This window comes from Halalkalibacter alkaliphilus (assembly GCF_023555415.1).
Taxonomy (GTDB): domain Bacteria; phylum Bacillota; class Bacilli; order Bacillales; family Bacillaceae_D; genus Halalkalibacter; species Halalkalibacter alkaliphilus.
In genome coordinates, this window is sequence record NZ_JAKRYL010000003.1 from 230,686 (window position 1) to 288,356 (window position 57,671).

59 protein-coding genes (1 of these 59 running past the window's edge) are annotated in these 57,671 nt (G+C 37.9%); 49 read left to right on the forward strand and 10 right to left on the reverse strand.

Features of this window, described 5'->3' with window-relative positions; genetic code table 11:
• The 3 genes from glsA to pyc form a co-directional block, all read left to right on the forward strand.
• Positions 1–196: the final stretch of a glutaminase A gene (gene glsA, locus MF646_RS04245; protein WP_420842476.1), read on the forward strand. Its footprint begins 734 nt before the window's first position; only the last 196 of its 930 coding nucleotides appear in the window; the start codon falls outside the window, past its left edge; the stop codon is at positions 194–196.
• 99 nt (positions 197–295) lie between these two features.
• Positions 296–577, forward strand: a complete 282-nt coding sequence (locus MF646_RS04250) for an Fpa/YlaN family protein (protein WP_250095249.1) — start codon at positions 296–298, stop codon at positions 575–577.
• 278 nt (positions 578–855) lie between these two features.
• On the forward strand, positions 856–4,302 hold the full coding sequence (pyc, locus tag MF646_RS04255) for a pyruvate carboxylase (protein ID WP_250095330.1): 3,447 nt from the start codon (positions 856–858) through the stop codon (positions 4,300–4,302).
• Positions 4,303–4,501: 199 nt separating this feature from the next.
• Here pyc and MF646_RS04260 read toward each other — a convergent pair whose 3' ends face one another.
• The gene (locus MF646_RS04260) at positions 4,502–5,401 is read right to left on the reverse strand and encodes a COX15/CtaA family protein (RefSeq protein ID WP_250095250.1); all 900 of its coding nucleotides are present in this window, start codon (positions 5,399–5,401) and stop codon (positions 4,502–4,504) included.
• 297 nt (positions 5,402–5,698) lie between these two features.
• Between MF646_RS04260 and cyoE the strand changes: the two genes are divergently transcribed.
• The 6 genes from cyoE to MF646_RS04290 all read left to right on the forward strand — a co-directional run bounded on the left by cyoE (position 5,699) and on the right by MF646_RS04290 (position 11,428).
• Positions 5,699–6,634 (forward strand): heme o synthase, encoded by a 936-nt coding sequence (gene cyoE, locus MF646_RS04265; protein ID WP_250095251.1) that lies wholly within the window; start codon positions 5,699–5,701, stop codon positions 6,632–6,634.
• A gap of 112 nt (positions 6,635–6,746) precedes the next feature.
• Positions 6,747–7,775 carry a cytochrome c oxidase subunit II gene (coxB, locus tag MF646_RS04270; protein ID WP_250095252.1) on the forward strand — a complete coding sequence of 343 codons (1,029 nt, stop codon included), beginning with the start codon at positions 6,747–6,749 and terminating at the stop codon, positions 7,773–7,775.
• Between the two features lie 27 nt (positions 7,776–7,802).
• Positions 7,803–9,671 carry a cytochrome c oxidase subunit I gene (ctaD, locus tag MF646_RS04275; protein ID WP_250095253.1) on the forward strand — a complete coding sequence of 623 codons (1,869 nt, stop codon included), beginning with the start codon at positions 7,803–7,805 and terminating at the stop codon, positions 9,669–9,671.
• A 3-nt stretch (positions 9,672–9,674) separates the two neighbouring features.
• Positions 9,675–10,289: a cytochrome (ubi)quinol oxidase subunit III gene (locus MF646_RS04280; protein ID WP_250095254.1), complete on the forward strand. Its 615-nt coding sequence runs from the start codon at positions 9,675–9,677 to the stop codon at positions 10,287–10,289.
• Between the two features lie 13 nt (positions 10,290–10,302).
• Positions 10,303–10,647 carry a cytochrome C oxidase subunit IV family protein gene (locus MF646_RS04285; protein ID WP_250095255.1) on the forward strand — a complete coding sequence of 115 codons (345 nt, stop codon included), beginning with the start codon at positions 10,303–10,305 and terminating at the stop codon, positions 10,645–10,647.
• Positions 10,648–10,867: 220 nt separating this feature from the next.
• The gene (locus tag MF646_RS04290) at positions 10,868–11,428 is read left to right on the forward strand and encodes a DUF420 domain-containing protein (protein ID WP_250095256.1); all 561 of its coding nucleotides are present in this window, start codon (positions 10,868–10,870) and stop codon (positions 11,426–11,428) included.
• Positions 11,429–11,478: 50 nt separating this feature from the next.
• On the opposite strand, the gene ytvI is transcribed toward MF646_RS04290, so the two are convergent.
• Positions 11,479–12,537: a sporulation integral membrane protein YtvI gene (ytvI, locus tag MF646_RS04295; RefSeq protein ID WP_250095257.1), complete on the reverse strand. Its 1,059-nt coding sequence runs from the start codon at positions 12,535–12,537 to the stop codon at positions 11,479–11,481.
• A 170-nt stretch (positions 12,538–12,707) separates the two neighbouring features.
• On the opposite strand from ytvI, the gene MF646_RS04300 reads away from it, so the two are divergent.
• Positions 12,708–13,157, forward strand: coding sequence for a TcaA NTF2-like domain-containing protein (locus tag MF646_RS04300; protein WP_250095258.1), 450 nt, complete (start codon positions 12,708–12,710; stop codon positions 13,155–13,157).
• 31 nt (positions 13,158–13,188) lie between these two features.
• On the opposite strand, the gene MF646_RS04305 is transcribed toward MF646_RS04300, so the two are convergent.
• Positions 13,189–13,539: a YugN family protein gene (locus MF646_RS04305; RefSeq protein WP_250095259.1), complete on the reverse strand. Its 351-nt coding sequence runs from the start codon at positions 13,537–13,539 to the stop codon at positions 13,189–13,191.
• A gap of 403 nt (positions 13,540–13,942) precedes the next feature.
• On the opposite strand from MF646_RS04305, the gene MF646_RS04310 reads away from it, so the two are divergent.
• From MF646_RS04310 to MF646_RS04325, 4 genes are all read left to right on the forward strand, one after another.
• The gene (locus tag MF646_RS04310) at positions 13,943–15,016 is read left to right on the forward strand and encodes a CAP domain-containing protein (RefSeq protein ID WP_250095260.1); all 1,074 of its coding nucleotides are present in this window, start codon (positions 13,943–13,945) and stop codon (positions 15,014–15,016) included.
• A gap of 237 nt (positions 15,017–15,253) precedes the next feature.
• Complete coding sequence (locus MF646_RS04315; protein ID WP_250095261.1) at positions 15,254–15,682, forward strand: YlbD family protein; 429 nt, start codon at positions 15,254–15,256, stop codon at positions 15,680–15,682.
• A gap of 24 nt (positions 15,683–15,706) precedes the next feature.
• The gene (locus tag MF646_RS04320) at positions 15,707–15,970 is read left to right on the forward strand and encodes a YlbE-like family protein (RefSeq protein WP_250095262.1); all 264 of its coding nucleotides are present in this window, start codon (positions 15,707–15,709) and stop codon (positions 15,968–15,970) included.
• A gap of 91 nt (positions 15,971–16,061) precedes the next feature.
• Entirely contained in the window at positions 16,062–16,508 is a 447-nt protein-coding gene (locus MF646_RS04325) for a hypothetical protein (RefSeq protein ID WP_250095263.1), read from the forward strand.
• Here the strand turns inward: MF646_RS04325 and MF646_RS04330 are convergent.
• Entirely contained in the window at positions 16,495–17,268 is a 774-nt protein-coding gene (locus tag MF646_RS04330) for an ATP-grasp domain-containing protein (RefSeq protein WP_250095264.1), read from the reverse strand. The genes MF646_RS04325 and MF646_RS04330 overlap by 14 nt on opposite strands.
• A 74-nt stretch (positions 17,269–17,342) precedes the next feature.
• On the opposite strand from MF646_RS04330, the gene uvsE reads away from it, so the two are divergent.
• Together uvsE and MF646_RS04340 are read left to right on the forward strand one after the other, a co-directional pair.
• Positions 17,343–18,332: a UV DNA damage repair endonuclease UvsE gene (gene uvsE / locus MF646_RS04335; protein ID WP_250095265.1), complete on the forward strand. Its 990-nt coding sequence runs from the start codon at positions 17,343–17,345 to the stop codon at positions 18,330–18,332.
• A 41-nt stretch (positions 18,333–18,373) separates the two neighbouring features.
• Entirely contained in the window at positions 18,374–18,814 is a 441-nt protein-coding gene (locus tag MF646_RS04340) for a YlbF/YmcA family competence regulator (RefSeq protein ID WP_250095266.1), read from the forward strand.
• 67 nt (positions 18,815–18,881) lie between these two features.
• Here the strand turns inward: MF646_RS04340 and MF646_RS04345 are convergent, their stop codons facing one another.
• Positions 18,882–19,199: a hypothetical protein gene (locus MF646_RS04345; RefSeq protein ID WP_250095267.1), complete on the reverse strand. Its 318-nt coding sequence runs from the start codon at positions 19,197–19,199 to the stop codon at positions 18,882–18,884.
• Between the two features lie 139 nt (positions 19,200–19,338).
• Between MF646_RS04345 and MF646_RS04350 the strand changes: the two genes are divergently transcribed.
• Positions 19,339–19,617 carry a YlbG family protein gene (locus tag MF646_RS04350; protein ID WP_250095268.1) on the forward strand — a complete coding sequence of 93 codons (279 nt, stop codon included), beginning with the start codon at positions 19,339–19,341 and terminating at the stop codon, positions 19,615–19,617.
• Positions 19,618–19,814: 197 nt separating this feature from the next.
• Complete coding sequence (locus MF646_RS04355) at positions 19,815–21,053, forward strand: MFS transporter (protein ID WP_250095269.1); 1,239 nt, start codon at positions 19,815–19,817, stop codon at positions 21,051–21,053.
• Between the two features lie 87 nt (positions 21,054–21,140).
• On the opposite strand, the gene MF646_RS04360 is transcribed toward MF646_RS04355, so the two are convergent.
• On the reverse strand, positions 21,141–21,530 hold the full coding sequence (locus tag MF646_RS04360) for a DUF7147 family protein (protein WP_250095270.1): 390 nt from the start codon (positions 21,528–21,530) through the stop codon (positions 21,141–21,143).
• A gap of 375 nt (positions 21,531–21,905) precedes the next feature.
• Between MF646_RS04360 and rsmD the strand changes: the two genes are divergently transcribed.
• Together rsmD and coaD are read left to right on the forward strand one after the other, a co-directional pair.
• Positions 21,906–22,475, forward strand: a complete 570-nt coding sequence (rsmD, locus tag MF646_RS04365) for a 16S rRNA (guanine(966)-N(2))-methyltransferase RsmD (protein WP_250095271.1) — start codon at positions 21,906–21,908, stop codon at positions 22,473–22,475.
• Positions 22,472–22,948 carry a pantetheine-phosphate adenylyltransferase gene (gene coaD / locus MF646_RS04370; RefSeq protein ID WP_250095272.1) on the forward strand — a complete coding sequence of 159 codons (477 nt, stop codon included), beginning with the start codon at positions 22,472–22,474 and terminating at the stop codon, positions 22,946–22,948. Before rsmD ends, coaD begins: the two co-directional genes overlap by 4 nt.
• Positions 22,949–23,037: 89 nt before the next feature.
• On the opposite strand, the gene ylbJ is transcribed toward coaD, so the two are convergent.
• Positions 23,038–24,264: a sporulation integral membrane protein YlbJ gene (gene ylbJ / locus MF646_RS04375; RefSeq protein ID WP_250095273.1), complete on the reverse strand. Its 1,227-nt coding sequence runs from the start codon at positions 24,262–24,264 to the stop codon at positions 23,038–23,040.
• A gap of 128 nt (positions 24,265–24,392) precedes the next feature.
• Between ylbJ and MF646_RS04380 the strand changes: the two genes are divergently transcribed.
• Together MF646_RS04380 and MF646_RS04385 are read left to right on the forward strand one after the other, a co-directional pair.
• Positions 24,393–25,202 carry a patatin-like phospholipase family protein gene (locus MF646_RS04380; RefSeq protein ID WP_250095274.1) on the forward strand — a complete coding sequence of 270 codons (810 nt, stop codon included), beginning with the start codon at positions 24,393–24,395 and terminating at the stop codon, positions 25,200–25,202.
• Entirely contained in the window at positions 25,183–26,223 is a 1,041-nt protein-coding gene (locus MF646_RS04385) for a SepM family pheromone-processing serine protease (RefSeq protein WP_250095275.1), read from the forward strand. The genes MF646_RS04380 and MF646_RS04385 overlap by 20 nt, the downstream gene beginning before the upstream one ends.
• A gap of 439 nt (positions 26,224–26,662) precedes the next feature.
• On the opposite strand, the gene MF646_RS04390 is transcribed toward MF646_RS04385, so the two are convergent.
• Entirely contained in the window at positions 26,663–27,874 is a 1,212-nt protein-coding gene (locus MF646_RS04390; protein ID WP_250095276.1) for a nucleotidyltransferase, read from the reverse strand.
• 233 nt (positions 27,875–28,107) lie between these two features.
• Between MF646_RS04390 and MF646_RS04395 the strand changes: the two genes are divergently transcribed.
• The 4 genes from MF646_RS04395 to MF646_RS04410 all read left to right on the forward strand — a co-directional run bounded on the left by MF646_RS04395 (position 28,108) and on the right by MF646_RS04410 (position 30,552).
• On the forward strand, positions 28,108–28,623 hold the full coding sequence (locus tag MF646_RS04395; protein ID WP_250095277.1) for a YceD family protein: 516 nt from the start codon (positions 28,108–28,110) through the stop codon (positions 28,621–28,623).
• 99 nt (positions 28,624–28,722) lie between these two features.
• Positions 28,723–28,896, forward strand: coding sequence for a 50S ribosomal protein L32 (gene rpmF, locus MF646_RS04400; RefSeq protein WP_034627262.1), 174 nt, complete (start codon positions 28,723–28,725; stop codon positions 28,894–28,896).
• Positions 28,897–29,035: 139 nt separating this feature from the next.
• Positions 29,036–29,806 (forward strand): enoyl-CoA hydratase/isomerase family protein, encoded by a 771-nt coding sequence (locus tag MF646_RS04405; protein WP_250095278.1) that lies wholly within the window; start codon positions 29,036–29,038, stop codon positions 29,804–29,806.
• A 161-nt stretch (positions 29,807–29,967) separates the two neighbouring features.
• Positions 29,968–30,552, forward strand: a complete 585-nt coding sequence (locus tag MF646_RS04410) for an RsfA family transcriptional regulator (RefSeq protein WP_250095279.1) — start codon at positions 29,968–29,970, stop codon at positions 30,550–30,552.
• A gap of 599 nt (positions 30,553–31,151) precedes the next feature.
• Here the strand turns inward: MF646_RS04410 and MF646_RS04415 are convergent.
• The gene (locus tag MF646_RS04415) at positions 31,152–31,670 is read right to left on the reverse strand and encodes an N-acetyltransferase (RefSeq protein WP_250095280.1); all 519 of its coding nucleotides are present in this window, start codon (positions 31,668–31,670) and stop codon (positions 31,152–31,154) included.
• 180 nt (positions 31,671–31,850) lie between these two features.
• Between MF646_RS04415 and MF646_RS04420 the strand changes: the two genes are divergently transcribed.
• From MF646_RS04420 to sigE, 22 genes are all read left to right on the forward strand, one after another.
• Complete coding sequence (locus tag MF646_RS04420; protein ID WP_250095281.1) at positions 31,851–32,777, forward strand: 2-dehydropantoate 2-reductase; 927 nt, start codon at positions 31,851–31,853, stop codon at positions 32,775–32,777.
• Positions 32,774–33,154, forward strand: coding sequence for a DUF3397 domain-containing protein (locus MF646_RS04425; RefSeq protein WP_250095282.1), 381 nt, complete (start codon positions 32,774–32,776; stop codon positions 33,152–33,154). The genes MF646_RS04420 and MF646_RS04425 overlap by 4 nt, the downstream gene beginning before the upstream one ends.
• Before the next feature lie 82 nt (positions 33,155–33,236).
• Positions 33,237–34,859: a bacillithiol biosynthesis cysteine-adding enzyme BshC gene (gene bshC, locus MF646_RS04430; RefSeq protein WP_250095283.1), complete on the forward strand. Its 1,623-nt coding sequence runs from the start codon at positions 33,237–33,239 to the stop codon at positions 34,857–34,859.
• 152 nt (positions 34,860–35,011) lie between these two features.
• Positions 35,012–35,443 (forward strand): division/cell wall cluster transcriptional repressor MraZ, encoded by a 432-nt coding sequence (gene mraZ, locus MF646_RS04435; RefSeq protein WP_034627479.1) that lies wholly within the window; start codon positions 35,012–35,014, stop codon positions 35,441–35,443.
• Between the two features lie 23 nt (positions 35,444–35,466).
• Complete coding sequence (gene rsmH, locus MF646_RS04440; RefSeq protein ID WP_250095284.1) at positions 35,467–36,399, forward strand: 16S rRNA (cytosine(1402)-N(4))-methyltransferase RsmH; 933 nt, start codon at positions 35,467–35,469, stop codon at positions 36,397–36,399.
• Between the two features lie 19 nt (positions 36,400–36,418).
• A complete protein-coding gene (gene ftsL, locus MF646_RS04445; RefSeq protein WP_250095331.1) occupies positions 36,419–36,766 on the forward strand; it encodes a cell division protein FtsL in 348 nt (115 codons plus the stop codon).
• A gap of 140 nt (positions 36,767–36,906) precedes the next feature.
• A complete protein-coding gene (locus tag MF646_RS04450; RefSeq protein ID WP_275980200.1) occupies positions 36,907–39,084 on the forward strand; it encodes a penicillin-binding transpeptidase domain-containing protein in 2,178 nt (725 codons plus the stop codon).
• A gap of 160 nt (positions 39,085–39,244) precedes the next feature.
• A complete protein-coding gene (locus tag MF646_RS04455) occupies positions 39,245–41,164 on the forward strand; it encodes a stage V sporulation protein D (protein ID WP_250095286.1) in 1,920 nt (639 codons plus the stop codon).
• Positions 41,165–41,262: 98 nt separating this feature from the next.
• A complete protein-coding gene (locus tag MF646_RS04460) occupies positions 41,263–42,723 on the forward strand; it encodes a UDP-N-acetylmuramoyl-L-alanyl-D-glutamate--2,6-diaminopimelate ligase (RefSeq protein ID WP_250095332.1) in 1,461 nt (486 codons plus the stop codon).
• A 166-nt stretch (positions 42,724–42,889) separates the two neighbouring features.
• Entirely contained in the window at positions 42,890–43,864 is a 975-nt protein-coding gene (gene mraY, locus MF646_RS04465) for a phospho-N-acetylmuramoyl-pentapeptide-transferase (protein WP_250095333.1), read from the forward strand.
• Positions 43,864–45,231, forward strand: coding sequence for a UDP-N-acetylmuramoyl-L-alanine--D-glutamate ligase (murD, locus tag MF646_RS04470; RefSeq protein WP_250095287.1), 1,368 nt, complete (start codon positions 43,864–43,866; stop codon positions 45,229–45,231). Before mraY ends, murD begins: the two co-directional genes overlap by 1 nt.
• 140 nt (positions 45,232–45,371) lie before the next feature.
• Positions 45,372–46,469 carry a stage V sporulation protein E gene (gene spoVE / locus MF646_RS04475; protein ID WP_250095288.1) on the forward strand — a complete coding sequence of 366 codons (1,098 nt, stop codon included), beginning with the start codon at positions 45,372–45,374 and terminating at the stop codon, positions 46,467–46,469.
• A 240-nt stretch (positions 46,470–46,709) separates the two neighbouring features.
• The gene (gene murG / locus MF646_RS04480; RefSeq protein ID WP_250095289.1) at positions 46,710–47,801 is read left to right on the forward strand and encodes an undecaprenyldiphospho-muramoylpentapeptide beta-N-acetylglucosaminyltransferase; all 1,092 of its coding nucleotides are present in this window, start codon (positions 46,710–46,712) and stop codon (positions 47,799–47,801) included.
• Between the two features lie 76 nt (positions 47,802–47,877).
• The gene (gene murB / locus MF646_RS04485) at positions 47,878–48,795 is read left to right on the forward strand and encodes a UDP-N-acetylmuramate dehydrogenase (protein WP_250095290.1); all 918 of its coding nucleotides are present in this window, start codon (positions 47,878–47,880) and stop codon (positions 48,793–48,795) included.
• Between the two features lie 191 nt (positions 48,796–48,986).
• Positions 48,987–49,766: a cell division protein FtsQ/DivIB gene (locus tag MF646_RS04490; protein ID WP_250095291.1), complete on the forward strand. Its 780-nt coding sequence runs from the start codon at positions 48,987–48,989 to the stop codon at positions 49,764–49,766.
• On the forward strand, positions 49,750–50,466 hold the full coding sequence (locus MF646_RS04495) for a DUF881 domain-containing protein (protein ID WP_250095292.1): 717 nt from the start codon (positions 49,750–49,752) through the stop codon (positions 50,464–50,466). Before MF646_RS04490 ends, MF646_RS04495 begins: the two co-directional genes overlap by 17 nt.
• Before the next feature lie 4 nt (positions 50,467–50,470).
• Entirely contained in the window at positions 50,471–51,181 is a 711-nt protein-coding gene (locus MF646_RS04500; protein WP_250095293.1) for a DUF881 domain-containing protein, read from the forward strand.
• 3 nt (positions 51,182–51,184) lie between these two features.
• Positions 51,185–51,535 (forward strand): small basic family protein, encoded by a 351-nt coding sequence (locus MF646_RS04505; RefSeq protein WP_250095294.1) that lies wholly within the window; start codon positions 51,185–51,187, stop codon positions 51,533–51,535.
• A gap of 201 nt (positions 51,536–51,736) precedes the next feature.
• Positions 51,737–53,017, forward strand: coding sequence for a cell division protein FtsA (gene ftsA, locus MF646_RS04510; RefSeq protein WP_250095295.1), 1,281 nt, complete (start codon positions 51,737–51,739; stop codon positions 53,015–53,017).
• 39 nt (positions 53,018–53,056) lie between these two features.
• Positions 53,057–54,193 carry a cell division protein FtsZ gene (gene ftsZ / locus MF646_RS04515; protein ID WP_250095296.1) on the forward strand — a complete coding sequence of 379 codons (1,137 nt, stop codon included), beginning with the start codon at positions 53,057–53,059 and terminating at the stop codon, positions 54,191–54,193.
• A gap of 211 nt (positions 54,194–54,404) precedes the next feature.
• Complete coding sequence (gene spoIIGA / locus MF646_RS04520) at positions 54,405–55,325, forward strand: sigma-E processing peptidase SpoIIGA (protein ID WP_250095297.1); 921 nt, start codon at positions 54,405–54,407, stop codon at positions 55,323–55,325.
• Between the two features lie 24 nt (positions 55,326–55,349).
• Positions 55,350–56,063, forward strand: coding sequence for an RNA polymerase sporulation sigma factor SigE (sigE, locus tag MF646_RS04525; protein ID WP_035662472.1), 714 nt, complete (start codon positions 55,350–55,352; stop codon positions 56,061–56,063).
• Positions 56,064–56,143: 80 nt separating this feature from the next.
• Here the strand turns inward: sigE and MF646_RS04530 are convergent, their stop codons facing one another.
• Complete coding sequence (locus MF646_RS04530; RefSeq protein WP_250095298.1) at positions 56,144–56,524, reverse strand: hypothetical protein; 381 nt, start codon at positions 56,522–56,524, stop codon at positions 56,144–56,146.
• 188 nt (positions 56,525–56,712) lie between these two features.
• Between MF646_RS04530 and sigG the strand changes: the two genes are divergently transcribed.
• Entirely contained in the window at positions 56,713–57,498 is a 786-nt protein-coding gene (gene sigG, locus MF646_RS04535) for an RNA polymerase sporulation sigma factor SigG (RefSeq protein WP_034633586.1), read from the forward strand.
• Positions 57,499–57,671: the final 173 nt, after the last annotated feature.

Here is a 57,671-nt window from a genome sequence, read left to right on the forward strand (position 1 = left end):
TAATGCTTCGGGTGAATTTGCTATACGTGTTGGCATACCAGCAAAAAGTGGAGTGTCTGGGGGGATTGTTGGTGCGGTTCCGGGGGGGATTGGCATCGGTCTGTATGGTCCGGCACTAGATGAAAAAGGAAATAGTATTGCAGGAATGAAATTGTTAGAATTGATATCAGCTAAGTATCATCTGAGTATATTTTAGAAAGTTATAAACCAGCCCTTTGTTGTGAAAATCGTTGCAATTTTCTTTTGAAAAAGATACTATTAAGACAAGGAAAATTCAACAAAGGAGGGGATCAACATGTCAGCAGAAATGGTGACTGGAGATAAAGAAAAAGCATTTGCCCTTCTGAAATCAGATGCGGATAAAATTCGCCAGCTTATTGAAGTGCAGTTGGAGAATTTAACGATGCCCCAATGTCCTCTCTATGAAGAGGTTCTTGATACACAAATGTTTGGACTGTCAAGGGAAATTGACTTTGCTGTACGTTTGGGTCTAGTCAATGAGGAACATGGCAAACAGATTTTAGGAGAATTACAACGTAAATTAGATGACTTACATGAGGCATCTGTGAGAAAATAAAGATCAAGCTATTATATAATAGCTTGATCTTTATTTTCTCCGGAAAAGAAAGCGCTTATTTTCCAAGGAGATAAAAAGGTCGCCTTTCACTTTTTCAGTGCCCTCGCTTGAGGAGGGTTTAAAAAATGATTGCCAAGGGAATCTCCTATTATCTATACTGGAATAAAGCTCGAGATCAGAGTAATGACAGAGGCTCACTCATTTTGTGGAAGATAGTGAAAAGAACAATCGTGCAATGGGGAAAGACAAATTTAGGAGAAGGAAGAGAGGTTGAAAGCATGAACGGGTTAACAAACATTAAAAAAGTACTTGTAGCTAATCGTGGGGAGATAGCGATTCGTATTTTTCGAGCTTGTACGGAGTTACATATCCGAACAGTTGCCGTTTACTCTAAAGAGGACTCGGGTGCCTACCATCGTTATAAAGCAGATGAGGCGTATTTAGTTGGTGAAGGTAAGAAGCCAATTGAGGCATACTTAGACATTGAAGGAATTATCGAAGTAGCTAAGTTACATGACGTTGATGCGATCCACCCTGGTTATGGATTTTTATCTGAAAATATTGATTTTGCAACACGGTGTCAGGAAGAGGGAATAATCTTTATTGGTCCAGAACTTGAGCACTTAGTGATGTTTGGAGATAAAGTTCAAGCGCGTGAACAAGCGGTAAAAGCCAACCTTCCTGTTATCCCTGGAAGTGATGGGCCTGTACATAGTGTAGAGGATGTACAAGCCTTCGCTAGTCAGCATGGTTTTCCATTTATTATAAAAGCATCGCTAGGCGGCGGTGGGCGTGGGATGCGGATTGTACGTAATGAGAAAGATTTAAAAGAGTCCTATGATCGCGCAAAATCAGAAGCTAAATCCGCTTTCGGAAATGATGAAGTTTATGTAGAGAAATTTATTGAAAACCCAAAACATATTGAGGTTCAAATACTAGCAGATAAACATGGAAACATTGTTCACTTATACGAAAGAGACTGCTCAGTCCAACGTCGACATCAAAAGGTTGTTGAAATTGCCCCTAGTGTGTCTTTACCTGAAGGTGTTCGTAAAGATATATGCAATGCAGCAGTTCAACTTATGGAAAATATTCATTATGTGAACGCTGGAACAGTGGAGTTTCTTGTTACGGATTCAGGAGAGTTCTATTTTATTGAGGTGAATCCTCGTGTTCAAGTAGAACACACAATCACGGAAATGGTAACAGGCATAGATATCGTCCAGTCACAATTATTAATTGCAGATGGCGAACAGCTTCACGGTTCAAAGCTTGGTATCCCAGAACAGGGGAAAATTGTTTGTAATGGATATGCGATTCAGTCACGTGTGACAACAGAAGACCCAAGCAATGGTTTTATGCCAGACACAGGACGTATTAATGCTTACCGTTCAGGTGGTGGATTTGGGGTAAGGTTAGATGCAGGAAATGGTTTCCAAGGCGCAATTATTACACCTTATTATGATTCTCTTTTAGTCAAAGTATCAACGTGGGCTCTTACATTTGAAAGTGCTGCAGCTAAAATGTTGCGAAATTTAAGAGAGTTTCGTATTCGTGGTATTAAAACGAATATAGCGTTTTTAGAAAATGTTGTACAACATCCGCAATTTCTAAATGGTGAGTACAACACATCGTTCATAGATACGACACCTGAGCTTTTTGTCTTTCCGAAAAGGAAAGACCGAGGTACGAAAATGCTATCGTTCATTGGTGAGACGATCGTCAATGGATATCCTGGTCTAGAAAGCACGAAAAAACCAGTTTTTGATAAAGCGCCAGTTCCTAAGCTGAAATATTCCGATTCTATTGTAGATGGGACGAAGCAAATTTTAGATAAAGAAGGTCCTGAAGGCTTAGCTAACTGGGTGAAAAATCAGAAAGAAGTATTGCTTACGGATACAACATTCCGCGATGCACATCAATCATTGCTTGCAACAAGAGTACGTACTCATGACTTGAAACAAATTGCTGAGCCAACTGCTCGTATGCTTCCGAATTTATTCTCACTTGAAATGTGGGGAGGAGCAACGTTTGATGTAACGATGCGCTTTTTGCACGAGGATCCGTGGGAGCGCTTAATCACACTAAGAAAACAAGCACCTAATGTCTTGTTCCAAATGTTACTTCGTGCATCGAATGCTGTCGGGTATACCAATTATCCCGATAATGTGATTGAGGAATTTGTTGAGCAATCAGCAGATGCTGGTATAGATGTATTTCGTATCTTTGACAGCTTAAACTGGGTAAAAGGAATGACACTCGCGATTGATTCCGTGCGTAAGAGCGGAAAGATTGCTGAAGCTTCAATGTGTTATACTGGCGATATTTTAGATCCTTCTAGATCGAAATATGATTTAACGTATTATATAAACTTAGCTAAAGAATTAGAGCAGTCTGGTGCACATATTCTTGGTATTAAAGACATGGCAGGATTGCTTAAGCCAGAAGCAGCATATCAGCTTGTGACAGAGTTGAAAAGTACAATAGATGTTCCGATTCATTTGCATACTCATGATACAAGCGGCAATGGTCTATTTACTTATGCACGTGCCATTGAAGCAGGGGTAGACATTGTTGATGTTGCTGTAAGTTCCATGGCAGGTCTTACATCACAGCCTAGTGCAAATAGTTTGTATTATGCGCTAAGCGGTTCTGAACGTCAACCAAATGTCGACGTTAAGTCCCTAGAGCAACTAGCCGAATTTTGGGATTATACCCGCAAATACTATGCTGGTTTTGAAAGCGGAATGAATGCACCACATACGGAAGTCTATGAACATGAAATGCCAGGTGGCCAATATAGTAACCTTCAACAACAAGCAAAAGCGGTTGGGCTTGGTGCGCGTTGGAATGAAGTTAAAAAGATGTACAGAACGGTCAATGACATGTTCGGTGATGTTGTAAAAGTAACACCTTCTTCTAAAGTTGTTGGGGATATGGCTCTTTATATGGTTCAAAATAACTTAACGGAAGAAGATGTGTATGAGAAAGGGGAAAAGCTTGATTTCCCTGACTCAGTTGTAGATCTCTTCCAAGGTCAATTAGGTCAACCGTATCAAGGGTTTCCTAAAAAGCTTCAAGAGATCATCTTAAAAGGAAGGAAGCCAATTGAGGGAAGACCTGGTGAAACGATGGAACCGGTAAACTTCCAAGAGGTGAAAGAATCTCTATTTAAAAAGTTAAATCGTCAAGTGACAAGTCACGATTTACTTTCATACGCCATCTATCCAAAAGTATTTATGGAATTTGAGCAGTTCCGTCAACAGTTTGGAGATATTTCTGTTCTAGATACACCTACATTCTTCTACGGCTTGCGTTTAGGTGAAGAAATTGAAGTGGAAATTGAGAAAGGGAAAACTTTAATAGTGAAACTGGTCTCCATTTCAAAGCCAAAAGAAGACGGGACACGTATCGTCTACTTTGAGCTAAATGGACAGCCTCGTGAAGTGATGATAAAAGATGTAAATGTTCAAACGAGTTCTGTGGCACGACCAAAAGTAGATAACGATAACCCAAATCAAATTGGAGCTTCAATGCCTGGAACGGTAGTTAAGACGCTGGTTTCAAAAGGAGATAAAGTGAAAAAAGGTGATCATTTAATGATTACAGAAGCGATGAAAATGGAAACTACAGTTCAAGCTCAATTTGATGGTATTGTTAAGGATGTCTATGTTAATGATGGAGATCCCATTTTAACGGGAGATTTATTAATTGAATTAGCATAATAAGAAAAGTTGGTCTACTCTTTCATATGAGCGTAGATCAGCTTTTTTTTGATGGGGTCAAATAAAGACGTATAAAATCAATTAAACTGGGCAATAAATGAAAAAATGACAGCGAGAATGGAAGCCGCTGAAAGAGGGCACTAAAAAAGGGAAAACCGCCTTTTTTAGTGCCCTCAGAAATGCTGTCATTTTTTCAGGTTTATTTTGTTGGTTTGCGGAGTAAGACCATTGCCATATAAGCTAAGTTAGAAAATAAGATCGAAATGATTAATGCATGCAGTAGACCTATTGATAAAATATCGTTCTGAGTAAATACAACTGAAATTCCAGTAATCATTTGTAAAATAATAAGAATAAAGGCAATGATGCTTGTCCAAACGAGCACTAGCTCATTTCGATAGCTGCTAATTGTCCACATCATAAGAATAAGCAACAAAATCGCCAACGTTATTCCTGCTACCCTATGCAAAAATTGCACACCCATTGGTCCGGTTAGTCCAGGGAATACCATTCCATTACATAAGGGGAATCCAGCACAAGCTAAAGCTGAATCAGTGTGTTTCACATATGCACCAGTGTAAATAACGGCATAACAATATGTGATAACAAAGAAGAAAAATGCTTTATACCCTCTTGTTACTTTAGGGGCTATCTGTTTAGGCTTTCCATCTTCAAATGCTAAGATCATTAAGAGAACAACAGATGCAAGCGACATTGCTGATATACCGAAATGAAGGGCTAATATTGCTTTTGATTGGCCAAAGACAACGGCTCCTGCACCAAGTAAACCTTGGAAAATTATTAGAGCGACGGCAGCAATAGCCATGAATTTCGTTTCTCTCACATGCTTAAGCTGCTTCCATGACCAAATAGCAAGTATAATGACCATTGCACCTACTAATCCAGAAACAATTCTATGACTATATTCAATGATCGTTTCAATAGCAGGATTGACAGGGATCACCTCTCCAAAACATAAAGGCCATGTTGCACCGCATCCTTCTCCCGATCCCGTCTTTGTAACAAGTGCACCTTGAAGTAGGACAATGAGTAGGCCTATTGAGGTCAGAATGCCGTAGACTTTTAATCTTTTATGCATTCAATTCACCTTTCCTTCTATAAAATTGTTAAGATATATGCTAGAGTTAGCAAGGGAAAACTTAAAAGCTTCCTCATTGATCTTAAAAACAAACGAGAGAAAAGTCAATTTTACTAGAGTGAATTTTTTATGGACGTCGCTAAATGTGAAGATAATGTGAAACTCATGATTTTAATGAAACTAAATAGATTTTAAGATATAATGTGACTTGTAGCACATCTAGTTAATTTGTTTCCTATATTTAATTTTTACGAAAGTGCTCGAATTGGTTGACTCTACAAAGGGGGTGAAGAATTGATGAATAAGACTAATACTGTGTTGGACTCATCAAAAGTTATAGCTAGTCCTGATTCATCAGTTGCTGTTAGTCAGCAAAAGTCATGGAAGGACTATCTAGTACTTGCGAAGCAAGGGATTGTTACGTCGAATTTGATTACTACATTTGCCGGGATATACTTAGCGGCTGTTTATACAGGGGTAGGACTGGGATCACATTTAGCAACAATGTTCTTTGCACTAATTGGTGCGGCGCTTGTCATGGCAGGTGGTTGTACGTTAAATAATTACATTGATCGAGATATCGATCACATTATGGAACGAACGAAGGATCGTCCAACGGTTACAGGGCGTTTTTCTGCTAATCATGTATTGTTAGTTGGATTACTCCAAGCGGCTTTTGGTTTAGGCTTTTTAGCTCTAACGACAGCAACAGCAGCTGTCATTGGGTTAATTGGATTATTCATATATGTTGTTTTATATACAATGTGGACAAAGCGTACGACAACGTTAAACACCATTGTTGGTAGCTTTTCTGGAGCTGTACCGCCGTTAATTGGTTGGGCAGCCATAGATGGAAGTTTACACACATTTGCTTGGGTTTTATTTTTTATTATGTTCTTTTGGCAACCGCCACATTTCCTAGCACTTGCAATGAAGCGCGTGGAAGAATATCGTGCAGCAGGAATTCCTATGTTACCGGTTGTTGCGGGGTTTGAAGTGACAAAACGACAAATGGTCGTCTATGTAATTGCTTTACTGCCAGTTTCACTTATGCTATATCCATTTGGTATTGTGTATACAGTTATAGCAGCAATACTCGGTTTAGGATGGATTGTGTTAGGATTTGCTGGTTTTAAAATGAAAGATGATATAAAATGGGCAAGGTTGATGTTTGTATACTCGCTCAATTATTTAACTATTCTCTTTGTTCTTATGGTTATTGTTCATATTTAATAATGCAGATATCTCTATTACTATTGGAAGATATTAAAATGAATAATGACTGTAGATATATATCTTAATTGTAGTTTTTAACTACGTAACGAAAGTGAGGTTGGATTGTCAGATGAAACTTTGGAAAACTGCATGGCGTTTTCTACCTCTTTCATTGCTCGTGTTTGTTCTAACGGGTTGTTTGGGAGAGACGAACTTAACTGCCCTTGATCCAAAGGGACCACAATCACAATGGTTATTTGACAACATGTTATTATCGTTGTACATCATGGCCTTAGTGACAATTGTCGTATTCGCAATCTTTTTCATTATTCTTGCAAAGTACCGTCGTGCTCCAGGAGACGATGAGATTCCAAAGCAAGTACACGGAAATACGGCACTAGAAATTACTTGGACTGTTATCCCAATTATCTTGTTAACAATTTTAGCTGTTCCAACAATTACTGGACAATTTATGTTAGCTGATGTAGAGCCTGATCCAGAGATCGGTGAAGATACAGTCTATATTAAAGTAACGGGGCACCAATTCTGGTGGCAATTTGATTATGAAGATGAAGGTTTTACTGCTGGTCAAGAAGTATACATTCCAGTAGGAGAAAAGGTAATCTTCGAATTACATGCACAAGATGTGTTGCATTCATTCTGGGTACCAGCTTTAGGTGGTAAGCTTGATACGGTTCCAGGTATTACGAACCATATGTGGCTAGAAGCTGATGAGCCAGGTGTTTACAAAGGAAAATGTGCTGAGCTTTGTGGTCCTTCCCATGCATTAATGGACTTTAAACTTATTGCACTTGAGCGAGATGAGTATGATGCTTGGGTTGAAGGAATGCAAGCAGAAGTACAAGAGCCTACAGAAGCATTAGCTCAACAAGGAAGAGATGTTTTTGAAGCTAGCTGTATTGGCTGTCACGCAGTAGGCGGCATGGGTTCAGCTACTGGGCCTGCTCTATCAGACTTTGCAAATCGTGAAGTTGTTGCAGGATACTTAGAAAACAATGATGAAAATTTAGAAGCTTGGATTCGTGATCCTGAGTCTCTAAAACAAGGCAATAACATGCCAGCATTTCCAGATATGAGCGATGAAGATATGGAAGCGCTTATTGCTTACCTTCGCTCTTTAGACGTACAAAACAATTAAAAATTGATTTAAAAGGAGGTAAAACCTTTGGCTGCACAAAAACAGGAAAAAAGCGTTATTTGGGATTGGTTAACAACGGTTGACCATAAAAAGCTTGGAATCATGTATTTGATTGCAGGGGCGCTTTTCTTTGTAAAAGCTGGTGTGATGGCGCTATTTATGCGTATCCAGCTCATGTATCCAGAGATGAATTTCTTAAGTGGTCAAACATTTAATGAATTCATTACGATGCATGGTACGATTATGCTATTTTTAGCTGCCACACCATTATTATTTGCATTTATGAACTATGTCATACCACTACAAATTGGGGCCCGTGATGTGGCCTTCCCATTTGTAAACGCACTAGGTTTTTGGATTTTCCTTTCAGGTGGTTTGTTACTTAGTATGAGTTGGTTCTTTGGTGGAGGACCAGACGCAGGTTGGACTGCGTATGTACCACTTTCAAGTCGTGACTACGCAGGACTAGGTCTTGACTTTTATGTATTAGGTCTACAGGTATCAGGTATTGGTACACTAGTTTCAGCAATTAACTTCTTAGTAACAATTATTAATATGCGTGCACCAGGAATGACAATGATGCGTTTACCATTATTCGTATGGTCATCATTCATTTCTTCTACTTTAATTTTATTTGCTTTTACGCCACTTGCTGCTGGTCTTGCACTTCTAATGTTTGACCGTATATTCGATGCACAATTCTTCATTCCGAATATGGGTGGTAATGTTGTTTTATGGCAACATATCTTCTGGATCTTTGGTCACCCAGAAGTTTATATTCTAGTGTTACCTGCTTTTGGTATCATCTCTGAGGTTATTCCAGCATTCTCTAGAAAGCGTCTTTTTGGTTATACCGCAATGGTATTTGCTACAATGATTATCGCTTTCTTAGGATTTATGGTTTGGGCTCACCACATGTTCACAGTAGGTATGGGACCTGTTGCAAACTCAATCTTTGCGATTGCAACAATGACAATTGCGGTTCCGACCGGTATTAAAATCTTTAACTGGCTATTTACAATGTGGGGCGGAAAAATTACGTTTAATACAGCAATGCTTTTTGCGTCTTCATTCGTACCAACATTCGTACTTGGTGGGGTAACAGGGGTTATGCTTGCGATGGCACCTGTTGACTACCTTTACCATGATACGTACTTTGTTGTAGCTCACTTCCACTACATTATTGTTGGTGGTATCGTATTAGCATTGTTTGCTGGTCTTTTCTATTGGTATCCAAAAATGTTTGGACATATGTTAAATGAAACGCTTGGAAAGCTTTTCTTCTGGGTATTCTATATTGGATTCCATTTAACGTTCTTTGTTCAACACTTACTAGGTCTTATGGGGATGCCTCGTCGTGTTTACACGTATCTTGGCGATCAAGGGCTTGATACATTTAACTTTATTAGTACAATTGGAACATTCTTCATGTCAGCAGCTGTCATCCTACTCGTGATTAATGTAATCTATTCTGCATTTAAAGGTGAGCGTGTAACAGTTGCAGATCCATGGGATGCTCGTACGCTTGAGTGGGCTGTTCCTACTCCAGTGCCAGAGTACAACTTTGCACAAACACCACAAGTTCGTTCATTAGATCCGTTATTCTATGAAAAAATTCATGGTGATGGAAATATGAAACCGGCTGAACCAGTTCAACCGATTCACATGCCTAATGGATCAATTTTACCTCTAATTATCTCTGTAGGTCTTTTCTTTGCAGGATTTGGGATGATTATGTTAAACATGGAAAACCCAATTATTAATCCATGGATTGTTGCAGTTGGTGGTTTAGCTATTACATTTGGCGCAATGTTTGTCCGTTCTGTGAAAGAGGATCATGGCTACTATGTTCCTGTTGAGCAAGTAAAAGCGGATCTTAAGAAAGGAGGAAACTAAGAAATGGCGGGACATGTAGATACTTCAAAAGGGCTTCCTTCGCATCCGGAGAGAGCGACGCTAGAAGGTAAAAACAAATTTCTCGGTTTCTGGTTCTTCCTTGGAGGAGAAACAATTCTTTTTGCAACGTTTTTCGGAACGTATTTAGGGCTTCGAAACGGAGTTGCTGATGGACCAACGTCACAAGACTTGTTCCATTTACCTCTTGTTTTTATTATGACAATGTTGCTTTTAACAAGTAGTTTAACAAGTGTATTGGCAATGTTTGCGATGAAGAAAAATAAGTTCGGTACATTTAAAATTTGGATGTGGATTACCGTTTTACTAGGTCTTGCATTCTTAGGATTTGAGATTTACGAATTCTATGAGTATGTACACTATGGGCTAGGTTTTACAACAAGTGCCTTTGGTTCATCCTTTTATTCATTAGTTGGATTACACGGTGCTCACGTTGCTTTTGGTTTGTGCTGGATTACTGTCCTACTTATTCGCTACAATAAAACTGGTATTACATTAACGAATGCTCCTAAGTTTTATTTAGCAAGTTTATACTGGCACTTCATTGACGTCGTGTGGGTATTCATCTTCACGGTTGTATATCTTATGGGAGTAGTATAAGGGGGGCTAGTACATGGCAGATAACTTAAGTACACCATTTGAGAAAAGTGCGATGACAGAAGAAGAGAAACGTCAGACGAGTAAGGAAATTCGAAAACAGATTATTGTGTTCGCTTTGATGATTTTCTTAACGATCATTTCGTTTTTAGCTGTCGGAGCAGATATTATTCCACGCTCATTTGCAATTCCGTTTATTCTACTTTTAGCATTGGTACAACTTGCATTACAGTTGTTATTCTTTATGCATTTAAAAGATAAGGATCACGGTTGGGCAACTGCGTTTATGATTTCTGGTATCTTTGTTACAGTACCAACAATTGCAGCGCTAATGTTGCTAATTGGTATTACAAAATACTAAATGAAAGTAAGAGGTGACTCTAGTGATAGAGTCACCTCTTTTTTAGGTATAGAGGTTAATTACGACGGTACTAAAAAAGGGTGTTACCTTTGTAGTGCCTTACCTTTTTATGGGTTCAAACCAATTTTTGTTCATGATATTGTAAAGAGCGAGCATAGTATAGTGTTGGTTTTTTGTTGTATAATGAACACGTATGAAAACTAGAAGAAGGCGTGATTAAATGAACGAACAAAATAATCAAGGGGTTTTAGGTCAAAATCATCGTAAGCGTAATTATAAACCTGCTATTATTATCATTACGATTTTAATTAACGGATTAGTAGCACTACTTGCAGGTTTACCTGGAGTTGAAAATTTCAATGCATTTGATGTGAAGATTCTTCCATTGATGAATGCCATTTTTAATAGCTTTACATTCTTATTCTTGCTTGCGGCATTAATTGCGATTATGAAGAAAAATGTAGTTATCCATCGTCGTTTTATTTATGCAGCGTTTATTACAACTACTCTATTTCTTGTCACATATGTAGCCCATCATTTCTTATCCGCCTCTACTCCATATGGAGGAACAGGGGGCATGGCTGGATTCTATTATTTTATATTAATTACGCATATTATTTTAGCTGCAGTGATTGTTCCTCTTGCTCTTACTTCTGTTGCTCGTGCTTGGAATATGGAAAATGAGCGACACCGTAAGATTGCTAGGTGGACAATGCCTTTGTGGTTATATGTAAGTTTAACAGGTGTTCTCGTTTATATTATGATTTCACCATATTATTAAAAAAACTTGGTCACGATGGTGACCAAGTTTTTTTACGTTTTTTACTAATGTTAGATCTTAATATTTAATTTAATAATTCCAGCTTCTTTTGCTGAAGTAAAGGCGATAACAAGCAGTGGTCCTATAACAAAGCCCATAACGCCAAATAACATAAGACCTAAATACATCGCAATTAGAGTAGCTAGAGGTGACAACCCTATTTGTTGCCCCATTACTTTTGGTTCGACAGTTCTCCGGATAATGAGTAATACAGCAGCTAAGATTAACAGTTGAGTCCCTATAGTAGTATTGCCTGCAATTAATTGAAAAATGGCCCATGGAGCTAAAATGGCAATGGATCCGATTAAAGGAATAAAGTCAATTAACCATATGATAAAAGCCATAAGTAACGCGTATTCTGGAACGATTAGTAGCAATCCTATAAGAGAAACAATAAAAATGATAATACTAACTAAAAATTGTGCTTTGAAAAATCCCCAGATGACATATGTTAACCGTGAAGTCATAAAATTGACCTTATCTTTTGTTCGATCGGAAAGATAGGTAAAAGCTTTATCTTTTAATGAAGGTAATTCAAGCATAAAAAGGAACAAGGCAATTAAATAAACAATAAATGTAACTAAGTATCCGGGAATACTTGTAATAACTGATGCCACGTCATTTATTAAATTACGTTCAGCAATCGTTGTTCGAATTGAGTTTAATGTATTGGTTACTTGTTCATTAATTTCTTGAACGAGATCTGGTGGAAGATTTTGATATTCTTCTTCTAAACTTCGTTGGAAATTAAGCCAAGCTCGATTAATATCGTTAACGTATTGCGGTAAGTTTTCTACAATTTGTGTTCCTTGAGTGACTGCTTGGGTTGTAATATAATAACCAGCTAGTCCGATAAAGAAAACAAATAAAGTAAACACAATCATTACGGCTATATTTCTTTTTATTTTGGCTCGTTTATGTAACGCAGTGACAGCAGGTGTCAAAATAAGTGCTGTTACAAAAGCCGCAATAAGTGGGATCGATACAGGTAAGATAAAATAAGCTACAAGTAAAACGGCAAGAATGGTTATTATAATTATTAACGTCTTTTTTGTCATTAGTGCTGCCAATGTGAGACTCCTCTCTCGTAATGCTATCTTTATTATATTACGAACCTAAACAGATGAACAGGTTAATGACTTAATTTCCTAAAGTCGTCATTTTTAATCGTTACTACTTGCTTCAGATTCTATGTTATAATCATTCGAAGATAAAAAATAGGGAAACAAGGAGAGTTTGAATGCAAAAGTTGTGTATCTATATTATGTTGTTAATAGCCTTAACAGCATGTGGTTCTTCAGAGCCTGAAGAATTAATATTACTAGAAGGCGAACGAGCAGATGAGGTTGCTGATTTCTTACTTTCATACAAGGAACACATGATTGAGTCAGTTAATACTGGTGATTTTAACAAGTTAGAACCTTATTTAATTACAAATAATAGTTTCTATCACTCTTTAAGGCGTTATTCGAGCGATTTACATGGAGAGCGCTCGACAAAAGAGTTGGATCATTTTGATGTACAAGCAGTCTATGAAGATGAAATTGGAGAAATTCATGCTGATGTTGACGAAATGGTGACATTGTACGAGCATGGTGAAGAGAAGAAGATTTCTAGGAAATTACGCTTTGAACTCGTTCGTGGCGGGGATGATTCTTTACGGATTGTAACGATAAAAGAAAGAAAATAAGACAACGAGGGAGTCCCTCGTTGTCTTATTTTTAGTTTGTCTCGATATTTTTTAATAGTAACTCAAGTTTTTTATTACACTTATCAATAATTGGCTGTGGGAATGTTTCTCCTTCATATTCAACACCATGAGGATAATAGTGTTTGCCAAGCATTGGTGTCATGAGTTTTACAATTGTATCGTCTTTAGGAATATCTCCTTTTACTGCATATGCAGGAACACGAAGGTAATAGACATCTCCTTGATTGACAATTTTGTAATCGAATGTTACTCGTTGGTAATCCCATTGACCAGCATGAATAAAGCCAATTGATTCTGCAGCGTAACGAAGAGTTTCAAATTTTAATTCTTTGTCTGCAAGTTCAATATGTTCAAATTTCACTACGAATGCGCCTCCAATTCATCAAATATGTACTCTACTTATGATAGTATGAAAACTCTTCAGTTGCAATCAATTAATCATGAATGTTTTATGGATAAAATTTCTTCGACAGTATTGGTGTTAGAAGCGACACAACCTTACATAGTTAGTGAAAGGATATGACAAGGTGCACTGCGAATTTTTTGTAAAGGATATTAAAGAGTGTGTGACTATTACATTTGTTGTTAACAATGGAATACAAGATCTTTTAATTGGCCTGTTTTCGTATAATAATTAATGCTGTGAAGAAACGTTTTTCTCGGAGTGAAATGGAGCGCAATGGAACGAACATGTGGAGAACACGTACCCAAAGAACAACAATGTATGCGAAAACAGCCATTTAATTTGAGAGAGAGGGGAGTATATGAAGAAAAAATATATGATAGCAGGAACTGTTTTGCTATTTGTTTCCATCATCCTTTTTGAGAACGTATATGAGGATCAAATTTCAGAATGGTTTCAACAGACAGAGACCTATGAGGAAGAGACGTTAGCTGCTGAGGAGGTTTCCTCAATCGTAACACAAGCAGAGGAAGACGATTCATTGTCTTTTGCAGACCATGAGCTTTTTATAGGTTTGACAGATGAAGAAATAAAAAATGAATTTGGTGAACCGACGCGCATTGATTTATCGGCATACGGGTATGACTGGTGGATTTATCCATTTTCAAATAATTCCTATATGCAATTAGGGATAGAGAAGGGTGAGGTTGTTACAGCCTTTCTAACAGGTAACATACGAGGAGAATCGCTTTCTTTAGGGCAGACGTATGATGAAATAAATGAGTTATTAAAATTTAAAGAAAAAGTAGATGTAATATCAAGTGATGGAGGAATGTATCAATTTGAATTAACAAATGAAGATTTAAAGATGAGACCACTTGGTCAGATTGAAGATGTGTGGGTCCAATTTTATTTTGATACGCATACAGATGAATTATCGAGTATACGTATTCTAGAAAAGGACGTCCTCATAAAACAGAGACCTTATTCCGTTTCTTACCGAGGAGCACCTCCAGAGCGTCCAACTTTTTCTGAGGATCAGTGGGCTCGGATTGAAGAAGGGAATGCAAAACAAATTTTTGACTTTACGAATATTATACGAACTAGACATGGTTTAGAGCCTTTTGAATGGGAAGAAGATGTGTCTAGAGTTGCTTATTTACATAGTAGGGATATGAGTGAGAATGAATATTTCTCACACACATCACCTACCTACGGAGAAGTATCGGATAGGTTTGACCGCGGAGGTGTTCCTTTTATGTTAGCCGGAGAAAATATTGCGGCTAAATATGTTGATGGTTTGGCTTCAGTAGAAGGATGGTTAAATAGTGAAGGGCATCGTGTAAACCTGCTGCACAAAGAATTTACGCACTTGGGCGTAGGAGTATTTAAAGAGCACTATACCCAAAATTTCTTAACACCTTGGCAACTGTAAATTGTTTTGTTGTCTTCTTACTATGTAAGAGAAATCTGTCCTTTTATACTTTTAAAGAGGTAGTAACTCATTTTTTCCGGGTTGTTCTACAGGGTCAAAGAGAGAGGCCTTTTAGAACAACCCCTTCTTGTTTAACAAATTGTAGCAAATAACTAATAAGGTGATTGTTTTTCGCGAACGTTGGACTGGGCACCTGTGTAAACTATTATAAAGAAGAGAAAAAGGAGGACGAAGGAGATGGAATCTAGACAGGGTTTGCATCCTTCTGTTGAAGAATTTAAACAATTCATGAAGTCTCACCCACATTTGTTGAAAGAAGTAAAAGAAAAAAGAAAAACGCTTCAAGAACTTTTTGAAGAATGGAGCGTCTTAGGCAGTGAACATGAGCAATGGGAAAATTATGAAAAAACGACTCTTACTAATGGTGCGAAGGCAGAAACTGAAGAAAGTGTAGAGAATGAAAAGTCATCCAAAAGTGCAAGTGATACGCTTGGACAGATTATGGGACTTATCAAACGCATGAATGTCGATGACCTTCAGTACCACCTTACGCAATTTAGTTCGGTACTGTCTAATGTTCAAAATGTCATTCAATCATTTCAGAAGCCTTCTAATCCACCACATCAAAGGCAACAAGACCATCCATTTTCATTTCGGCGTGACTAATTGATTGTATAGGAGGAGATTAGTGTGAGAGCTGAAGTTCAACAAATGCTTTATGAACGCCCTGAACTACGCCAATATATAAGGCAGCATCCTAATTGGTATCGCAAATTGTCAAGAGATCCGAGTCAATTCACAACCTTAGAAAAGGAGGCAAACCAGTTTTACGGGCGTACTCTTCCTCAACGGGTAGAAAGGGTTCAAAATTCTCTTGGGCTTGTCATGATGATGATGGAAATGTTAAAAATGGGGCAATCAACTGTTGGTGATTCACAAGGGCCTGTTCAATAGATGACAGGTCTTTTTTTATGCTTAATGAAGCGAATAGAAGATCGAAGGAAGTGAGACGATAAAGGTGACAAAATATAGGAGGAGCAGGAAAATGTTGAAATCTGCAACTGTTTTAGTGTGTGTTCTTTTTCTTATTTTAAACTTCTCACCTACTGTGAGAGCAAATGCAGACATCGCTGAAAAAAACGACCTTAAAGGTTTACATATCGTCCCTTTGCAAAATACGGGCGTTGTTCGAGTACAAATAGGTGGAAAAAGAGAATTAAATGTCTATCATGAAGTTAGGCAAAATGATTTGTTCGTAGAGTGTTTTGTTAATCACTTCTCGTTTAATCAAGAAAAAGCCGGAGCACTTCATCAAGATGGAGAAGGGCATATCCGACTTTATATAAACGATGAGCATGTTGATACTCTTTATGAATCAGCCTTCCTTATTGAGGACGTTCCTTCAGGTGAACATGAAATACGAGTCGTTGTTGTAAAAAATGACCGTTCGCCATATGACCTTGAAGAGACATTTGTAGTTACGATGGATTGACTGTTTTTTGTAGGTAATTATAGATTGTTTGTTCAATCGATACTCCTAATTGTTGAAAACCTTGATTACCAAAAAGAGTATTAAATTCAAGGAAGTAATATTTTCCACCAACGGAAATGACATCAAATCCAGCATGGTTGACACCTAAATTTCTAGCGGTTGTTCGTACAAGATCAAGAGCTTCTTCAGGAATATTCTCAAAAGAAATCCGTGCACCTTGTGCTACATTGTTTCGGAAAGTATTATGATCATTGATTCGCCAATAAGCTAATGCAACATCATCTCCAACAAAGCAAACACGTAAATCTCGGTCAATTGGTAAGTATTCCTGTACATAGAAATATGGATTGTTTTCGGCATATTCGTTAAATTGCTTATGACTTTCAATTAAAAATACACCTTTGCCCATTGAATTACGAATTTCTTTTGCAACAAAAGGAAAAGGAAATTCTGCGAAAACCCGATTAATATTATCGTGATTACGACCTAAAATTACCGTTCGTGGAACATGGTCAGGGCATACACTCCATAGAGCGCGGGTTACTTCAATTTTATTAAAGCCCATTTGAATGGATTGAATACTTGGAAAAATAGCTTTTTTCATACCATACACAAGTGCATTTACTTGCCAGTTTTCGGGGAACAAACAAACGTCTGCATTAGCAATTTTTTCGCGTTCGTCGAACATACGCTCAGGCTTCACATACTGGATGCCTGGCATACCAATTGTTCGAAATGGGTTAAATGTTACAATCTTCATTTATTCGACTCACCTTCTTTATACAATTAAACAAGACGAGTGAATTATAGACAAAGTCAGGAGGGAAGTCAATCATGGATAAAACTTTTAAGGTTCGTCTAGGGTATGTAGCAATGAGTGTAATACTCTCAAATGCTTCTCCTTCCCAAACGATGACGGTGAGGCAATTTGAACAAATTTTAGACCAGGAAGCTGGGATTCGAAAGTTGGAAAGGATTGCTTCATCCAATTTAAACAATTGCTTTCGATTGTTAAAGCACAATAAAGCTCACGATATTTCTTTTTTTCGTTTGTCATCTCGTCTCGTTCCACTTGCAAATCATCCGTTAACCGAAGGATGGAGATATGAGAAAGCATTGGCACCATTATTAAAAGAGATAGGTGAATTTATAATAAAAGAGAACATGAGAGTCGATTTTCACCCTGATCATTTTGTCGTGCTAAATAATAATTCTAAAGAAATATTACAACAATCATTACGTACACTTAGCATGCATTATAAATTAATAAAGGGCATGGGATTCTCTCATGTACATCGTTGTGTTTTACATGTTGGTGGTAAGAAAGCTGGAAGAGAAGAGGGGTTAGAACAATTCATTGAAAACTTTGCAAAGATCCCAAGAGTCATTCAGGAGATGATTATGTTAGAAAATGATGATGTGAATTACCCTCTTGAAGATGTCTTATACATTGGAGAAAAGTTACATATACCTGTTATCCTAGATCTCCACCATTTTGATGTGTTACATGAGTCAACCGATCTTCTAGCATTGTGGGAGCGAGTCGTGCAGACGTGGAAACATAGTCCTTTACCAATTAAAATCCATATTTCAAGTCCGAAAGATGGAAAAGATGATAGAAAGCATCATGATTTTATTGATGTTCAAAGGTTCTATGATTTTTTGCAATTAATATCAGGTACGGTTGATCAAGTGGATGTTATGATCGAAGCGAAACAAAAAGATAAAGCTCTATTAAAGTTATCCGAAGAATTGTCTCAACTAAATAGTATACAAGTTCAGAATCCTTCTTCTATTATGATCAATAGCACACCATTATCTTAATTGTTAAGAACGTGTTATAATGATTGCTAGGAGGTGTGAGTATGCTCGCAACTATCTCAACATACGAGTTGATTGACGAAGCTAGTGAACTTGGTCAAGCTATTATAAAGTCTGATGTATATCAGCAATATATGCTAGCAAAGAAAGAGCTGCAAGCAGACCCTAATGCGCAAGAGAGAATTCGCAAGTTTAATCAACTAAAGGATCAATATGAAGAAGTACAACGCTTTGGGAAATATCACCCAGATTACGATAAAGTTTCAAAAGATATTAGGCAAGTGAAACGAGAGGTTGATTTAACTGAAGCCGTCTCTGCTTTCAAGAAGGCAGAACGCGAGCTAGAATCTCTGTTGAACGAAATTAGCGAGATTGTTGCTAGGGCTGTTTCAGATACGATAAAGGTCCCAACTGGTAATCCATTTTTTGACAATATGTCATGTAGTGGTGGATGTAGTACAGGTGGCGGTTGTGGCTGCAGTTAAAACGAGGGGAGAAGCGTCAGCTTCTCCCTCGTTTTTTAGGTAGAAGAAAAGGTTTGAGTGGCTATACTTATTTGTGGCGTACACAATCTGTACATCCGTTTCCACAACAGAAAAGTTTTTCTTGAGGCACTTTAAAGCGAATGTGGTAAACAAATGCTTTGTTTTGCATCCGAACGAAAGAGATGTCACAACTGAGACGTTTTCCTTGCATTGCTTCTTTAGAAAAACGTATGAGCAGGTAATCTAACTGAAGTTTACTGATTGGTTTTTTTAAGTCAATATAAACAAAAGGGAGCCCACCAAACTTCTTCCTCTGAATTGATTGAATGCATTCGTCTTTTTGTAACTTTTCTATAAATGAATTCCAAATTGTTTCAAGGTCCATTTTCATCCCTCCTCTAAATGAACAGTACGTGTACTAAGATAATCTGCATGTTTAATTATGACAACTACTATTGTTGCTGGAACGTTACGAACGTGCTAGACTAATTAAAGAGTATACTCTTTAGGAGGAGAAAAAATTTATGCTAGGTTCAAAGCGGCAAGGAGTGGCAGTTTGGCTAACGTCACTTAAATTTGCTAGACAACTGCGACGGTTTGGTAATGTCCATTATGTCTCGAAAAAAATGAAATATGTTGTTTTTTATTGTGATCAAGAAAAAGTTGATGAGACAATTAAGAAATTAAAAGCATTTCCCTTTGTACGTGATGTGAAACCTTCGATGCGTCCTTTTATCGAGACAGAATTTCAAAACGCAAAACCGGATAAAGCAAAAGAATATGATTATAAAATGGGGATATAAAACGATTCTGTATAGGAGCTGTTTGCGGCTTTACAGAGTCGTTTTTTTTATTTACACATAATTGGATAAAAACGGGAGATAGAGAGATCTTTTATTTAAAAAATATAGTCATAGGCACAGATAAGATGCATAATGGATGTTGAATGTTTCGGCTATCGAAATTTATAATAGAAGGAGGATAAAAAGGAAGTGATAGTATGGTAAGTTGGAAACGGAATTTATGGATATTAGTGATTAGTCAATTTATTGTAATTAGTGCTATGACAATGATTATTCCTTTTCTTCCCCTTTATTTGCAAGAGTTAGGTGTTACGGACCCAGACACTTTAAGTATTTGGGCAGGAGTTATTTTTGGTGCAAATTTCTTAACAGCCTTTTTGTTTTCGCCTTTTTGGGGACGGATGGGGGATAAGTATGGCCGTAAAATGATGATTTTACGGTCGGGGTTTGGGATGGCATTGTTTGTAAGCTTAACAGGTTTTGCAACGGGTCCAATTACGCTACTTCTCCTAAGGTTATTAAATGGTGTTGTTTCTGGCTTTATACCAGCAACAATCGGCCTTGTGTCAACAAATACTCCTAAAGAGCGAGTAGGGTATGCATTAGGTCTTTTGCAGTCAGGATCGGTTTCCGGGGCTATTTGCGGACCGCTAATTGGAGGTGTATTAGCCCAAGCTTTTGGATTTCGTGTCGTTTTTTTTATAACCGGATTGTGTATTCTTCTAGCAACATTTGTTGTCCTCTTCTTTGTCGAAGAGAAATTCTCCCCAGTTATTGCACAAGAGAAATCAAGTACACTCGCTGAGTTCAAGTTCATCATAAAAAAGAAGCCAGTTCTATCACTTTATGTCGTAATTTTCTTAATACAATTTGCTGTCATGGGAGTTAACCCTCTCTTATCTTTGTTTGTAGAAGAGTTAACGTCTCCTACAACGGTTGCTTTCTATGCAGGTCTAGCCATTTCGGTGATGGGGTTTGCAAATATGATTACTTCACCACAATTAGGAAAATTAAGTGATAAGAAAGGTGCGCAGCATGTTTTAATCTATTCTATGCTTGGAGTAGCATTATTTTCAATTCCGCAAGCATTTGTAACTGATATTTGGCAATTAATATGTTTACGTTTTCTTATTGGCTTATGTTTAGGTGGGTTATTACCGGCTGTAAATACACTAATTCGTCTACATGCACCAGAGGGTATGGAAAGCAGAACTTATGGATTTTCAAATAGTGCTATGTATCTGGGAACGATGTTAGGTCCAATGCTAGGTGGTCTCGTTGTGTCAGGAGTAGGGATTAGAGGATTATTTTTTGTTTGCGCACTTGTTCTACTTATTAATGTCATGATTGTGAAAATAAAAGTATTGCCAAATGCCAATGAGGTGTTCTATAAAAAGAAATTAAAAGAAGCAGATAATGCAACATTCCATTCTTAATATGGAATGTCCCGTATAATGGAATAAGAAAATTCCGTTATACGGGTTGCAATGAACCTAATCCTATGGCTGCGTATAATAACTTATTTAGTTAAGCGGGGGGATATATCGGTTCATTCGAAGAACTCCAATCAGGTATTGATAATATAGCTCCAAATCCTCAAATTCATGAGAAGATTTCACTTTTAATCTATAAATCGACCTTTCTAATTCCTCAGATAATTGTTCAAATAATCGGTAGCGTTCAGATGATTGGATTTCGGGATTAGGAATTCCTTCTAAGCATAAGTATAAGGGCATCATCTTACCTGGCGAAGCAGGGTTTAAAATAAGAACGAGCGAGCTTTTCTCTTTTTTCTCATATACTGTATCGAGACGTAAGAGCATATGAATTCTAGATGGGTTCGACCTTGCGAGCTCTAGCAATTCATATAAATCATTGTACCCTTCTCCTAAAAGAATAAATCGTTGAATCATGATCAATGACCTCTTTCTTAAGTATGTATGAATGAAAATGTAGCATGATTCACGGAACATGTCGAGTAAAAAAAAATCCTCGCAAGGAATCCTTGCGAGGTGCCCATACACATACTTATGTATGCCATGAGGCTATGGGAGAGGAGAAACCGGAGGAAGAACTTATGGGGAAACGTAAGCCTTCTCCGCGGTTGTAGCAACACAATAAGTGCTACTAATTGAAGTATGACCCGAGTTTCGGTATTCCATACGTACAGGAATAGAAAAATTTCACATATTTTGTCTAGATTTTTCTTCTGATTTGTTTGTCTAAATGATGATCGTATGATACTTTTGAAATAATTAAGGTAACAAGGTAGAAGAGGATGAGATATTGTGAGAGTTATATCAGGAGAAAAAAGAGGACTACCGTTAAAAGCGGTTCCGGGATCCTCAACAAGACCAACAACAGATAAAGTGAAAGAATCAATTTTTAACATGATAGGCCCATATTTCTCTGGGGGGCTAGCACTTGATTTATATGCCGGCAGCGGAGGTTTAGGGATTGAAGCGATTAGTCGTGGCGTAGATAAGACTATTTTTGTTGATCAAAATAAAAAAGCTATTGATACAATTAAGCAGAATTTGCAACAATGTCAATTTGAGGAGCGCTCAGAAGTATATCGAAATGATGCAAGTCGAGCACTTAAAGCTTTAATAAAAAGAGAAATGGCCTTTTCGGTCATCTTTTTAGATCCACCTTACGCTAAACAAAACATCGTAAATGAAATAAGTATTATCCTTGACTATCAACTTCTTGAACAAAGTGGTGTTATTGTTTGTGAGCATGCTACTACAGTTAATTTACCAGAAATAATAGGTTCGGGTAGAAAAAGCCGATCTGAAACGTATGGCGATACGACTATTTCTATATTTACCAATGAAAAGAAAGAGGTGGCGACATGACAAGTATTGCGGTTTGCCCAGGTAGTTTTGATCCGGTGACATTAGGTCACCTTGATATTATTACGCGTGGGGCTTCAGTGTTTGATAAAGTAATCGTAGCGGTTCTTCACAATCGAAATAAACAGCCTATGTTTACAGTAGAGGAACGCGTATCTTTGCTTTGTGAAGCAACAAAAGACCTTAAAAACGTTGAGGTTGATTCATTTAATGGATTATTAATTGATTATGTGAAAGAAAAGAAGGCAAATACGATTATTCGTGGTTTGCGTGCTGTTTCTGACTTTGAGTATGAGATGCAAGCTGCATCAATAAATAAGAAATTAGGTCCTGAAATTGAAACGTTTTTCATGATGACAAACAATCATTATTCTTATTTAAGCTCAAGCATTGTCAAAGAAGTAGCAAAATACAATGCAGATGTTTCAGATATTGTTCCAGATGTTGTGGCAGAAGCGCTAAAAAAGAAATTTTAGTAGAAAGAAGGGTGATGGAAAAAGGTTTAACTTTTGCATCACCCTTTGGCTATTTTATGAAGATGTAATGCGGCTTGTTTTTGTTTAGTTCAATCAGCGTTAGATAAAGCTTTTTTAGCTGTTAGTAAGATAAACAGTATAAGCATAATTAATGTAAACAATGGACCGTACTCTGTAACCATTTTCCAAGTTGAGTAGAACCAAGAACTCGATTGTTCCCGTAGGAATACAGGGATGGCTTGCCACTGGTCTCCTGTTGTTTTTTGATTGATATAGAATGGGTGCCAAAATAAAAAGACAAGGAATGCAGCGAAGAACCCATGGATCAACCTAGATATAAAAAATGGTTTAAAGCGAATATCTGTTTCAGCAAGAATGCTTGCTACTTGTGCTTGGATGGAAAAGCCGCTGAATGCTAGGATAAAGCTTGAGACAATTACTTGTTCGAGCAACCCAACAGAAGTCGTTTCACTTGCCATTTGGGCTCCAAGAGTCATTTCGAAAAGCCCCGAGATAATGGAGGAGTTCAAATCACTTGGTAAGTGAAAAAATGTTAGGACGACAGAAAAGAATGATCCGATTAAAGCAGCAACTCCAACAAGGCTTAATATTTTATTTAAAACTGAAAATAAAATAATAAAACCACCGATCATAAGCAGCGTTTTAACGGATGATTGTACGGCATCTCCAAGTAATTTTCCAATTGGACGACCGTCTTTAATACGTTCTTCATGGAGCATTTTAAATGCATTCATTAATCCGCTTACTTTCGGTTTTTGAGGGGGGCTAGCTGCCTCTTCTTCACGACCATGAAAACGCATGATTAGTCCAACAAAGATATTTCCTAAATAATGAGCAAGGGCAAGTACAATACCAAGTGCGGCATTATGAAAGAAGCCGACAGCAATAGCTCCAAAAATAAAGAGTGGGTTTGCCGAACTTGTGAAACAGACAAGACGTTCTGCTTCAATCCTTGACAATTTTTTTTCTTGACGAAGTCTTGCCGTTATTTTCGCCCCTGCTGGGTTTCCAGATGCAAGTCCCATTGCCCATACAAATCCACCAACTCCTGGAACTCTAAATAGCGGACGCATTAGAGGTTCAAGCAACACCCCAATAAATGTTACAACTCCAAATCCAATTAAAAGTTCTGAAACAATGAAAAAGGGCAAAAGAGAAGGGAAGACAACGTCCCACCAAATTTGTAGACCACGAATGGATCCTTCAAGTGCTTCTTGTGGAAATATCATTAGCGAGGCTGCTAATAAAATGCTCATTAGAGCGAGTGTGAGTGTTTTTATCATTGATAATTGCATTGAATAGCTGCCTCCTTTTTATGTAACATCCAAACCAACCTGTCCATAATATAACTATACGTATACAAGCTCGTAATAGACCATATGATTTAGATTGAGTCAGGTAAAAAAAGTAAGGAGAGGATAGGATGGGGAAACAACGACCAAAAATCGGTCTTGCGCTTGGTTCTGGCGGGGCTCGGGGTTTTGCCCATATTGGTGTACTGAAAGTATTAGAAAAAGAAAATATTCCTATTGATTTTATTGCTGGTAGCAGTATGGGGGCGCTTGTCGGAAGCTTGTATGGAGTTGGTCAGTCACCTAATAACCTAGAACAATTTGCGACATTATTTCGAAGGAAATATTTTATTGATTTTGTTGTTCCTAAGCTTGGTTTTGTAGCAGGTATTAAAGCAAAAGAGGTTATTAGAATGTTGGCAAAAAATAAGAAATTAGAAGAGCTAAATCCTCCGGTAGCTGTTGTAGCTACAGATATAAAAAATGGGGAAAGAGTTGTACTTAAAAAGGGTGATGTAGCAGCAGCTGTAAGAGCAAGTATATCGATACCGGGAATATTTGTACCTGAGAAAATAGATGACCGCCTTTTAGTAGATGGAGGGGTAATTGATCGTGTCCCTGTTTCAGTAGTGAAAGAAATGGGTGCGGATGTTACAATAGCAGTTGATGTTTCTTATTTTCGAACAGAGCCTGAGCTATATACCGTATACGATGTAATTATGCAAAGTATGGATATCATGGCTCGTGAAATGGTTCGTGTACGGGAATTTGATAGTTCGGTTATGATTCGGCCAATTGTAAAGCATTCTAGTTCTCTAGACTTTTCTGAAGTGGAAGCTTTAATCGAGCGAGGGGAAGAAGCAACTAGAGATAAATTAGCTGAAATAAAAAGGTGCATTGAACAATGGAAGGAGAACGAAGATGAAAGGGTCAATGATTAAAAAAAGGTGGATTTTTCTCATCGCTGTATTGCTATTTCTTCAATTCTATCAGTTACCATATTATTATTCGCAACCTGGTGGAGCAAAAGTGTTAGATGAAGTCATTTCCGTTGATGGAGGATTTACAGAAGAAGAAGGATCTTTTATGCTAACGACAGTCCAAATGGGGAAAGCAAACCTTTTCTTTTATGGATGGGCCCATTTAAGCCCTTATCGTATGATTTATCCGGAGGAACAGCTTCGGTTTGAAGGGGAAACGGATGAAGAATATCAGCATCGTCAATTAATGGCGATGACGGGATCACAAGAAATTGCAAAAATTGTTGCCTATGAGGCAGCTGGGATGTTTGTGGAGTATGAACATAAAGGAGTATTAGTAACATCTTTGATTGAAGGAATGCCAGCTTATGATGTCTTGCAAATAGGGGATCATATCATCGCTGTAGACGGCGAACCGGTTATTACGTCAGAACAATTAATTGATCAACTTCAAGGAATGAACGTGACGAATACAGTTGATTTAACCGTAGTACGTGAAGGACAAGAAGCGGTTATAGAAGTTGGTTTTTCTCCTTTTCCTGAAGATATGAATGCACCTGCTGGAAGAGTGGGCATTGGGATTTCAGCTCCAGTTACTGATAGGGAGGTAACATTTGACCCAGAGGTGACCATTGATACGAGCCAAATTGGGGGACCATCAGCAGGTTTAATGTTTTCATTAGAAATTTATAATCAGTTAGTTGAAGGGGATATTACAAAAGGCTACAATGTAGCAGGCACTGGCACGATCAATGAAGAAGGAATTGTAGGACGAATCGGAGGCGCTGGTCAAAAAGTCGTTGCTGCTGATAAAGCTGGAGCAGATTATTTCTTTGCACCGAATGAAGGTGGTGCAAGTAATTCTAACTTTGCAGAGGCAAAGGAAGCAGCAGAAGATATTGGAACAGATATGCAAATCATTGCCGTCGATACGTTCGATGAAGCACTTAGCTTCTTACAGTCACTTCCAAAAAAATCGTAACTGCCGAGGATGTGTCAAAAGGTCAAAGAACGGACCTTTAGATAGAATAGCAATGGCACACTCGTCGCGCGGCTGTTATGAGAACCCCATCATAACAGCCTTAAAAGATTGCAACGGCTTAGCTCATTGCTTCGAGGAAGTCTCAAAAGGTCAAAGAACGGACCTTTTGAAAGAATAGCAATGGCACACTCGTCGCGCGGCTGTTATGAGAACCCCACTCATAACAGCCTTAAAAGATTGCAACGGCTTAGCTCATTGCTTCGAGGATGTGTCAAAAGGTCAAAGAACGGACCTTTTGAAAGAATAGCGATGGCACACTCGTCGCGCGGCTGTTATGAGAACCCCACTCATAACAGCCTTAAAAGATTGCGACGGCTTAGCTCATTGCTTCGAGGATGTGTCAAAAGGTCAAAGAACGGACCTTTTGACACATCCTCTTTCATTGAATTAGAATTGGTGGTCTGGTCATTTCTTCTCTTATTTGTTTCGTCCTTTGTTTTGTGTCAAGTGGTGCAATATAAACATTTGTAACCCTTTCTTCAATATCTGCTACGGTTCCTTCCAATTTGGCAGGCTTTGTAATAAGAGGAAGAGCACGTTGTTTTTTTGTTTGGTTTAAATAGGCTTGTCCAATTTGATTCATGCCTAATAAACGGATGTATTGAGGCTTTAAAGATAGGACTTCCTTCATTTCTGCTTTTGTCGTATTTGTTAACACATGTGTAGCAAGACGTTGTAATCTTGTCCAGGTGTAACGTTTCGTTTTCATGTATTCCATCCATTCAGTAAAGGAACTTGATAGCTTGCTGGCTTGTTTCATCCTATACTCTAGTCCCTCCTCACATTCGTAGATTAGACCTAAATCGTTAAGTGGGGTAGAAAGAATTTTATACTGTAATAAGTTATAATAATGTTCCCATGTGTGAAGAAGGGAAAACGCTTCCTTATATTCATTAATAAGGCGAAATGACGTTTCTGGCATGACATGTTTGACTTCAATTGATTGCCCGTTTGCAATGGCTTGGCGTATGCTTGTAGCACTTGCAATTCTCTTCTGAGTAATATCTCTGTCATGGTAATGTGCTTGCTTGCGCAATGTTGTAGTTGCCTTTATTTTGTGGCCTTGTTCTGAGATTGCTTTTATATAATGGAAACCGAGAATATTATTAGGTTCGGTTAAAGTTAGAATCGATGAGTCAGGTTCTAACTGGCAAAATGCTTCCGAAGTTGCTCGAGGATAACTTAGCCCAAGCTTCATTTTTGCTTTTACAAGTTGATCAAAGGTTGTTTGATGAGATTTCATAAACATATGTAGATTTTCAAAGTCCTCAATGTTTCCTGACTCACTGCCGAAATTAATAAATTCTACGCCCATTGCTGCTAATAATGAAATTGCACCATTAGCAAATATTTCGGCTTTTTGGGTAGAATACATATATGGGAGCTCAATAACTAAATCAACTCCGGCGGTTAGAGCCATTTTAGCCCGCTGCCACTTTGAAACAATGGCAGGTTCTCCTCGTTGTAAGAAAGTACCGCTCATTACTACAATTACTACGTCTGCACCTGTTAATTTTCGAGCTTGTTCAACTTGAAAGAGATGTCCATTATGAAAAGGATTATATTCAACAACAATACCGACTGCTTTCACTCTTTTCCACGTCTCCTTTTTAAATTGACTTTTTAAATAATCAGCATATTTGTTAACTAGAAAAATCCTAGTACTTCTTTACTCTTCTTTTATGTCATGCTACAATAAACGTCATGCTTAAAACAAGTACTAGTTCTAGATCTTACGCACTCAACTATAGTGTAAAGAAAAAAGGTTGACATTCAATTGTTGTAGAGCTATACTTAATTTTGTTGTCTTAGAGGTGATCAGAAATGAAATGGTCATTACAGCAATTAACTGTTGCTAAGCGCAAACCATTTACATTTGAAGAAGATATTGATGTATCCAGCTTAAAAGAGCTAAATCAAGATATCAGATCAGTTTCTCCATTTCATGTTAAGGGAGAAGTTAACTATACTGGTTCCATGATTACATTTCAGCTTGAGATTACAGGTGAATTAATTCTTCCTTGTGTAAGAACATTAGCTGATGTGAAATTCCCGATTAATCTTCATGTTGTTGAGCACTTCCATCCAACAAGTGATTATGTTACGGCAGATGTTGATCATGATGAAATTAATTTTTTTGAAGGGGAACTAGTTGATCTACTTCCGGTCATTAAGGAGCGTATCTTACTTGAGATTCCGATTCAAGTTTACGCTGATACAGAAGCAGAACGTCTAGCACCTCCTACAGGAAAAGACTGGGGTATTGTAACAGAGGAAGAGCATAGCAACCGTGTCGATCCGAGATTAGCTGATTTGGCAAAGTTTTTTGAGAAAGAATAGGGAAGTCGAAGCACCGGCAACGTTCGGGCCTTCATTTCATATAACCAACTAAGCTTGGGTGCAGTTGGATTTTATAGATTTTTTAAGGAGGTGGGAATGATGGCAGTACCATTTAGAAGAACATCTAAAACTCGCAAAAATAAGCGTCGTACTCACTACAAGTTAGCAGTACCTGGTATGACTAAATGTCCTGAGTGTGGAGAATTAAAACTTGCTCATCGTGTTTGTAAAGAGTGTGGCTCTTACAAAGGCCAAGATGTGGTTAGCAAATAATTTAATAAGAACAAAAAGACGAAGAGTTTTCTCTTCGTCTTTTTTGCTGGAAAAACGTATCTTTAAGAAAAAAGAGATGGTATTACTCCATTATTATGATGCTTTCGTATAATGTGTAATTTTTGTAAGGGGTGATTTAATGGCTTATGTTCAGATAGAACAAAATATAAATGGTGTAACCTGGATTAAAATTAATCGTGAAGAAATTCGGAACGCTGTGAACTTTGAAGTGATGAAAGAACTAGATGAGTTACTATCAATTGCTGAAGGTGATGATAGCAAAGTTGTAATTTTAAGTGGGGTAGGTAAGAAATCTTTTTGCTCTGGAGGTGATCTATCGGTCTTTCAACATATCATGAATGAAGAAGACGCCAGGAGCATGTTGATGAGAATGGGAGCAATATTAGAGAGAATTGCCTTTTTTCCAAAAATAACGATAGCAGCTTTGAATGGTACGGCTGTTGGTGGAGGGGCAGAGCTTGCTTCAGCGTGTGATTTACGAATTGCTGCTTCTCATATAAAGGTTGGCTTCGTACAAGCTAACTTAGCGATTACAACGGGTTGGGGTGGAGGAACATTACTATTAGAGCGGATGGCAAAATCAGAAGCATTGCAAATGTTACTATCAGCTCAGATGTATTCAGCTGAAGAACTTTTAAGGAACGGGTTTATCCAGAAAGTGATAACGAAGGGCTCATTTGAAGACGAGGTCATGGACTATGCAGCACCATATTTGAATAAAAGCCAAATGGTATTACAAGCATATAAGGGTAGATTCATGGATGGGTTAGATCAAGAACGAATACATATGAATATGCAAAAAGAAATAAGGGAGTGTGCTAAATTGTGGGAAGCAGAAGAGCATCACGAAGCTGTTCGTACTTTCTTACAAAGATCTAAAAACATCTAGTGCTAGATTTCTGAATAGATCTTGGCATTTCGGCAATAATTGACTAATAGAACGAAATCTATCTGGTAAAAACAAAAGAGAATATCTTTTTACTAATAATGAGTCTTTCTACTCTAGTAGATGCATATGTATAAGTAAATGAGACTCTAAGGAGGGATTCTATGACAACGATTCGCCAAGATGCATGGAGTACAGATGAAGATTTAATTTTAGCTGAGGTTGTTCTTAGACATATAAGAGAGGGAAGTACACAGCTTGCTGCTTTTGAAGAAGTTGGGGAACGCTTGTCTAGAACGAGTGCAGCATGTGGATTTAGGTGGAACTCAGCTATTCGAAAAAAATATGAATCTGCCGTTGCATTAGCAAAGAAGCAACGCTCAAAAGGAAAAAAACAGCAGCTTGATACAACAGAGTGGGTAAATGAAGCTAGCGAGGAAATAGTCGAGCCTGTTGCGACGATAACAAAAGAAAAGAAGAAAGAAAAACTGGAAATAAAAAAAGAAAAGCCCGAAAAGAAAGAATCCGTTTCGTCCGAACTTACAATGGAGGCAGTTCTTTCTTTTTTAACAGATTATCATGAAAATATGAAAGAGCGAATTCCATCAGAGGATATTGAGCAGTTGAAACAAGAGAATGCTCAGTTACGAGAAGAACTTAATAAGGTTAAGGCAGAAAAGAAAGTGATGGCTGAAGATTATCGTGCCTTATTGTCTATTATGGATCGGGCGAGAAAATTATCTATTTAATAGGAAGCATCAATTAAAAAAGAAACACACACATAAACAGTAACTAACGGGTTCGGTTGAGAGGGAGAAAATGCAATTCAACATGACAATAGGTTTTAGTGGAAAAACCAACAATACAAATAACAAAACAAAAGGATCAGATTTTAGAATCTGATCCTTTTTGGTCTATAAACCTAGCCTTATTCATCTAACGCTACCCGATTGTACAAGTTCATTAGACGCTGAGGCTAAAGCAATTTGATAAATAAGCGGAGAAATTTCTCTTAATTAGGAAGTAGCACTGAAAATAGCTGAAATAGACAGAAAGATTCCGACTATTGACTCGAAAAACGTGAAAATGGGTAATTTTGCATTGCTTAATCGGAAAGCCTCTGCTTATAAACCCCGAACCGTCTCTAGTCTGCAGTCTAACAGAAAAATTTCCGCTTATATTGGCTCTCTCGCTATGTGATTTACTTGTTTTCTCCCTCTCAAGCGAACCTGTTAAAACAGTAACATGTGTGTGTTTCTTTTTTGATATTTAGGAATTAGAAAATAAAAAAGGGGGTTGTTTCAAAAGGTCTGTTTTTGACCTTTTGAGACACCCCCTTCCATCTTACTTACGTTAAATCATCTTCGGACTCAATATGAACCGGTTCTGTCTTAGCTACTTGCTCTTTTACTCCTTCAGGATACCAAACGTATGGGCTCTCACCACGGTCTCTTGATACATCGTAGGTCGCTGCTTCAAACCCCATATGTTCCCAAAAGTTTGCTGACCCTTGTCTTGCATTTGTCTTAATTGGTAATTTAAATGACTTGGCAAAGTTGACTAATGATTCACCATATCCTTGCTTCCTATAAGCCTCTAATACCTCTAATTTCCAAAGTTCTAAATAGTCTTGAGGCGGGTTGAAATAGCGGTCGTATTTTCCGTCAATTCGATACAAACTCATTCTCGCAACAAGCTTATTTCCGAAATAAATTCCATAAAAAGGAGACTCGCTGTCATTTTCAATAATATTTGATTCTAAATCGCCCTTCATAGAAAGCTCCGCAGAACCGTACTCGCGGAAGTTTTTAAACTCTTCTAATGTTTTATAATTGACAAGTAAACGCTTAACTTCATAATCATACATATTGATCTCCTCCTTAATGTTCAGATCTCTATTTTATTTTACTACAATTTAGAGTGAAAACGTTTGTATTTGCTTATTTTTTTAGCAAATAAACAAAAGTTTTAATAATCAGATTATTTTATCTTGTAAGTTTTGCTTGAGAGTATGGTACAATTTCATAAAAAAGAGGAGTAATTACAAGTGAAAGTAGTGGTTTTAGGCTCTGGTTCAATTGGAATGCTCACGGCATTCTATCTTACTAAACAATGGCGCTCTACCTTATTAGTTACAAATCGTATAAAACAGGCTAAATTTATTGAAGAAAAAGGACTTCATCTTTTACATCAGGATGGACATAGTGAGATGATCCATGTGACTGTAGAAAGTATTTCGACGCTGGAACATGAACAAATAATCGACTTATTAATCGTTACAGTTAAATCTTATCACGTTGAACAAGTATTAAAAACAATCGAAGCTTCAAAGCTTACTATTTCTTCGATTCTATTTTTACAGAATGGAATGGCCCATACAGAGTTGTTTTCGACAATTTCAGTTCCTGAAATTGCTGTTGGAGTAGTTGAACATGGAGCGAGGCGGACAAATGATTATACGGTTCAACATTCGGGTGTAGGACAAATAAGATGGAGTTATGTCCGAAAACATAGCTCAACGGTAGAAGCGGTGTTTCAAGAAACAAGAGACGAAAAGTTCCGAACTAAATACGAGTCTATGTGGAAGCCTATGTTACAACATAAATTAGTTGTAAATGCTTGTATTAATCCGTTAACTGCGCTTTTTAGCGTCCAAAATGGTGAACTTCTTCAGAACCCCCATTATTACTCTATATTAAAACAAGTTTTTTTAGAAATAATAGAGGTTATTGATATTGAAAATAAAGAACAAATGTGGGAGTATGTCTGTCACATAAGTAAAGAAACAGGGGTCAATCGTTCGTCTATGTTATCAGATTTGGAAAATAAACGTAAAACAGAAATAGATAGTATTGTAGGCTATTTACTACAGCAAGCTGCCAGAAAACAAATGACTACGCCTGTTTTAAACTTTCTGTTTGAAGCGGTCAAAGGAAAAGAGAAGGAAAATAAGTTAGGGGAGGATAATTTATGACTGAACTGGTAGCGTTCGTCATTGCTACGATTGTAACGATCCCTTTACTAGGGTGGTATATGATTTATATTACTTCTGTAAAAATTTCCAAAAACAAATCTAAATCAATGCGCCGTGCTTCTGATTGGACAACCTTGCTATTTATGATCGCTGTTTACTTTATTATGATTGAAATTTGGGCCCAGTCCTTCTTATGGATTATCTTAGCCATTTTCTTTTTCATCGCGTTAGTAGTTACTTGGATTCAATGGAGAGTTTCAGGAGATATCCAAACGATTAAATTATTTAAAGGCATATGGAGGTTTAACTTTCTGACCTTCGTCATTATTTACGTTTTATTAAGTGGATATGGACTGCTAGCAAGAATTTTTAGTTGAAAGATAGGTCGTAATGTTTGGTGGCTGGCTAATACTTTGCTATGATGAAGATGAATTTAGTGATACGAAGGGACGTCTATACATGTTGGAAGTTAGAGAAATCGACCTAATATCAAAGACTGGCTTTATGAATGATTTTGTAAGTGGCAGTCATATGACTGAGCAATTTTTTGATTATACATATAACGACGAAGAAAAATATAAAAGAAGAGTGGATAACTTGTTAACCAGGTCTTATAAACGAGAAGAGTTAGCAGATTATTTAATGGAAGTTCATACTTCATTAGAAGATGTAGATCAGGCTAGAAGTCAAATTGAAAAATTAAGGAAACCCAATTCAGTTGTCGTGGTAGGAGGACAGCAGGCTGGGTTATTAACAGGACCACTCTACACTGTATATAAGGCGATGTCCATTATTATTTTGGCGAAGCAACAGGAAGAACAGCTTAATGTCCCAGTTGTTCCTATTTTTTGGATAGCTGGAGAAGATCATGATGTTGATGAGATTCGATTTGTTTATAAAGGAAAAAAGGGGAGCTGGAAAAAGCATCTATATAATGATGCCAATCAAGCATCATCTGCTTCATCTTTATTAATAAATAAAGATGAGATGAAAAAATGGCTAAAAGAACTCTTTGCTTCATTTCCTGAAACAGCACATACGACATCGTTGTGGGAAAGACTTGCTACTTTCTTGAATAAATCAACTACATTTGTTGATTTCTTTCGATGTGTAATGAACTGGTTTTTTGGAAAAGAAGGGTTGTTATTATTAGATGCTCATGACCCTGGCATTCGAAAGATGGAAATGGAGTATTTCAAAAAGTTAATACTCGAAGTGGAACATGTTCAAAAGGCGCAGCAAAAAGGTGCCAAAGCTTTTGCGGATGTTGGTTACGGAGAACCAATACTAACCGACGAACATAATGCTCACCTTTTCCTAGAAGTGGAGGGCGAGAGAAAAAGATTAGATTATGATCGGAGCTTGTTTCGTGTAAAAGGAACAAAGACTACATTCTCAAAGGATCAGTTACTCACACTTTTGCAGGAGCATCCAGAAAGATTTAGTAATAATGTTGTAACAAGGCCATTGATGCAAGAGTGGCTTCTGCCTGTATTAGCTTTCATATCGGGGCCAGGTGAATTACGTTATTGGGCTACATTAAAACACGTATTCACTCATTTTAAGGTGAAAATGCCTCCTGTCATTCCTAGGATTCAGCTTACATTTATTCCGCCTGCTGTTCAAAAGTGGTTGGTAGAGATAAGGTATGAACTAGAACCGTTTTTATTAGGGAAAATGGAAGAACTACGGGAAACTTGGTTAGAGGAAGTAACAGAATATCCTGTTGAGGATGTGATTGAACAAGTAAGGCGCAATCTTCATTCTGATCACCAGCCTTTACGTGATTTAGCGAAAGAAATGGATCCGACAATAGCTAAGCTAAGCGAGAAAAACTTAGCAATTATTGAAAATCAAATTGATTTTATGAGAAAAAAGATGAAAAATTTCGTTCGACAAAGTCATGAGCATTCACTTGCGAAATTTACGGAAACTGGTTTCTGGCTTGCGCCATTAAATCGACCACAAGAACGTATATTACACCCTATCTTGTTGATGAATGTCATTGGAGAAGATGGATTCAGGCGATTGATGTCAACAGACATGTCGGTTAATCACATTCATAAAGTTGTGTATTTGTAAATTCATGTAATGATTTTCCGTCGAAATGTGGATAAATAAATCCTGCCAAATGGCAGGATTTTTTTTGTGTGGATAAATTGAAAATTTAGTGTGGTGCAAAGTGGAGGAATGTGGTAACTTAAGGGTAGTAAGTGGGGGGAGTTGGGTTCGCGATGTTTATGGGAGAATATCGCCATAACGTAGATGAGAAAGGTCGCATGATTGTCCCGGCTAAATTCCGGGATAGTTTAGGCTCTTCTTTTATTGTGACCCGAGGTCTAGATCGCTGTTTGTTCGTTTATCCACAGGATGAATGGAGTAAGCTAGAGAACAAGTTGAAAACCCTACCCTTTACGAAAAAAGATGCACGTGCTTTCACTCGTTTTTTCTTTTCTGGTGCAACTGAATGTGAATTGGATAAGCAGGGAAGAGTAAACATAGCTTCACCTCTAAGGGAATATGCCAAGCTTGATAAAGAGTGTGTTGTCATTGGTGTTTCAAACAGAGTGGAAATTTGGAGTAAATCAATTTGGGAAGAATATTTTGCTGAATCAGAAGAATCATTTAGTGAAATTGCTGAAAATATTGTGGATTTTGATTTTTAGTCGTCCGTTTTGGAGGTAGTGGGATGTTTCATCATGTGACAGTTTTAAAACAAGAATCAGTCGATGGTTTAGCTATTAAACCTAATGGAATATATGTCGACTGTACATTAGGTGGTGCGGGACATTCATCTCTTATAGCCGCACAACTAACAGAGGATGGGCATCTTTATGCATTTGATCAAGATGATAAAGCACTTGCTCATGCGAAAGACCAATTACGACAATATGAGGGAAAAGTGACTTTAATAAGAAGCAACTTTAGGCATCTCAAACGCGAGTTAGCTAAGTTTGGAGTTACGAAAGTTGATGGGATATTATTTGATCTAGGTGTTTCTAGTCCACAACTAGATGAGGCTGAGCGTGGGTTTAGTTATCACCAAGATGCTCCTCTTGATATGAGGATGGACCAAACTGCTGAATTAACAGCTAGTCATGTTGTCAATGAATGGTCTTTTGAGCGCCTTGTAAAAATTATTTCAAGGTATGGAGAAGAGAAATTTGCTAAACAAATTGCTAGAAAAATTGAGTCACAGAGAGAAAAGGCAAAGATTGAAACGACAGGGGAACTAGTCGAAATTATTAAGGATGCAATACCTGCACCTGCTAGAAGGACAGGCGGACACCCAGCTAAACGAACATTTCAAGCCATAAGAATTGCAGTTAACGATGAATTAGGGGCTTTTGAAGAAGCGTTAGAGGATGCTATTTCTCTTTTAGCCAAAGGAGGCCGCATTTCAGTTATTACATTTCACTCACTAGAGGATCGATTATGTAAAGAAGTTTTTAAAGAAAAAAGCAAAGGCCCAGATTTACCACCAGGGATGCCTGTTATTCCAGAGGGCTATGAGCCGATTTTGAAGTTAATTACAAGAAAGCCGATTGTAGCTTCAACCGAGGAGTTAGAAAATAATAATCGTTCACGTTCTGCAAAGCTGCGGGTGGCAGAAAAACGTTAAGGGGGAATGAGATTTGAGTATGGTAGCACGTAAGATAGAAGAGCAGCATCAACCACAAATTCAGCCGAAAAAAAGAATCCGTCATGTCCGTAACCCTATCACTACAGGCGAAAAGGCGATCGTCGGGTTAATTGCTTTCGTAACATTTATCGTTCTTGGTTTCATGGTAAATAATTTCGCTTCTCTTTATACAATGAATCAAGAGAATTATCGACTAGAACAAACTATTAGTCAACAGAAACAAGTAAATGAAGGACTATCTTTGCAAGTTGTAGAATTGAGTGCCCCAGATCGTATTTTACATATTGCTTCAGAACAACTAGGAATGTCTTTAGATGATAATAAGGTGAAAGTTGTGCAAAACTAGTTTAGCCAATGGAGGGTAGTGAAAAGGTCAACCTTTTTCCTACCCTCCAGCTATGAGCTGGTTTATTCACTGAATTGGCATAATTTGGGTCTATGTATTTGCCGAACACCTTATGTATAGTAGAAAATGAGGTGAAAAGCTTGGAAATTAAAAGATCTGTCACAAACAAGAGAGCTGTACTATTACTTGGTATTGTATTAGTATTATTTGTCATATTACTTGGTCGAATTATTTATATTCAATCAACTCAAGAAATAGACGGACAAAATTTACGAGCTCTTGGAGAAGAGCGTTGGACAAGAACGGAAGTGATCGAAGGTGTTCGTGGTACAATTTTTGATCGCACAGGTAGTCCAGTTGCGCAAGAAGTAAATTCATATACGGTTTATGCTGTTTTAGATCAAAATTATCAAAGTTATGTAGTTGATGCCGAAGAAACGGCAAGCCTTCTTGCTCCGCATATAAACATGAATGAACAGGATCTTGCTAGAGCCTTTACTAATGCCCAGGCTCAAGGGAAGTTTCAAATTGAATTAGGAGCGGGCGCGAGGCATTTAACGTATGAGCAAGTAACAAATATTCGTGAATTGGAATTAGACGGAATTTATTTTCGGGAAGAATCTAGACGATACTATCCGAAGCAAACATATGCCTCACATGTCATTGGTTTTACAGAACGTAATACAGGTGAAGCTCGAATGGGACTAGAGCTCAGCTTCGATGAAATTATGAAAGCTGATGACGGATCTATTAGTTATCAAAGAGATCGTAAAGGATTTCCCTTATTAAATCCTAATGAAACGATAACAGCTGCTAAAAATGGGCACGACATTTATTTAACTTTGGATTCAAATATTCAAACAGCGCTTGAACAGGTCATGACTCAAGTCGAGGAACAATACAGTCCTGAAAAAATGATTGCAATTGTTGCAGATCCTAAGACAGGAGAAATACTTGGAATGAGTAACCGACCAAGTTTTAATCCGAATCATTATGAACAAATAACCAATTATTTAAATTACGCTGTATCTGACCGTTATGAACCGGGTTCAACAATGAAAATGTTTACTGTTGCAGCTGCTATTGAAGAAGGGGTATATAACGGTCAGGAACAATATCAATCTGGCACAATTGAAGTAGCAGATCGAAGAATTGGAGATCATAATGAAGCACGTGGTTGGGGGTCGATTTCGTTTGATGAAGGATTTTATCGATCGTCTAATGTTGCTATGGCTAAATTAGTACTTGAAAAGCTAGGCTCGGAGAAGTTATATGAATACTTGACGAAATTTGGGTTTGATCAAAAAACCGGGATTGATTTACCTAATGAAGCTAATAGTTTACTAGCGAAAAGTGGCAGGGTTGATGCTGCAACAACAGCTTTTGGACAAGGGAGTGCAGTAACACCGATCCAACAAATCCAAGCGGCAACTGCCATTGCAAATGATGGCAAGATGATGAAACCGTATATAATTGATCGAATTATCGAACCGAATCAGAATACAGTTGTTCAAAAAAATGAGCCTGAAGTGGTTGGCGAACCAATTTCAAAAGAAACAGCCGACCAAGTTAAAGACCTACTCGAAGGGGTAGTGACGAATTCTGCCGGTACAGGGCATCCTTATTATTTAGAAGGCTTCGATGTGATTGGAAAAACAGGTACTGCTCAAATTAACAACCCGAATGCAAGGGGGTATATTCAAGGGCACGGTGAAAATATCTTTTCATTTTTAGGGATGGCACCTAAAGAGGATCCTCGTGTTATTGTTTATGTTGCGGTGGACCGACCGAAAATTGGGTTAGATGAGTCTGGGGCAGCGCCAACTTCGATGATCTTTAACACGATTATGAAACATAGTTTACAATATTTAAATATATCCCCGACAGTTGATGAAATCGCGGAGGAAACAGAGACCGGTTTTAAAACCGAAAATTATGTTGCTCAGTCTACTTCTACTGTAAAAGAGAGCATAGGTGAGGAAGGGATTGAACTTACTATACTTGGCGATGGCTCGGAAATAGTAGCGCAACAGCCTCTAGCTAATAAAGGAATGTTAGAAGGCGAGCGATTGTTCTTACGTACGGATAGTGAGACGGTTTCGATGCCTGACTTAACAGGATGGTCCAATCGGGATGTCAGACGTTTTGCTCAAGTGATGGGACTTAATCCTACATTCTTTGGAAGAGGATATGTCCAAACTCAGAGTATTGAGCCTGGGACAATGATTGAAAAAGGAGAATACATTGTTGTGGAACTAGCTCCCTCCACTGAAAATAGAGAGCCTGTTGAAGAAGAAGTTGAACAGACTGGAGAATAAGAAATAATCTAAGCGACTCGCACTTGTTCTAACCAATCGTGTACAAGCATACGTTTAAAACAAGCCTAGCTATAATGATGATCACAGAAAAAGGTGAATATTAACTAAGCCTTTTCAAAGTTATAGGCATTTGAAACGAATGTATGCGGGAGGTATTACGGTGCGAGTTTCTAACGTAACAGTAAGAAAACGACTAATCCTTGTATTGTTTTTTGGACTGGCTGTATTCTTAATCATTGCATTAAGACTTGGTTACGTCCAATTTGCACTTGGTGATTGGTTAACAGACCGAGCAGAAGATTCATGGAGTAGAGATGTCCCTTTTGAAGCAAAAAGAGGGGAGATTAGAGATCGGAATGATGTAGTTCTAGCAACAAATGTTAGTGCTCCATCTATTCTGGTTGTCCCTAGGCAAGTAAAAGATCCTGTTGATACAGCTGAGAAACTAGCTTCAGTTTTGGATATGGATCATAAGAAAGCTTATGAATATGTCACAAAAAATGAGTCAATTGTGAGGATTAATCCTGAAGGAAGAAAAGTTACGAAAGAGAAAGCAAGTGAGGTAAGGTCATTACGTTTAGCTGGAGTTTATATTGCCGAGGATAGTAAAAGGCATTATCCGTTTGGAAGTTACTTATCACACGTACTTGGTTTTGCTGGAATTGACAACCAAGGGTTAACAGGATTGGAGTTATATTATGACGATAATTTAAAAGGAGATAGTGGTTACGTATCGTTCTTTTCCACAGCAAAAGGGAACCGCATGCCTAACTTAGCAGACGAATACACTGCTCCAGTGAATGGCCTAGATTTACGTTTGACAATCGATAGTCAAGTACAAACAATTATGGAACGAGAGTTGGACATTGCAGAAGCTACTTATAATCCAGATGGTGCTATTGCGATTGCAATGAATCCTAACACAGGAGAAGTGTTAGGGATGAGTAGTAGACCTCATTATAATCCAGAGAACTTCCGTGACGTTCCTCCGGAAATCTATAACCAAAACAAACCTGTTTGGATGCAATATGAGCCGGGTTCAACATTTAAGATTATTACATTGGCAGCGGCCCTAGAAGAAGGAGAAGTAGACTTAGAAAAAGATACATTCAATGATCCTGGTTATATTGAAGTGGCTGGTAGGAATCTCAGATGTTGGAAAAAAGGTGGCCATGGTCATCAAACATTTTTAGAAGTCGTTCAGAATTCATGTAACCCTGGGTTCGTAGTACTAGGTGAGCGTCTTGGCAAGGATCGTCTGTTTGATTACATTGATGATTTTGGATTTGGTGAGAAAACCGGTATCGATTTACAAGGGGAAGGGACCGGAATACTATTTAATAGAGACCGTGTTGGTCCGCTCGAACAAGCCACAACAGCATTTGGTCAAGGGGTAGCGGTGACACCAATACAACAAGTTGCTGCTGTTTCAGCAGCTATCAACGGTGGCTATTTATATCAACCTTATTTAGCAAAAGAATGGGTTGATCCTCTAACAAATGAGGTAGTTGATCAGCAATCCCCAATTCTAAAGAGAAGAGTAGTCTCTGAAGAAACGTCTAAAGAAGTTCGATATGCATTAGAGCATGTTGTAGCACTTGGGTCTGGTAAAGGAGCATATATTGATGGTTACAGAGTTGGAGGAAAAACGGGTACTGCTCAAAAGGCAAAAGACGGTCGCTATTTAGAAAATAACCACATTGTCTCTTTTATTGGATTTGCTCCTGCAGATGATCCGCAAATTGTCGTATATGTAGCCATCGATAATCCAAAAGATACACTTCAATTTGGGGGGATTGTAGCAGCACCTATTGTCGGTAATATTATTGGAGATAGTTTGCTTGCGATGGGGGTAGAAAAACGTGAGGGTCAAATTGAAAAGGAAATGACGTGGACAGATACTCCTTTAATAGAAGTTCCCGATTTAGTGGGACGTACAATGCGTGAACTTAATGAATCCTATTATGAGTTGAAGGTCGATGCAGATGGAGAAGGAAATTATGTACTTGCTCAATCTCCAGAACCTGGAGTAAAAGTAGAAGAAGGTTCAACAATCCGACTTTATATGGGTGACAAATAAGGACAAAACGTCTAAAATAATTAAAGTGTTTCCGCATTGCAAAGTTGGTGGGAATGATTAAAAAAGTGAAATGGATGAATTGAGAGGTTTTAAGAATGATGAAACTACAAGAACTCCTTGTACCGCTAAGGTTTCAATACAATAATTGTGATACTAATCCTGAAGTTACATCACTGGAGATGGATTCTAGAAAAGTGAAGGAAGGTACCGTATTCTTCTGTATCAAAGGATATACAGTAGATGGACATGACTATGCGGAGCAAGCAGAAAGTCAAGGGGCGGTAGCGATTATCGCTGAACGCCCTCTTTCTGTGTCTGTTCCGGTCATCATTGTTCCTGATACTTTTAGAGCAATGGCAAAGCTAGCTTGTCATTTCTATGATAATCCTACGGAAAAGTTGCAGTTAATCGGTGTAACGGGAACAAATGGAAAGACAACGGTAACTCATTTAATAGAAAAGATTATGCAAGACGCAAAGAGGAAAACAGGTTTAATTGGGACGATGTATACAAAGATAGGATCGAAGCAATATGAAACGAAAAATACGACTCCAGAGTCGCTCCCATTACAAAAGTTATTTAAAGAAATGGTAGACGAAAAAGTGGATGTTTCGTTGATGGAAGTTTCTTCTCACGCTCTACACTTAGGGAGGGTGCGGGGTTGTGACTTTGATGTTGCTGTCTTCACAAATTTGTCCCCAGACCACTTAGATTATCATAAGACGATGGAAGCATATTTGTATGCAAAGGGGTTACTTTTTGCCCAATTAGGTAACACATTTTCAGATAAGACAGCTGTTTTGAATGCAGATGATCCAGCTTCGAAAGAAATTGCTCGTTTAACCACAGTAGACATCGTTACATATGGGGTTACAGAAAAAGCTGACTTTACAGCGAGTAATATAAAAATGAGTCCTTCAGGGACAACTTTTGAATTAACGGCTTTTGGGCAAAAAGAACAGATTTCGTTGCAATTAATTGGGATGTTTAGTGTATACAATGCTCTTGCGGCTATCGCGGCTGCTTTTGTTTCAGGCGTCTCGCTTGCTTCAATTAAAGCAAGCTTAGAACATGTAGAGGGAGTAGCTGGTCGCTTCGAAACCGTAGATGAAGGGCAAGATTATACTGTGATTGTAGATTACGCACATACTGCTGATAGTCTAGAAAATGTTTTACAAACGGTAAAAGAATTTGCTACAAAAAAGATCTTTGCTATTGTTGGTTGTGGTGGAGATCGAGATCGAACGAAACGTCCTATTATGGCTAAAATTGCTTGCGAACATGCAAATCGAGCGATTTTTACTTCAGATAATCCTCGTTCGGAAGATCCTGAAGCAATCCTAAAAGATATGGCTGCAGGTGTGGAAGAGGGCGAGTATGAAGTAATCATTGACCGCGAAAAAGCGATAAAACAAGCAATTAAAGAGGCAAAGAAAGATGACATCATCGTGATTGCAGGGAAAGGACACGAAACATATCAAATTCTTGGTGATAAAACGATTCACTTTGATGATCGAGAAGTAGCTCGCCAAGCAATCTTAGAAAAGAACTCTTTCTGAATGTTATAGATTAAATGAGATTTTTGGTATGAAAAGACATATCAATATCATGTAGATGATAACAATAATTAGAGACGGAAGTCTTTAATATATGAACTCAAATAATAGAAAAATAATGACAAATGAATAAGGTTATTCGTTTTAAAGAAAGGAGGAATGATCAGTGATGTTAGAGCGTGTATTACTTCTTACCTTACTGGCTTCATTTCTAATTGCTGTCCTCCTATCCCCAATTTTTATTCCTTTTTTAAGAAGGCTTAAATTTGGGCAAAGTATTCGTGAGGAAGGTCCAAAGTCTCATCAAAAGAAAAGTGGTACACCTACAATGGGTGGAATTGTCATTGTCTTGACAGTTCTTGTAACCACAATTTTTATTTCAACTCGCTTTTTGTCTTTTAGTCAGGAAATTCTTTTATTATTACTAGTAACTGTTGGGTTTGGTGTAGTTGGGTTTTTAGATGATTTTATTAAGGTTGTCTTAAAGCGTAACCTTGGTTTAACATCAAAACAAAAATTAGCCGGTCAATTAGTTATCGCTATCCTTTTTTATTTTGGATTAATTCAAATGGATTTTTCAACGGAAATTCATGTACCGGCAACAAATTTTTCAATTGATCTTGGTTGGCTGTATTTACCTTTAGTGATTGTTATGTTGGTTGGTGCGTCAAATGCAGTAAACTTAACAGACGGATTAGATGGTTTACTTGCTGGAACAGGAGCGATAGCTTTTGGTGCATTTGCTGTACTTGCATGGCATACCGGCTATATAGATGTGTCAATCTTTAGTGCGGCGATAGTTGGATCTGTTTTGGGATTTCTCGTATACAATGCGCATCCTGCTAAAGTTTTTATGGGTGATACCGGTTCATTAGCGCTAGGTGGTGCAATTGCAGCCATTGCGATTATGACAAAAATGGAAATTTTGCTTATCTTAATTGGTGGGGTTTTTGTTATTGAGACACTTTCAGTTATTATTCAAGTAATCTCCTTTAAAACGAGAGGGAAGCGTATCTTTAAAATGAGTCCTCTACATCATCATTATGAGCTTTCAGGTTGGTCTGAATGGCGTGTCGTTGTAACGTTTTGGTTTGTTGGGATGGTATTCGCTGTGCTTGGAATCTATTTAGAGGTGTGGTTGTAATGAAATCAAATGATTTATTTAAAGGGAAGAAAGTATTGGTAGTAGGGCTAGCGAAAAGTGGAGAGGCTGCTGCTAGGCTTCTTCATAAAATGGGAGCTGCGGTTGTTGTCAATGATGCCAAACGATATGATGAGAATCAACAAGCTAAGGAGCTTGAGAGACTTGGAATTAAAGTGATTTGCGGGCATCATCCGCTATCACTTTTAGAGGAAAATCTTGACTTAGTTGTAAAAAATCCAGGAATACCCTACTCAAATCCGATCATCAAAGAGGCTATACATAGGGGGTTGTCTGTAGTTACTGAAATTGAGATTGCTTCATTAATCAGTGAAGCTGAAATCGTTGCAATAACAGGATCAAACGGCAAAACGACAACGACAACATTAATTCATGAAATGCTAAAAACAAGTGAGCGAGAGCCTCTAATTGCTGGAAATATTGGAACTGTCGCGTGCGAAGTGGCTGAAAAGGCAACGAGTAGTCAAGTTATTGTTTTGGAAGCTTCCTCATTCCAATTACTTGGAACGGAACAATTTAAGCCAAAAGTGAGTGTCTTCTTAAACTTATTTGATGCCCACCTTGACTACCATGGCACGAAAGATGAATATAGTTTAGCAAAGGCAAAAATTACGGCAAACCAATCAAAAGACGATTATCTTGTCTATAATATGGATGACCCGATTGTTAGTAAAATTGCAAATAAAAGTAATGCAACGCTTATTCCTTTTTCTGTAAAACAAAGGCTTTCAAAAGGTTTATGTATTCAACAAGATTCTATTTATTATAATGGTCAATCAATAATCTCATTAAATTCTATTGTATTACCTGGTGCACATAACCTTGAAAATATTTTAGCCGCCATTGGTGCTGCTCTAACAGTTGGAGCTCGGTTGCAGCAAGTTCGGCATGTATTACAAACATTTAGTGGGGTTGAACACCGTTTACAATTTGTTACAGAATATAAAGATAGAAGGTTTTACAACGATTCAAAAGCAACAAATATTTTGGCTTCTCAAAAAGCTTTAGAAGCTTTTGAACAACCAATCGTACTTTTAGCTGGTGGTCTAGACCGTGGAAATGACTTTGATGATTTAATTCCATCTTTAGGAAATGTCAAAGCGCTAATCACATTTGGCGAAACGAAAGACAAACTAGCAAAAACAGCAGAGGAAGCCGACGTAAAGACGATTGTATATGCTGATGGAATGCAGGAAGCTGTTTTGGCTGCCTTTGAAAAATCGGAGGCAGGAGACGTTATATTGCTTTCACCAGCGTGTGCGAGTTGGGATCAATATAAGACTTTTGAAGAAAGAGGAGAAAGGTTTGTTGAGGCAGTGAAAAGCCTTGAAACAACGTTACAATCATAAGAAAAAGGTCAACTCAAAGTTTGAGTCGGCCTTTTTTTCATTATAGCTGGACATGTTTTATGGAACTCATGCATACGTTTAAGTTGAGGGGTTGTACAGGGTCACAAAACTTAAATCGTGTTTAGATGAGGTGTTTAGGAATGCCAAAAACAAGATCAGCACCAGATTATGTCCTAATGTTTACAACAATTATACTTTTAACGATTGGACTAATAATGGTTTATAGTGCAAGTGCTGCGTGGGCAAGTTATAGGTTTGATGATTCGTTTTTCTTTGCAAAACGGCAACTCTTTTTTGCTGGAGTTGGAGTTATCGCTATGTTATTTGTCATGCGGGTTGATTACTGGACGTGGCGTACTTGGTCAAAGGTCATTATTATTACTTGTTTTATTTTGCTCGTCATAGTTCTTATCCCAGGAGTGGGGCTAGTCCGAGGTGGGGCGAGAAGTTGGTTGGGAGTGGGGGCTTTTTCTATTCAACCATCTGAATTTATGAAAATGGCAATGATCGCTTTTCTAGCAAAGTATTTATCGGAAAACCAGAAGAGAATTGTTTCGTTTAAACAAGGGCTCGTTCCTTCGCTATCACTTGTTATGGTCGCATTTGGTATGATTATGTTGCAACCAGATTTAGGGACAGGGGCGGTTATGGTAGGAACTTGCGTAATTATGATATTTGTTGCTGGTGCAAGACTTAGCCATTTTGCTTGGCTGGGTGTAGCTGGACTTGCTGGTTTTGTGGCTTTAATAGCCTCAGCACCATACCGTATTAAGAGGATCACTTCTTTTTTAGATCCTTGGTCCGATCCTTTAGGAAGTGGATTTCAAATTATTCAATCCCTTTATGCGATTGGTCCTGGAGGGCTAATGGGAATGGGTCTTGGCGAAAGTAGACAAAAATATTTTTATTTACCAGAACCGCAAACTGATTTTATCTTTGCAATATTAGCAGAAGAACTTGGCTTTATAGGTGGGTTCATTGTCTTATTTTTATTTGGTATATTACTATGGCGAGGGATACGAATCGCTTTAGGGGCACCAGATTTATTTGGAAGCTTCTTAGCTGTTGGGATTATCTCGATGGTCGCTATTCAAGTCATGATTAATGTAGGTGTTGTTACAGGGTTAATGCCTGTTACAGGTATTACGCTGCCTTTGCTTAGCTATGGGGGTTCGTCATTAACGCTCATGCTCGTATCAATTGGGGTATTACTAAATATAAGTCGGTATGTAAGATAGCTAGTTAACTCAAATAGTTGTGACTCTAGACTAGAAGAGGGTCACAACTACATAGAGTTAGCTTTTTTACCATGAACAGAAAATTACGATTTGAAATCAAAACATTACATAAGTTAAATATTCGTGGGAAAGTATGAAAGATAGCGGAAGGCTGAAAAAACTAACAGGTTTCGTGTATAATACAAGTTCTGTTCATGATAAAATGGTATTATTAATGTATTTTTGGGAGGAAGCTAGCTAATGAGAGTAGTTGTAAGTGGTGGAGGTACAGGAGGGCATATTTATCCTGCCTTATCTTTAATTAAAGAGATTAAAAAAAATCATAAAAATGCAGAGATCCTTTACATTGGAACGGCAAAGGGATTAGAAGCCGATATTGTACCTAGAGAGGGAATTCCATTTGAAACGATACATATTACGGGTTTTAAGCGTAAACTCTCATTTGAAAACTTTAAAACGGTCACTCGTTTTTTGACAGGTGCAAGACGTGCTAAGCAACTAATAAATAAATTTAAACCAGATGTTGTCATTGGGACAGGTGGGTATGTTTGTGGACCTGTTGTATTTGCTGCAGCAAAGTTAAAGGTACCTACAGTTATCCATGAACAAAATAGCGTACCAGGCTTAACGAATAAATTCTTGAGCAAGTATGTTGATCGTGTTGCTATTTGTTTTGAAGAAGCGAAGCAGTTTTTTCCTAAAGAGAAGGTAGTGTTCACGGGTAATCCAAGAGCATCAGATGTATTGGATATTAATCCTGAAGCTGGAAGAGAATCTTTAAATCTTAATCCTAACAAAAAAACGGTGTTGATAGTAGGGGGGAGCAGGGGAGCTCGACCTATTAACGATGCTTTTCTATCTGTTATAGATGAATGGTCAAAAAAAGATTATCAAGTCGTGTATGTAACAGGAGCAGTTCATTATGACGCGGTAATGGAAAAGGTTAAAGGGTCTAACCACTCAGATAATGTGATTATAAAACCATTTATTCATAATATGCCCGATGTATTAGGGGCTATTGATTTGATTGTTGCTAGAGCTGGTGCGACGACGCTTGCAGAAATTACTGCACTTGGGTTACCAAGCATCTTAATACCAAGTCCGTACGTAACAAATAATCATCAAGAAAAAAATGCTAATGCATTAAAAACTAGTGGTGCTGCCATTGTCGTAAAAGAACAAGATATGAATGGAGAAAGATTACAAAAAGATATTGATAATGTGTTAACTGATACTAAGAAATGGAATGAAATGCATTTAGCTGCAAAAAAACTTGGCGTACCATTAGCTGCAAATAATGTTTATCAACTACTAAAGGAAACGGCACGATAAATAGGTAAGTGCATAAGTTGAAAATAGGTATGTAAGAAATTTTAACTTCTTGTAGCATGAAAAGAGGGAACATAATATGAAGCAATTTATAGAAGCAATTCAAAAAGAGAATATTGGAGTTGTAAAGGAAAGAGAACCTCTTTCAAATCATACAACTTGGAAGATCGGTGGTCCGGCTGATGTGTTGGTTGAACCTGATAGCCTTGAAAGTTTAAAACGCCTAATGGAATTAATTACTATTTATAAAGTTCCCTGGAGAGTTATTGGAAGGGGGTCGAACTTATTAGTGGCTGATGGTGGGATTGAAGGTGTTGTCATAAAGCTCGGAAAAGGAATGGATAATCTTGAAATTGATGGTGAAACAATTAAAGTAGGAGGTGGTTATCCTCTTATTAAGCTTGCTACAATTATAAGTCGTGAAGGGCTCTCGGGCCTAGAGTTTGCTGGTGGCATACCAGGATCTATCGGTGGTGCCGTGTTTATGAATGCAGGAGCACACGGGTCCGATATTTCAAACATCTTAAAAGAAGCTCTCATTCTTTTTCCCGATGGAAGACTAGAGTGGGTAAAAGGAAAAGACATGGGTTTTTCTTATAGGACGTCTCGTCTTCAACATGAAAGCGGGATATGTGTTGAGGCTGTTTTCCAATTAGAAAAAGGAGAAAAAGAGGAGATAGTTAAACACATGCAAGCAAACAAGGATTATCGCCGTGAATCCCAACCTTGGAAACATCCTACTTGTGGAAGTGTCTTTCGAAATCCGCTCCCTAATTATGCCGGACAATTAATAGAAGAATCTGGCTTAAAAGGGTTTCAAATTGGTGGTGCTCAAATTTCTACTATGCATGCAAATTTTATAGTGAATATTGATGGTGCAAAAGCAGAAGATGTTATTAATCTAATTAACCATGTTAAAGAGACGATAAAATCAAAGCATAATATTGAAATTGAAACGGAAGTAGAAATGATTGGACGCCCAAAAGAAAACGAGTAAATTAGATTATTTTCATTAGTAAATATGTTACAATTAAACAAATAAGAGGATTAATTGTCACTACTCCTTTCACAATCCTATAAGGGAAGTGAAAGGGGCCTTTTCTAGGGGAGTACTAGGGATAAGGCAAGGAATAAAAAGAGAAAAAAGATTTAGTTTATGATCGTCGACATATGGGCGGAGGAGAAGGTATGAGCAAGGAAAAGGTAGTTACTATTAATGAACGAATTCCATCGCTGAAAGAGCAGCGGAAGCAACGTGCTAATCGACGTTTGCTGTTTTTTTTATCTTTCTTTTTCTTACTCTTATTGCTAATGGTCTATTTTCAATCGCCGCTAAGTCATGTTAGAAATATCGTTGTTGAAGGAAATCACTTTGTTTCAGATGAGGAACTGACAAAGCTCAGTCAGATAACAACAGGGACAAGCATATGGAACCTTGAAAGTGAAGCAGTTATTGAACGAATGACCCAACATGTTGTCATTCGTGATGTACAGATTGAGAGAAAGCTGCCAGGTACAGTGAAGATTACTGTTGAAGAATATTCTAGAATTGGTTATCTTTTCCAAGAAGATAAATACTTTCCTATTCTAGAGACGGGACAATATTTAGATGAATTGCCTCGGCAAGAATTTCCATCTGATGCCCCATTGCTACTCGAATTCTCTCAAGGGGAGCAATTAGCGGAGCTTTCTGCAGAACTGCAAAAAGTCCCCAGTCAATTAATTGAGAGAATATCGGAAATTGTATATAAACCAACAGACAACGATCCCCTTTCTATCGTATTATTTATGACTGATGGCATTGAGGTGCATACGTCCATTCGAAATCTTTCGGAGTATTTAGCTCCTTATCCTTCAATCGTTAAGGAAATTGATCGAGAAAAACAAGGGATTCTTCACTTAAGAATGAGTCCTTATTTTGAGGAATTTATTACGGAGGAGGAGACAGATAGTGAAGGTGAAGGGTAAACATATTATTCTATCCTTCGTCTTGCTTGTAACTGGATTTATCTTAGCATTAAGTTATGAGATAACGAGCGAAAGGAGTTCGACACTTTTACCAGGTTTCGAAAGACAATGGGAAATTGAAGATGAACTTAGAAACCAAGTAATTATGGAACAAACGACAAATCGCAAGTTGCAAGAGGATTTACGATTATATCAGGCTGAAATCAGAGAGCTTGAAAACAATCTTGCTTCATTGGACGAAGAACAAGAAGTAAAAGCAAAGAATTTACTTGAAGATATAGAAAGGCTGCGAAAACTAGTCGGTCAAGTACCAGTACAAGGGCCGGGTATTGAAATAGCACTTGAAGATTCTGATTATCTACCTGATGGCGCGAATCCAAATGATTATATTGTCCACGAGTTTCATATTCAACGAGTTGTTCATGAGCTTTTTGTTGCAGGAGCAGAGGCGGTGGCTATAAATGGATTTAGGTTATCGCATCAGTCCTATATTCAATGTACGGGGCCGGTCATTCGAGTGGATGGCAATACGTCGTCAGCTCCTTTTGTGATCACTGCTATTGGCGATTCTGATCATCTTGAGTCAGCTTTAACATTGCCAGGTGGAGTCCAACAGCAGCTTGTAAATGACGAGGTTACAGTAAGAATTCAAAAGAAAAACACCCTCACACTAGAACCGTATTTGTCTGAAAGAGGGTGAAAAGATGAATAATATAAAGTGGATTTTTACTATAGTAACCTTTATCATCGGATTAATGTTGGCAATTCAATTTCAAACAACGCAAGAGCCCGTTATTCGAGATACAAGAGATATTCGTGAACTCAGGAGAGAATTACTAACAGAACAAGAGCGAAGGCAGCAGCTAAATAGTGAAATTGATAAGGCACAAGCCCTTTTGTTACAGTATGAAAGATCTATGGATAACAGAGAAGAAGATGTCACAGAAGTTCTTTCTCAGCAGATTGAAGATCTGAGAATGGAAGCGGGACTTGAGGAAACACGTGGCGAGGGGATTATTATTACAATTGATTCGCTTTATAACGATCAATTTGTTGGACAAGCAAAGCGATCTCCTCCTTCTGAGGTACTGCGTTATCTCGTAAATGAATTAAACATTTATGGAGCGGAAGAGATTGCAGTCGGGACAGAGCGAATTATTGCTACTTCTGCTTTTAGAGATGTGAATGAAATAACCTATTTAAATAACCGCCGATTACCACCTCTTCCATTGCAGGTGAAAGTTCTTTCAGATAAGTCGGAGAGTCTTCACAATCATATGGTCGTATCAGCTTCGATTGAATACTTGGAGATCAGAGGGTTTTCTTTAACGATCGAGAAAGCCGAAGAAGTGGAAATACCAGCATATGATCAGACAAGACGAGTTCGCTATATGGAAGAAGTAAAGGAGGGGTAATCGATGTGGTTACCGATAGTTGGATTAATTATTGGGGTTTTATTAGGATTAATGACTGAATTTCGTGTGCCGGCTGAGTATTCAAGCTATTTGTCCATAGCATTATTGGCAGCTTTAGATACATTGTTTGGTGGAATTCGGGCTTTTTTACAAAATACTTTTGATTCAAATGTATTTTTATCAGGTTTTTTCTTTAATATTCTTTTAGCTGCAGGTTTAGCTTTTCTAGGTGTTCATCTTGGTGTAGACTTATACCTAGCAGCGATCTTTGCTTTTGGTGTTCGTCTATTTAATAATATTGCAGTGATACGTCGGATGCTGCTTTCAAAATGGCAGGCAAATCACCAAAAATAACGAAGATAATAGGAAACTTATGAAAATACGTGAAAAAACAGAAAAAAATTAGAAAAACGGCGTTTAATAAAAGGATAATAGTATCGAGTGTTGAATTAGTCTATAATCTATGAATATATGTTAAAATCGCTAATTCTAAAAAGGTATACTTATTGTTAAACTTAAATTGACGCGGTTGATTACACGAGGAGGTGCCATAGATTGAACAGCAACGAGATATACGTAAGTTTAGACATCGGTACATCCAATGTCAGAGTGATCATTGGTGAAATGTCAAATGGAACGATGAATATTATTGGAGTTGGCAAAGCAAACTCTGAAGGGATAAAAAAAGGCTCAATTGTTGATATTGATGAAACAGTTCAATCTATACGCAGAGCAGTAGACCAAGCTGAGCGAATGGTCGGACTTTCAATCAAACAAGTGGTAGTTGGGGTTAATGGCAATCATATTCAATTACAACCATGTCATGGAGTAGTAGCTGTATCTAGTCCGGATAGAGAAATTGGTGATGAAGATATCACTCGTGTGATAGATGCATCTCAAGTACTCTCAATCCCGCCTGAACGTGAGATTATTGATGTCATACCTAAGCAGTTTATTGTAGATGGTCTCGATGAAATTAATGATCCACGTGGTATGATAGGTGTTAGGCTTGAAATGGAAGGTATGATTATTACAGGATCGAAAACGGTTTTACATAATCTGCTTCGCTGTGTTGAACGCGCAGGTCTACAAGTTGCTGAAGTATGTTTACAACCTTTGGCTACAAGTTCTGTTGCTATTTCCAAAGATGAAAAAAGTTTGGGAGTTTGTTTAATTGATATTGGTGGTGGCTCTATTACTATCTCTATTTTTGAACAAGGTACATTGCAAAATACAACCGTACTTCCAATTGGTGGAGATCATATTACAAACGATATAGCCGTTGGTCTTCGCATTTCGTCAGAAGAAGCTGAACGAATTAAAACAAAACATGGACATGCCTATATCGATGATGCTTCAAAGGAAGAGCGCTTTGATATTACAACGATTGGTCGTTCAGATTCTGAAGAGTTTTCGCAATTTGAACTTGCACATATTATTGAGCCGAGAGTTGAAGAAATGTTTGAATTAATCTTCCGTGAATTGACTCGTTTAGGTTATCGTGATTTTCCAAGCGGTTACGTATTAACTGGCGGTACAGTTATGATACCTGGTGTATTAGAGTTAGCAAGTGAACTTTTACAAGCTAATGTTCGTGTGGCTGTCCCAGATTATTTAGGGGTGCGTGAACCTCAATATACAACAGGTGTTGGTCTCATCCAATTTGCATATAAAAATGCAAAGGTTCAAGGAAAAGAAGTAGCTGCTTCTGTGATGGAAGCTGAAGCATATGACGAACCGAAACGAGAACGTAATGAAGCGCAAGCAGCACCAAAGAAAGAAAAGACAAAGTCAAAAGGTAAAATGAAGAACTGGTTTAAAGTTTTTTTTGAATAGATAAATGAACGGGATACAGTCTGATTAGGGGGACCTTACATGTTAGAGTTTGAAATGGATATGGATCAATTAGCACAAATTAAAGTTATAGGTGTTGGCGGCGGCGGTAGCAATGCCGTTAACCGTATGATAGAGAATGGATTACAAGGTGTCGAATTTATTGCTGTGAATACTGATGCACAAGCATTACACCTATCAAAAGCAGAAGCAAAGCTGCAGCTTGGCGGGAAGCTCACGCGTGGTTTAGGTGCTGGAGCTAATCCAGATATCGGAAAAAAAGCAGCAGAAGAAAGTCGAGAGCAGCTTGAAGAAGTACTACAAGGAGCCGATATGGTATTCATCACTGCTGGAATGGGTGGTGGAACAGGTACAGGAGCAGCACCAGTTATCGCTGAAGTTGCTAAAGAATTAGGAGCACTTACAGTTGGAGTTGTCACTAGACCGTTTACATTTGAAGGTCGCAAGCGCTCAAATCATGCAGCATCTGGTATACAAGCTCTTAAAGAAAAAGTTGATACATTAATTGTAATACCGAATGATCGATTATTAGAAATTGTTGATAAAAACACACCGATGCTTGAAGCATTTAGAGAAGCAGATAATGTTTTACGTCAAGGTGTACAAGGTATTTCGGATCTGATCGCTGTACCGGGTCTAATCAACTTAGACTTCGCTGATGTGAAAACGATTATGAGTGAGAAAGGTTCAGCTTTAATGGGAATTGGAATTGCTACTGGTGAAAATCGTGCAAGTGAAGCAGCGAAAAAAGCAATATCAAGTCCATTACTTGAAACATCAGTTGATGGTGCACAAGGTGTACTAATGAACATTACTGGTGGTTCGAACCTATCATTGTATGAAGTTCATGAAGCTGCAGAAATAGTCTCAGCTGCTTCTGATCAAGAAGTAAACATGATTTTTGGTTCTGTAATTAATGAAAACTTAAAAGATGAAATTGTTGTAACAGTTATCGCAACAGGTTTTGACGATGTTGAGAACAATGGACAACCTCGTCCGATGTCACCAAAAATGTCAAAAGGACAAACCAACCAAGCACCTGTACAAGAGGAGCAAAAAGAGTCACGGTTTGCACAGCAAAGTCAAGCCCCACAAGAACCAACAGAAACGTTGGATATTCCAACATTCTTGCGTAATCGTAGAAACAGAAATAGATAATCAGAACCTAAAGCATCTGCTCTATGCACAGAGCAGATGCTTTTTTTGCATGAAAATTGCCGTAAATCAATCAATTATTTCCTCAACTTAAAAGATGACAATAATACAAAAAATCTCCTAAAATAACTCCCTTGTGCTTGTCATGAAGCGACAGACTTCTTAATAGAATGTGTAATATACTTGTTTCAAATCAATGGATGTGAGGATGAATATGACCTTATATATTGATGTGATTTGGCTACTGAATCTTTGTATTGACTATTTATTAATTGCTTTAACGGCATTAGTGTTAAAGCGACAGTTCCATCACATTCGAATGATCCTAGCAGCACTATTCGCATCTCTAATTGTTTTTTTGATGTTCAGTCCGATTGCATCATTATTTAACGAGCCTTGGATGAAGTTTCTTTATTCGGCAGTTATTGTATTCATTGCATTTGGATATAGGAGGTTGCAATACTTTTTGCAGGGTTTGCTAATGTTTTATTTTGTTGCATTTATGACAGGAGGAGGGTTATTTGCCTTACACTATTTCTGGCATACCGAAATTGATGTTTTAGATGGAATGGTTCAAGTGAATTCCGGTTATTTTGGTAGTGGAATAAGCTGGTTATTTGTTCTTATTGGGTTTCCGTTAATTTGGTATTTTTCAAAGCATCGTTTTGAGACGATTGAAATGAAGCGTGTCCAATATGATCAAATTGTAGATGTAGACATAACGATAGCTGGCTACACGTTTAGAACAAAAGGACTTATTGATAGTGGAAACCAATTGACTGACCCGTTAACAAAGAAACCAGTGATGATTATTGAGGCCAAACTGTTGTACCCCTTCTTTTCGGAACAATCAGTCAATCATATCGTACACTTTCACGAACATGCACATGAGGGAGGAGAGCAGAGTTTACTAGAACGTGCTTGTATTATTCCGTACAGAGTAATTGGTCAATCGCAGCCTTTTATAACGGGACTGAGACCAGATAAGATTAAGATTTTTCTTCAAGAAGAACAGTTTGAAACAACTAATGTATTGCTAGGATTACAAGAAAAGGAGTTATCTCCTGATGGGGTATTTAATTGTATCGTTCATCCAAAGTTAGTACTCGGTGTTTCCACTGATAAGCTAGCATAATCAAGTAATTAGGAGGCACACAACATGCTAAAGCTAAAACTAACCTTATTGTGGTACAAATTAATGTATCGCCTTGGAATGAAAGCTGATGAAATTTATTACATAGGTGGAAGTGAAGCCTTACCACCACCTCTTTCAAAAGAAGAAGAAGCAGTCCTTTTGAAAAAACTACCTTCTGGTGACAAGGCTGTACGCTCAATGCTCATTGAACGCAATCTACGTTTAGTCGTGTATATTGCTCGGAAGTTTGAGAACACGGGAATTAATATTGAAGACTTAATCAGTATCGGAACAATTGGATTAATTAAAGCTGTAAATACCTTTAATCCAGAAAAGAAAATTAAACTAGCAACATATGCATCAAGATGTATTGAGAATGAAATCTTAATGTATTTACGTAGAAACAATAAAACACGCTCTGAAGTATCTTTTGATGAACCGTTAAACATTGATTGGGATGGTAATGAACTTCTGCTTTCAGATGTATTAGGTACAGAGGAGGACATTATCACAAGGGGAATTGAAGAAAAAGTAGATAGAAGACTTTTGGTCAAAGCTTTGCATACGTTAAATGACCGTGAAAAACAAATTATGGAACTAAGGTTCGGACTAGCTGGTGATGAAGAAAAAACACAAAAAGACGTAGCCGACATGCTAGGAATTTCGCAATCCTACATTTCCCGATTAGAAAAAAGAATAATTAAAAGACTACAGAAAGAATTTAATAAGATGGTATAGAGTTTATCAAAACAGGGCGGTTTTCCCTGTTTTGATAAACTCGAAGCGATGAGAGTAGCCGTTGCGATGTGTTAAGCCTTTTAGGAGTGGGCTTCTCCTAAAAGGCGTGCAACGAGCGGAGCCATCGCAGACATGTTCGCACTGGTAAAAAGAAAAAAGGCGGTTTTCCCTGTTTTGATAAACTCGAAGCGATGAGAGTAGCCGTTGCGATGTGTTAAGCCTTTTAGGAGTGGGCTTCTCCTAAAAGGCGTGCAACGAGCGGAGCCATCGCAAACATGTTCGCACTGGTAAAAAGAAACAGGGCGGTTTTCCCTGTTTTGATAAACTCGAAGCGATGAGAGTAAGCCGCCGTTGTGCTTTAAGCCTAAAGGAGCGGTTTTCTCCTTTAGGCGCACGGCGAGAGGAGCCATCGCAGCAGAGCAACCATCCCTAATCACTACAACTTTAATAAATTTCCCCATTCCAATCCCACCTAATTTTCCAACTTTTATGTACAAATCAGCAAAAAATAAATTTTTGTTTATTTTTTGTTGTCATGACGTGCACGAGCGATGTCAAATGTTTTTATTCGACATCACTCGTGCATATTTTTTCCTTCTGAGGAGATACTTTTCTTAGACATCATCTCCCGCGTATAGGAGGGAAAGAATTGACACGAAATAAAGTTGAGATTTGCGGTGTAGATACCTCGAAGTTACCTGTTCTAAAGAACACTGAAATGCGAGAGTTATTTCAGCGATTGCAAAATGGTGAGACCAGTGCACGTGAAACATTAGTTAATGGAAATTTGCGTTTAGTACTAAGTGTGATCCAACGTTTTAACAATCGCGGAGAATACGTTGACGACCTTTTTCAAGTAGGTTGTATTGGTTTAATGAAATCAATTGATAATTTTGATTTAAGCCAAAACGTTAAGTTCTCTACATACGCGGTTCCTATGATCATAGGTGAAATTCGTCGCTACCTGCGTGATAACAATCCGATCCGTGTCTCTCGATCTTTGCGAGATATCGCCTATAAAGCGCTACAGGTTCGTGATCAAATCATGTCAGAAAAGAAGCGTGAAAAAGAGCCAACTGTCCAAGAAATTGCTAAGGTATTAGATGTACCGAAAGAGGATGTTGTTTTTGCGTTAGATGCGATTCAAGATCCAGTTTCTTTGTTTGAACCAATTTATAATGATGGTGGAGATCCGATTTTCGTCATGGATCAAATCTCTGACGAACGGAACAAAGATGTCAATTGGGTAGAAGAAATTGCTTTAAAAGAAGCAATGGTTAGATTGAACGATCGAGAAAAGATGATTTTGAATATGCGCTTTTTCCAAGGGAAAACCCAAATGGAAGTAGCAGATGAAATTGGAATCTCTCAAGCGCAGGTTTCACGCTTAGAAAAAGCTGCCATTCAACAAATGAATAAACACGCTCAAATTTAACAACCAAAGGATGACTCCTTCCTTTCCCATTACTATTATTGTTTCCGATCTAGTAGGACAAGCCTTCAAGAACGGAATATATGATAAATGGGGAAGAGGGACCATCCTTTTTTTACGTTGGTTGCGTATTTGGAATTGTTCATAAACCATATATAACCCCGCATATAGTAGAA

Excerpts from the sequence above, each read along its gene's own strand:
- MF646_RS04250 (WP_250095249.1), top strand. The coding sequence starts at position 296 with ATGTCAGCAGAAATGGTGACTGGAGATAAAGAAAAAGCATTTGCCCTT.
- cyoE (WP_250095251.1), top strand. The coding sequence starts at position 5,699 with ATGAATAAGACTAATACTGTGTTGGACTCATCAAAAGTTATAGCTAGT.
- MF646_RS04360 (WP_250095270.1), bottom strand. The coding sequence starts at position 21,530 with ATGATTCAACGATTTATTCTTTTAGGAGAAGGGTACAATGATTTATAT.
- MF646_RS04310 (WP_250095260.1), top strand. The coding sequence starts at position 13,943 with ATGAAGAAAAAATATATGATAGCAGGAACTGTTTTGCTATTTGTTTCC.
- spoIIGA (WP_250095297.1), top strand. The coding sequence starts at position 54,405 with ATGACCTTATATATTGATGTGATTTGGCTACTGAATCTTTGTATTGAC.
- MF646_RS04345 (WP_250095267.1), bottom strand. The coding sequence starts at position 19,199 with ATGGACCTTGAAACAATTTGGAATTCATTTATAGAAAAGTTACAAAAA.
- ftsL (WP_250095331.1), top strand. The coding sequence starts at position 36,419 with ATGGTAGCACGTAAGATAGAAGAGCAGCATCAACCACAAATTCAGCCG.
- coxB (WP_250095252.1), top strand. The coding sequence starts at position 6,747 with ATGAAACTTTGGAAAACTGCATGGCGTTTTCTACCTCTTTCATTGCTC.
- MF646_RS04460 (WP_250095332.1), top strand. The coding sequence starts at position 41,263 with ATGAAACTACAAGAACTCCTTGTACCGCTAAGGTTTCAATACAATAAT.
- ftsZ (WP_250095296.1), top strand. The coding sequence starts at position 53,057 with ATGTTAGAGTTTGAAATGGATATGGATCAATTAGCACAAATTAAAGTT.
- MF646_RS04505 (WP_250095294.1), top strand. The coding sequence starts at position 51,185 with ATGTGGTTACCGATAGTTGGATTAATTATTGGGGTTTTATTAGGATTA.
- pyc (WP_250095330.1), top strand. The coding sequence starts at position 856 with ATGAACGGGTTAACAAACATTAAAAAAGTACTTGTAGCTAATCGTGGG.
- rpmF (WP_034627262.1), top strand. The coding sequence starts at position 28,723 with ATGGCAGTACCATTTAGAAGAACATCTAAAACTCGCAAAAATAAGCGT.
- MF646_RS04350 (WP_250095268.1), top strand. The coding sequence starts at position 19,339 with ATGCTAGGTTCAAAGCGGCAAGGAGTGGCAGTTTGGCTAACGTCACTT.
- uvsE (WP_250095265.1), top strand. The coding sequence starts at position 17,343 with ATGGATAAAACTTTTAAGGTTCGTCTAGGGTATGTAGCAATGAGTGTA.
- mraZ (WP_034627479.1), top strand. The coding sequence starts at position 35,012 with ATGTTTATGGGAGAATATCGCCATAACGTAGATGAGAAAGGTCGCATG.
- rsmH (WP_250095284.1), top strand. The coding sequence starts at position 35,467 with ATGTTTCATCATGTGACAGTTTTAAAACAAGAATCAGTCGATGGTTTA.
- MF646_RS04300 (WP_250095258.1), top strand. The coding sequence starts at position 12,708 with ATGCAAAAGTTGTGTATCTATATTATGTTGTTAATAGCCTTAACAGCA.
- MF646_RS04315 (WP_250095261.1), top strand. The coding sequence starts at position 15,254 with ATGGAATCTAGACAGGGTTTGCATCCTTCTGTTGAAGAATTTAAACAA.
- MF646_RS04380 (WP_250095274.1), top strand. The coding sequence starts at position 24,393 with ATGGGGAAACAACGACCAAAAATCGGTCTTGCGCTTGGTTCTGGCGGG.
- MF646_RS04325 (WP_250095263.1), top strand. The coding sequence starts at position 16,062 with ATGTTGAAATCTGCAACTGTTTTAGTGTGTGTTCTTTTTCTTATTTTA.
- MF646_RS04500 (WP_250095293.1), top strand. The coding sequence starts at position 50,471 with ATGAATAATATAAAGTGGATTTTTACTATAGTAACCTTTATCATCGGA.
- mraY (WP_250095333.1), top strand. The coding sequence starts at position 42,890 with ATGTTAGAGCGTGTATTACTTCTTACCTTACTGGCTTCATTTCTAATT.
- MF646_RS04410 (WP_250095279.1), top strand. The coding sequence starts at position 29,968 with ATGACAACGATTCGCCAAGATGCATGGAGTACAGATGAAGATTTAATT.
- MF646_RS04340 (WP_250095266.1), top strand. The coding sequence starts at position 18,374 with ATGCTCGCAACTATCTCAACATACGAGTTGATTGACGAAGCTAGTGAA.
- murG (WP_250095289.1), top strand. The coding sequence starts at position 46,710 with ATGAGAGTAGTTGTAAGTGGTGGAGGTACAGGAGGGCATATTTATCCT.
- MF646_RS04425 (WP_250095282.1), top strand. The coding sequence starts at position 32,774 with ATGACTGAACTGGTAGCGTTCGTCATTGCTACGATTGTAACGATCCCT.
- MF646_RS04290 (WP_250095256.1), top strand. The coding sequence starts at position 10,868 with ATGAACGAACAAAATAATCAAGGGGTTTTAGGTCAAAATCATCGTAAG.
- murD (WP_250095287.1), top strand. The coding sequence starts at position 43,864 with ATGAAATCAAATGATTTATTTAAAGGGAAGAAAGTATTGGTAGTAGGG.
- sigE (WP_035662472.1), top strand. The coding sequence starts at position 55,350 with ATGCTAAAGCTAAAACTAACCTTATTGTGGTACAAATTAATGTATCGC.
- MF646_RS04260 (WP_250095250.1), bottom strand. The coding sequence starts at position 5,401 with ATGCATAAAAGATTAAAAGTCTACGGCATTCTGACCTCAATAGGCCTA.
- MF646_RS04280 (WP_250095254.1), top strand. The coding sequence starts at position 9,675 with ATGGCGGGACATGTAGATACTTCAAAAGGGCTTCCTTCGCATCCGGAG.
- MF646_RS04405 (WP_250095278.1), top strand. The coding sequence starts at position 29,036 with ATGGCTTATGTTCAGATAGAACAAAATATAAATGGTGTAACCTGGATT.
- MF646_RS04330 (WP_250095264.1), bottom strand. The coding sequence starts at position 17,268 with ATGAAGATTGTAACATTTAACCCATTTCGAACAATTGGTATGCCAGGC.
- murB (WP_250095290.1), top strand. The coding sequence starts at position 47,878 with ATGAAGCAATTTATAGAAGCAATTCAAAAAGAGAATATTGGAGTTGTA.
- MF646_RS04355 (WP_250095269.1), top strand. The coding sequence starts at position 19,815 with ATGGTAAGTTGGAAACGGAATTTATGGATATTAGTGATTAGTCAATTT.
- MF646_RS04385 (WP_250095275.1), top strand. The coding sequence starts at position 25,183 with ATGAAAGGGTCAATGATTAAAAAAAGGTGGATTTTTCTCATCGCTGTA.
- MF646_RS04490 (WP_250095291.1), top strand. The coding sequence starts at position 48,987 with ATGAGCAAGGAAAAGGTAGTTACTATTAATGAACGAATTCCATCGCTG.
- MF646_RS04285 (WP_250095255.1), top strand. The coding sequence starts at position 10,303 with ATGGCAGATAACTTAAGTACACCATTTGAGAAAAGTGCGATGACAGAA.
- coaD (WP_250095272.1), top strand. The coding sequence starts at position 22,472 with ATGACAAGTATTGCGGTTTGCCCAGGTAGTTTTGATCCGGTGACATTA.
- bshC (WP_250095283.1), top strand. The coding sequence starts at position 33,237 with ATGTTGGAAGTTAGAGAAATCGACCTAATATCAAAGACTGGCTTTATG.
- ylbJ (WP_250095273.1), bottom strand. The coding sequence starts at position 24,264 with ATGCAATTATCAATGATAAAAACACTCACACTCGCTCTAATGAGCATT.
- spoVE (WP_250095288.1), top strand. The coding sequence starts at position 45,372 with ATGCCAAAAACAAGATCAGCACCAGATTATGTCCTAATGTTTACAACA.
- MF646_RS04530 (WP_250095298.1), bottom strand. The coding sequence starts at position 56,524 with ATGGGGAAATTTATTAAAGTTGTAGTGATTAGGGATGGTTGCTCTGCT.
- MF646_RS04395 (WP_250095277.1), top strand. The coding sequence starts at position 28,108 with ATGAAATGGTCATTACAGCAATTAACTGTTGCTAAGCGCAAACCATTT.
- MF646_RS04415 (WP_250095280.1), bottom strand. The coding sequence starts at position 31,670 with ATGTATGATTATGAAGTTAAGCGTTTACTTGTCAATTATAAAACATTA.